General features: G+C 41.7%; 33 protein-coding genes and 1 tRNA gene (1 of these 34 running past the window's edge). 24 read left to right on the plus strand and 10 right to left on the minus strand.

What is annotated here, in order from left to right:
• The first annotated feature begins 305 nt into the window (after nt 1-305).
• Complete coding sequence (locus tag ACEXOE_RS21270) at nt 306-2,045, plus strand: T9SS type A sorting domain-containing protein (protein WP_394750887.1); 1,740 nt, start codon at nt 306-308, stop codon at nt 2,043-2,045.
• 63 nt (nt 2,046-2,108) lie between these two features.
• Here the strand turns inward: ACEXOE_RS21270 and ACEXOE_RS21275 are convergent, their stop codons facing one another.
• The 3 genes from ACEXOE_RS21275 to ACEXOE_RS21285 form a co-directional block, all read right to left on the minus strand.
• The gene (locus ACEXOE_RS21275) at nt 2,109-3,575 is read right to left on the minus strand and encodes a glutamate synthase subunit beta (RefSeq protein WP_394750888.1); all 1,467 of its coding nucleotides are present in this window, start codon (nt 3,573-3,575) and stop codon (nt 2,109-2,111) included.
• 8 nt (nt 3,576-3,583) lie between these two features.
• Entirely contained in the window at nt 3,584-8,092 is a 4,509-nt protein-coding gene (gene gltB, locus ACEXOE_RS21280; RefSeq protein ID WP_394750889.1) for a glutamate synthase large subunit, read from the minus strand.
• 324 nt (nt 8,093-8,416) lie between these two features.
• Nucleotides 8,417-9,559 carry an acyl-CoA dehydrogenase family protein gene (locus ACEXOE_RS21285; protein WP_394750890.1) on the minus strand — a complete coding sequence of 381 codons (1,143 nt, stop codon included), beginning with the start codon at nt 9,557-9,559 and terminating at the stop codon, nt 8,417-8,419.
• A gap of 241 nt (nt 9,560-9,800) precedes the next feature.
• On the opposite strand from ACEXOE_RS21285, the gene nhaD reads away from it, so the two are divergent.
• The 7 genes from nhaD to ACEXOE_RS21320 all read left to right on the plus strand — a co-directional run bounded on the left by nhaD (nt 9,801) and on the right by ACEXOE_RS21320 (nt 15,342).
• A complete protein-coding gene (gene nhaD / locus ACEXOE_RS21290; RefSeq protein ID WP_394750891.1) occupies nt 9,801-11,135 on the plus strand; it encodes a sodium:proton antiporter NhaD in 1,335 nt (444 codons plus the stop codon).
• 50 nt (nt 11,136-11,185) lie between these two features.
• On the plus strand, nt 11,186-11,878 hold the full coding sequence (locus ACEXOE_RS21295) for a MotA/TolQ/ExbB proton channel family protein (protein ID WP_394750892.1): 693 nt from the start codon (nt 11,186-11,188) through the stop codon (nt 11,876-11,878).
• A 4-nt stretch (nt 11,879-11,882) separates the two neighbouring features.
• A complete protein-coding gene (locus ACEXOE_RS21300) occupies nt 11,883-12,269 on the plus strand; it encodes an ExbD/TolR family protein (protein ID WP_394750893.1) in 387 nt (128 codons plus the stop codon).
• Nucleotides 12,269-13,162 carry an energy transducer TonB gene (locus tag ACEXOE_RS21305; RefSeq protein WP_394750894.1) on the plus strand — a complete coding sequence of 298 codons (894 nt, stop codon included), beginning with the start codon at nt 12,269-12,271 and terminating at the stop codon, nt 13,160-13,162. Before ACEXOE_RS21300 ends, ACEXOE_RS21305 begins: the two co-directional genes overlap by 1 nt.
• Nucleotides 13,163-13,168: 6 nt before the next feature.
• Complete coding sequence (locus tag ACEXOE_RS21310) at nt 13,169-14,380, plus strand: bifunctional folylpolyglutamate synthase/dihydrofolate synthase (protein ID WP_394750895.1); 1,212 nt, start codon at nt 13,169-13,171, stop codon at nt 14,378-14,380.
• Nucleotides 14,381-14,440: 60 nt separating this feature from the next.
• Nucleotides 14,441-14,515: transfer RNA gene (locus tag ACEXOE_RS21315), tRNA-Val, on the plus strand.
• 194 nt (nt 14,516-14,709) lie between these two features.
• The gene (locus ACEXOE_RS21320; protein WP_394750896.1) at nt 14,710-15,342 is read left to right on the plus strand and encodes a hypothetical protein; all 633 of its coding nucleotides are present in this window, start codon (nt 14,710-14,712) and stop codon (nt 15,340-15,342) included.
• Between the two features lie 284 nt (nt 15,343-15,626).
• Here ACEXOE_RS21320 and ACEXOE_RS21325 read toward each other — a convergent pair whose 3' ends face one another.
• The 4 genes from ACEXOE_RS21325 to ACEXOE_RS21340 form a co-directional block, all read right to left on the minus strand.
• On the minus strand, nt 15,627-17,564 hold the full coding sequence (locus tag ACEXOE_RS21325) for an OmpA family protein (RefSeq protein WP_394750897.1): 1,938 nt from the start codon (nt 17,562-17,564) through the stop codon (nt 15,627-15,629).
• 11 nt (nt 17,565-17,575) lie between these two features.
• Nucleotides 17,576-18,496, minus strand: a complete 921-nt coding sequence (locus ACEXOE_RS21330) for a PorP/SprF family type IX secretion system membrane protein (protein ID WP_394750898.1) — start codon at nt 18,494-18,496, stop codon at nt 17,576-17,578.
• Between the two features lie 34 nt (nt 18,497-18,530).
• Entirely contained in the window at nt 18,531-29,756 is an 11,226-nt protein-coding gene (locus tag ACEXOE_RS21335; protein ID WP_394750899.1) for a PKD domain-containing protein, read from the minus strand.
• Nucleotides 29,757-30,045: 289 nt separating this feature from the next.
• The gene (locus ACEXOE_RS21340; protein WP_394750900.1) at nt 30,046-30,747 is read right to left on the minus strand and encodes a 2'-5' RNA ligase family protein; all 702 of its coding nucleotides are present in this window, start codon (nt 30,745-30,747) and stop codon (nt 30,046-30,048) included.
• Nucleotides 30,748-30,851: 104 nt separating this feature from the next.
• On the opposite strand from ACEXOE_RS21340, the gene ACEXOE_RS21345 reads away from it, so the two are divergent.
• From ACEXOE_RS21345 to ACEXOE_RS21380, 8 genes are all read left to right on the plus strand, one after another.
• Nucleotides 30,852-31,385, plus strand: a complete 534-nt coding sequence (locus tag ACEXOE_RS21345; RefSeq protein ID WP_394750901.1) for an RNA polymerase sigma factor — start codon at nt 30,852-30,854, stop codon at nt 31,383-31,385.
• A 1-nt stretch (nt 31,386) separates the two neighbouring features.
• Nucleotides 31,387-32,181: an anti-sigma factor gene (locus ACEXOE_RS21350; protein ID WP_394750902.1), complete on the plus strand. Its 795-nt coding sequence runs from the start codon at nt 31,387-31,389 to the stop codon at nt 32,179-32,181.
• Between the two features lie 214 nt (nt 32,182-32,395).
• The gene (locus ACEXOE_RS21355; protein WP_394750903.1) at nt 32,396-33,073 is read left to right on the plus strand and encodes a DUF4331 family protein; all 678 of its coding nucleotides are present in this window, start codon (nt 32,396-32,398) and stop codon (nt 33,071-33,073) included.
• A 31-nt stretch (nt 33,074-33,104) separates the two neighbouring features.
• Nucleotides 33,105-33,872 (plus strand): DUF4331 family protein, encoded by a 768-nt coding sequence (locus ACEXOE_RS21360; protein ID WP_394750904.1) that lies wholly within the window; start codon nt 33,105-33,107, stop codon nt 33,870-33,872.
• A gap of 75 nt (nt 33,873-33,947) precedes the next feature.
• Entirely contained in the window at nt 33,948-35,222 is a 1,275-nt protein-coding gene (locus ACEXOE_RS21365) for a tetratricopeptide repeat protein (protein ID WP_394750905.1), read from the plus strand.
• Nucleotides 35,223-35,438: 216 nt separating this feature from the next.
• Nucleotides 35,439-37,286 (plus strand): sigma 54-interacting transcriptional regulator, encoded by a 1,848-nt coding sequence (locus ACEXOE_RS21370; RefSeq protein WP_394750906.1) that lies wholly within the window; start codon nt 35,439-35,441, stop codon nt 37,284-37,286.
• Nucleotides 37,287-37,512: 226 nt separating this feature from the next.
• On the plus strand, nt 37,513-38,064 hold the full coding sequence (locus tag ACEXOE_RS21375; protein ID WP_394750907.1) for an OsmC family protein: 552 nt from the start codon (nt 37,513-37,515) through the stop codon (nt 38,062-38,064).
• 175 nt (nt 38,065-38,239) lie between these two features.
• The gene (locus tag ACEXOE_RS21380; protein ID WP_394750908.1) at nt 38,240-41,695 is read left to right on the plus strand and encodes a thiamine pyrophosphate-dependent enzyme; all 3,456 of its coding nucleotides are present in this window, start codon (nt 38,240-38,242) and stop codon (nt 41,693-41,695) included.
• Between the two features lie 16 nt (nt 41,696-41,711).
• On the opposite strand, the gene ACEXOE_RS21385 is transcribed toward ACEXOE_RS21380, so the two are convergent.
• Nucleotides 41,712-43,757: an adenylate/guanylate cyclase domain-containing protein gene (locus tag ACEXOE_RS21385; RefSeq protein ID WP_394750909.1), complete on the minus strand. Its 2,046-nt coding sequence runs from the start codon at nt 43,755-43,757 to the stop codon at nt 41,712-41,714.
• A 151-nt stretch (nt 43,758-43,908) separates the two neighbouring features.
• Nucleotides 43,909-45,147 (minus strand): ComEC/Rec2 family competence protein, encoded by a 1,239-nt coding sequence (locus ACEXOE_RS21390; RefSeq protein WP_394750910.1) that lies wholly within the window; start codon nt 45,145-45,147, stop codon nt 43,909-43,911.
• 126 nt (nt 45,148-45,273) lie between these two features.
• Between ACEXOE_RS21390 and ACEXOE_RS21395 the strand changes: the two genes are divergently transcribed.
• From ACEXOE_RS21395 to ACEXOE_RS21415, 5 genes are all read left to right on the plus strand, one after another.
• Nucleotides 45,274-46,971: a S1 family peptidase gene (locus ACEXOE_RS21395; protein ID WP_394750911.1), complete on the plus strand. Its 1,698-nt coding sequence runs from the start codon at nt 45,274-45,276 to the stop codon at nt 46,969-46,971.
• Nucleotides 46,972-46,985: 14 nt separating this feature from the next.
• Complete coding sequence (locus ACEXOE_RS21400) at nt 46,986-47,828, plus strand: hypothetical protein (RefSeq protein ID WP_394750912.1); 843 nt, start codon at nt 46,986-46,988, stop codon at nt 47,826-47,828.
• A gap of 1 nt (nt 47,829) precedes the next feature.
• Nucleotides 47,830-50,013 carry a tetratricopeptide repeat protein gene (locus tag ACEXOE_RS21405; RefSeq protein WP_394750913.1) on the plus strand — a complete coding sequence of 728 codons (2,184 nt, stop codon included), beginning with the start codon at nt 47,830-47,832 and terminating at the stop codon, nt 50,011-50,013.
• 210 nt (nt 50,014-50,223) lie between these two features.
• Nucleotides 50,224-51,984: a hypothetical protein gene (locus ACEXOE_RS21410; protein WP_394750914.1), complete on the plus strand. Its 1,761-nt coding sequence runs from the start codon at nt 50,224-50,226 to the stop codon at nt 51,982-51,984.
• A 43-nt stretch (nt 51,985-52,027) separates the two neighbouring features.
• Entirely contained in the window at nt 52,028-53,170 is a 1,143-nt protein-coding gene (locus tag ACEXOE_RS21415; protein ID WP_394750915.1) for an endonuclease/exonuclease/phosphatase family protein, read from the plus strand.
• 13 nt (nt 53,171-53,183) lie between these two features.
• Here the strand turns inward: ACEXOE_RS21415 and ACEXOE_RS21420 are convergent, their stop codons facing one another.
• A complete protein-coding gene (locus ACEXOE_RS21420; RefSeq protein ID WP_394751096.1) occupies nt 53,184-53,885 on the minus strand; it encodes a Crp/Fnr family transcriptional regulator in 702 nt (233 codons plus the stop codon).
• Nucleotides 53,886-54,056: 171 nt separating this feature from the next.
• Between ACEXOE_RS21420 and ACEXOE_RS21425 the strand changes: the two genes are divergently transcribed.
• The 3 genes from ACEXOE_RS21425 to ccoN form a co-directional block, all read left to right on the plus strand.
• Nucleotides 54,057-56,492 carry a heavy metal translocating P-type ATPase gene (locus ACEXOE_RS21425; RefSeq protein WP_394750916.1) on the plus strand — a complete coding sequence of 812 codons (2,436 nt, stop codon included), beginning with the start codon at nt 54,057-54,059 and terminating at the stop codon, nt 56,490-56,492.
• Between the two features lie 74 nt (nt 56,493-56,566).
• Complete coding sequence (ccoS, locus tag ACEXOE_RS21430; RefSeq protein ID WP_394750917.1) at nt 56,567-56,770, plus strand: cbb3-type cytochrome oxidase assembly protein CcoS; 204 nt, start codon at nt 56,567-56,569, stop codon at nt 56,768-56,770.
• A 2-nt stretch (nt 56,771-56,772) separates the two neighbouring features.
• Nucleotides 56,773-57,671, plus strand: partial view of a cytochrome-c oxidase, cbb3-type subunit I gene (gene ccoN, locus ACEXOE_RS21435; RefSeq protein WP_394750918.1) — the beginning only. The gene runs 1,303 nt beyond the window's last position; the window shows 899 of its 2,202 coding nt (coding positions 1-899); it begins with the start codon at nt 56,773-56,775; its stop codon lies beyond the right edge, outside the window.

The raw sequence follows: 57,671 nt of genomic DNA on the forward strand, positions 1-57,671 counted from the left end.
GGAAGTTAAGCCCGTCTGCGCCGATGGTACTGCTATACCAAGTGGGAGAGTAGGCCGCCGCCTTTCTTCGCCGCGCCCAAGGCGTGGTTCACATAAGCTCCCTTACAGCAATGTAAGGGAGCTTTTTTTATGCATTAAAGTTAGGAATGTACCTGCATAGAAGACATACTTTCTTATATGTAGAATTCCTGTATTGTGCCAATTATGTTAAATTTTTCCCAAAATATACGTTTTTTCTTACCATTCATGTAGTCTTATGTTAATTTTTAAAGAAAAATTAGTACCATTACCCAAAACTACATATTATGAGGGGCAAACTACTGATTATTAGCATTATCTGGATGACTTCTAGCACCATTTTTGGACAATCATGCAATTGTGATGTTACTTTAACAGGGCTAAAAAGTACATCTTTAAACTTAATTTGGGCTTCCCAAGTAAATTATTCTCCAGGAGATACCATCTGTATCCCTGCAGGAAGTTATGCAGGTTTCCGATTTTACGACTTTGAAGGAACGGCAACAGATCCAGTAACATTTATAAATTGTGGCGGCAAAGTAGAGGTAACGGAACAACAATATTCCGGTTTTGCTTTTAAACGCAGTAAGTTTATTCGTTTAACGGGGACCGGAGATGCCAATCACAATTATGGAATACACGTTCTTGCCACCGTAAATGGGGGCTCGGTAGGCGTTGGCGTGGAAGATTTAAGTTCTGATATTGAAATAGATCATCTGGAAATCCAAAATACGGGTTTTGCAGGAATTATGGCCAAAACAGATCCTAAATGTAGCGATCCCAATACATGGAGAAGCAATGGTTTTGTGTTAGATAATTTAAATATTCACCATAATTACATTCATGATACGGGTGCGGAAGGAATCTATGTTGGTTTTACCGGAGGCTATAAAGTGAAATCTAACCGCAAGTGCAATGGAGAATACGTATATGGACATTGGCTGGAGAATGTAACGATCCATAATAACATTTTGGAAGATATAGATTGGGATGGGATACAGTTAAATTTGGTTCGAGCGAATGGAATTATCAGGGATAATGAAATATCCAATTACGGCTTAGACAATGTTTATGCACAGGATTTTGCCATGAGCATAGGAGGAGGAATTTATGAAATCTACAATAACTTTTCGAAGAACGGCCCCGCCCAATTGGGGCAAGGGTACCAACTAATTAGCGTGGAAAGTGGTACTAAGGTGTATAATAATGTGATTATTGAACCAAGCTTACATGGAATGTTAATTCATAACCGACATGAATTCGATGATCCCAATGAAGGTTATTACATTGCCAATAATACCATTATTGAACCAGAAAAATCTGGGATATATTACAATACTGTTATCACATTGACCGAAGATCCCGCAAAAAAATACAATACCCAGGAAACTGTACCAAGTTATTTTGTAAACAATTTAGTCGTAGATCCTGGAAACGATTATGCTTCGGGCAATACGTGGAAAGGGGATCAGGAAAGTTATTTTGATTTCAATAAACGAATTACAAGAGACAGTAGTTTGACACGAATTTATACCAACATCATGACAAGACAAATAGATACTTTAGGGCTTCAGGATGTGTTAAACGATTTGTATCATCCTACAGATGAATATTCGAGTTTGGTCAATGTAGGTTCTGATCTATCTAGCTGGGGCATTCTTATTGATATAAATAATGATTCCCGGCCTTCTATGGGAGCTTTTGATGTAGGTGCCTTTGAATACCAAAGCACCACTACTTCCTTAACAGCACGAATTCCTATTGCGAATGAAGATTATGAGGCAATTTCAGAAGAGGAAACAACTTTATTCTATCCCAATCCAGCATATTCTTCGTTTCGATTGGAAAATAAGGGTTTTGAAGAAGAGGTGAAATTACAAATACTTTCCTCGGAAGGGCGTATTTTGTATGATGGTGTCTATAAAACCGGAAGTCCTTTTAATATTGAAAGTTATAAACCGGGATTATACTTTCTAAAAGTGTTTTCCAAGGGAGCCAATGAGACTCATCGTCTTGTAGTACGATAATTAAAAAAGCCTTTCCGATTAGGGAAAGGCCTTTTTTTCGACTAATTAAATAAATAAAACACACTATATTCTGGGCATGTCCCCTTCTCCTTTGAGGGGAAGGTTGGAACTGCCCATTAAATATGTATCAACATGATGTGCCGCTTGTCTTCCTTCGGAGATGGCCCATACAATCAAAGATTGTCCTCTGCGTTGATCTCCGGCAACAAATACACCCGGAACATTACTCATATAATTTTTGGCTGTTGCTTTGATGTTGGTGCGGGCATCCAATTCGAGACCAAATTGATCTGCAAGGGTGGTTTCCGATCCCGTAAAACCCAAGGCCAATAGGGCCAATTCACATTTCCATTCTTTCTCGGTATTAGGTATTTCCGTTAAGGTGGGACGTTTTCCCGGAACTTTGATCCATTCTACTTCCGCAGTGATCAGTCCGGTTAAATTTCCTTTCCCATCTCCAATAAATTCTTTGGTAGAGATACTGAAGAAACGTTCTGCCCCTTCCTTATGCGAGGAACTTGTACGCAGTCGCATAGGCCAAAAAGGCCAAGGTTGATCCACTGGGCGTTCCACAGTGCCCTTGTTCATAATTTCAAAATTGGAAACGGAAGCCGCCTTTTGACGAATAGAGGTCCCAATGCAATCAGAACCTGTATCACCGCCTCCAATTACTATGACATCCTTATTGGTGGCTTTTATTTCTGTTCCCAAATCTGTAATACCATCAACTCTTTTGTTGTTTTGCTTTAGGAAATCCATTGCCTGGACTACGCCATTTAAATCCGCTCCCTTTATGGGAAGCTTACGACGGATTGTTGCACCTCCACACAATACAATGGCGTCAAAATCCTTTTTTAGATCTTCAGCCAAAAGGTCCACGCCCACGTGTACTCCGGTTTTGAACTGAATTCCTTCTGCTTCCAGTACTTTTAACCTTCTGTCGATCACATGTTTTTCCATCTTAAAATCGGGAATCCCATAGCGTAGCAATCCTCCTATTTTTTCATCACGTTCAAAAACTGTGACCCAGTGTCCCGCTCGGTTCAACTGTTGGGCAGTGGCCAATCCGGCAGGGCCAGAGCCTATTACGGCCACTTTTTTTTCCGTTCTTGATTTGGGAGGGGAAGCAGTGATCCATCCTTTTTTAAAGGCAGTTTCCACAATGTTCTTTTCGATATTCTCTATAGTTACCGGATTTTCATTAATACCCAGTACACAGGCTTCTTCACAAGGTGCAGGACATAATCTCCCTGTAAATTCCGGAAAATTGTTGGTTGCATGTAAAATCTCTGCAGCTTTTTCCCATTTTCCTCTATAGACTGCATCGTTGAAATCAGGAATCAGATTCCCTAGCGGGCAACCACTATGACAAAAGGGAATACCACAATCCATACAGCGCGCTCCTTGATTCTTTAGCTCTTTATCTGCTAAGGAAACAGTAAATTCTTTATAATTTTTAATGCGTTCTTCTACAGCAGTATATGCTTCGTCTTTTCTATCGAATTCTAAAAAACCTGTTGTCTTTCCCATATCTCGATTTATATTGTTTCTAATTCTTCATTTTCCAAACGTATCAGGGCCTGTCGGTATTCCTCTGGGAAAACCTTAACAAAGTTTGGCAGGCAATCTTCCCATTTTTCCAGTATGCGTTGCGCTAAGGGGCTCATGGTAAAATTGTAATGACTGGTAATTAATTCTTTTAATTGCATGATGTCCTTATCCTCTTCGACCGCCAAAAGATTCAAACCTTCTTTACTACAGTTTTTTTCAAAGGTTTTTTTGGGGTCATAAACGTAAGCGATTCCTCCGCTCATTCCAGCACCGAAGTTTCGTCCTACTTCTCCGAGAATAACGGCAACTCCGCCAGTCATATATTCACAACCGTGATCACCGATTCCCTCCACTACGGTTTTGGCCCCGGAATTACGTACACAAAAACGCTCTCCCGCCTTTCCATTAATATAGGCTCTACCGGCAGTTGCTCCATATAAAGTGACATTACCTGTGATAACATTCTCTTCGGGTACGATTGTGGATTTTTCGGGAACTTTAATCACCAATTTGGCTCCCGAAAGCCCTTTTCCTAGATAATCATTGGTGTTTCCATTGACAATCATGGTCAGTCCCCGTGTGGCAAAAGCACCAAAGCTTTGTCCTGCGGAACCCGTGAAATTCAGTTTTAGGGTATTAATGGGCAGCCCTTGCGCTCCATAAACTTTTGATATTTCATTACTAATGATTGCTCCAACTGCTCTATCGGTATTTTTGATGGGGAAATCCAAACTCAATTTTTCTTTTCGAAATAAAGAGGGATTCGCTTTTTTAATGATTTTGAATTCTATGGATTCTTCGATATGATGTTCTTGTCTCTCAGTATTATAGAATTTCGTGCCCTTTGGCACATCTACCTGATGTAAGATGGGCGTTAAATCGATACCGGCCGACTTGTAATGATCGATGGCTTTGTTGCGATCCAACTTCTGTACCTGCCCCACCATTTCGTTGACCGTTCTAAAACCTAATTTGGCCATGATTTCCCGAAGTTCTTGGGCCACGAAATACATATAATTGACCACATGTTCTGGTTTTCCCTTAAACTTTTTCCGTAATTCCGGGTTTTGCGTGGCAATTCCAACAGGGCAGGTGTTTAAATGACAAACGCGCATCATCACGCAGCCTGAGGCCACTAAAGGAGCGGTAGCAAAACCAAATTCTTCAGCACCCAACAAGCAGGCGATAGCTACATCTCTTCCCGTTTTTAATTGCCCATCGCATTCCAACACAATACGGTTTCTAAGGTCATTCATTACCAGCGTCTGTTGCGCTTCCGCAATACCTAATTCCCAAGGGAGTCCGGCATGTTTTAATGAGGTAAGGGGCGATGCTCCAGTACCCCCGTCAAAACCGGAAATTAAGATAACATCGGCTTTGGCCTTGGAGACTCCTGCAGCTACGGTACCTACACCGACTTCGGACACCAGTTTTACATTTACTCTGGCTTCACGATTGGCCGACTTTAAATCGAAAATCAATTGTGAAAGATCTTCAATGGAATAAATATCGTGATGGGGTGGAGGTGAAATCAAGCCAACATAAGGTGTGGAATTCCTTGTTTTTGCGATGGCCGGATTTACCTTGGGGCCAGGTAATTGCCCTCCTTCTCCGGGTTTGGCTCCTTGCGCCATTTTAATCTGTATTTCTTGAGCATTGGTCAAATAGTTGGAAGTAACTCCAAAACGCCCTGAAGCTACTTGTTTAATAGCACTGTTTTTCCAATCTCCGGTGGCGTTTTTATAAAAACGTTCCACATCTTCGCCGCCTTCCCCAGAATTGCTCTTTCCGCCAATACGGTTCATGGCAATGGCTAAGTTTTCATGGGCTTCTTTGCTGATGGAACCATAGGACATGGCACCGGTTTTGAAACGCTTTACGATTTCGGTCCAAGGTTCTACTTCATCGAGAGGAACAGGGTCGTAATTTGAAAATTCGAACAAACCTCGGATGGTCATCAAGTTTTTGGATTGTTCATTGACCATTGCCGAATACTCTTTATACGATTTAGGATCATTGGTGCGAACCGAATGTTGTAGTTTGGCTATGGATAATGGATTGAACATATGTTTTTCTCCATCCCTGCGCCAGCGATATTCCCCGCCTATTTCAACGTCTAGATTGGCAGCAATTTCTTGTTTCTGAAATGTTTTTTGATGGCGTTTGGCAATTTCTTTTTCAATTTCATACAAACCAATGCCTTGAATTCGGGTAGGAGTATTGGGAAAGTATTTGTCTACCACTTTAGTTTGAATCCCAATACATTCGAATAATCGGGAACTTCGATACGAATTTAAAGTGGAGATACCAATCTTATTCATGACCTTGAGGATCCCTTTTCCAATGGCTTTGTTGTAGTTCTTGATGGCTTCTTCAAAAGAATATTCGGTAATATCATTGGCTTCGATCTGCTCGGCAATGATTTCGTTGACCAAATATGGGTTGATTGCGCTGGCGCCAAAGCCAAATAGTAAAGCAAAATGATGTACTTCTCTAGGTTCTGCGGATTCTATGATAATGCTCAATTTGGAACGTTTGCGCAAGCGCTGCAATCCGCTACTGACATAGGAACAGGCCAATAATGCCGGAATTGGGGCTTTCTCTTGATTTACATTTCGATCTGAAAGAATAATAATATTGGTGCCATTGTCCGCAGCTGCAGATGCCTCGCTCAAAATAGCGTCCAAGGCATCTTCCAGACCGTTATGTCCCCTGGAAATATCGTACAGCATTGGAATGGAAAGTACTTTATAATCTGGACTGGCGTCATAGTTCTTTATTTTGTCCAAGTCTTCTTTGGAAATTACAGGATTTTGGATCTTAAGTTTCCTGCAATGCAATTCGGAGAAATCAAAAATATTGTGGTCACTTCCTAGGGTGAGGCTGATATCGGTAATCAATTCTTCGCGTATTCCATCCAAGGGAGGGTTAGTTACTTGAGCGAACAATTGTTTAAAATAATTATAAATCAATTGAGGTCGTTCCGATAGCACTGCTATTGGTGTATCCGCTCCCATGGAACCAATAGGTTCTTTGGCCGTTTTCCCCATAGGAAGAATAATAGTATTGATATCTTCCAAGGTGTACCCAAAAACAGATTTTCTTTTTTCCAATGAAGCTTCATTTAAAAAAAGAGGACAGTCATTGTAGGGAATATCTTTAAGATGTACTAGGTTATTGTCCAGCCACTCCTTATAAGGATATCGTTGTGCAATTTTTTCTTTGATTTCTTCATCATTGACGATGCGACCTTCTTCCATATTTACTAGAAACATCTTGCCTGGCTCCAACCTGCCGTGTAATTCTATATTTTCTGGTTCCAATTCTACCACTCCCGTTTCGGAAGACATCACCACATAACCATCTTTGGTCACCGAGTATCTAGAGGGACGTAACCCATTTCTGTCCAATACGGCCCCAATATAGTTGCCATCGGTAAAAGGAATAGAGGCGGGGCCATCCCATGGCTCCATCATACAAGAATGATATTCGTAAAAAGCGCGTTTTGCTCCGGACATTTCCGTGTTTTTTTCCCAGGCTTCCGGAACCAATATCATCATCACCTCTGGTAGGGATCTGCCGGTCATTAATAGTAATTCAACAACCATATCCATGGTAGCAGAATCTGATTTCCCGGGTAGCACAAGGGGCAGAATATTCTTGATGTCGTCTCCAAACCAATCACTTTTCAGTAATTCCTCTCTGGAGTGCATTCGGGTCACATTTCCTCTCAGGGTATTGATTTCTCCATTGTGACACATATACCTAAATGGTTGGGCCAAGTCCCATGTTGGGAAGGTGTTGGTAGAAAATCGCTGATGGACCAAAGCCAACCTGGTAACCACTCGGGGGTCCATTAAATCTTTATAATATAAGCTAATATCGTTGGGCATTAACAGCCCCTTAAAAATGATGATCTTAGTGGATAAGCTGGGTACATAAAAGAATTGCTGTTCCGAAAGTTTGGATTTTGTAATGGTATGCTCTGTAATTTTTCGGGCAATGAATAGCTTTAAATTAAAATCAAAATAGGATTGGTCTTCTGAACTCTTAGCTACAAATAATTGTTTTACAAAAGGCTCAGTTTCTGCTGCAATTCTACCGGGGACGGCTTTGTTCACTGGAGTATCCCTCCAACCCAATAGGCGGAGTCCTTGTTTTTCAATTTGTTCCTCGAAAATAGAAATACAATACTCCCGTTGATTCTTCTTTTGTGGAAGAAAAACATTACTTACGGCATATTCTCCTGGTTTAGGGAGTTCAAAATTACATTCGGACTGAAAAAAATCGTGTGGAATATCAATTAAAATTCCTGCGCCATCTCCGGTTTTTCCATCTGCACTGACTGCTCCGCGATGTTCCAACTTGTCCAAAATTTCCAATGCCTTATGAATAATATCATTGGATTTCTTTCCTTTCAGGCTGCAAATAAATCCGGCACCACAATTGTCGTGCTCAAATTCCGGTAGATATAATCCCTGTTTTTTCAACTTCATAAATTATGGTATTTCCTCAAAAATATCATATTACATGAAGTATTTTTATGAATTTTATATAAACTCAATAAAAAAGACAACGTTTATAATAAAACATTAAAAAATTCTTATATCTAAATTTTTGCCTGCCCTAAATTAAGATTATGACAATATTGATTTTTAAAAATGCAGTTTTAAGAAAAAAAAAGGGTTGCAATGAATACATTTTGGTTTTTTTTTAACAAATGCCCCTATTTTTGAATCCTAAATTGTTTTTAAACTAATAAAAATAAAAAAGCACCCCTAAAAAAATAGGGGTGCCCTTACTTAGATATTTATTTTAAATCAATCTTTTAAGATACTTCGTGAAATTACAATCTTTTGTATTTCTGATGTGCCTTCGTAAATCTGAGTGATTTTAGCATCGCGCATTAAACGTTCTACATGATAATCTTTTACAAATCCATTTCCACCGTGTATCTGCACGGCCTCAACGGCAGTGTCCATGGCCACCTGTGAGGCATATAGTTTAGCCATAGCCCCCGAAAGATCGTAATTATGACCATTGTCTTTGTCCCAAGCCGCTTTGTATACCAAATGACGGGCTGCTTGGATCTGCGTATGCATATCGGCCAATTTAAAGGCAATGGCTTGGTGATTACTGATCTCCGTACCGAAAGCTTTTCGTTCTTTAGAATATTTTTTTGCCAATTCATAGGCACCGGCAGCAATACCTAAAGCCTGAGCCGCAATACCTATTCTGCCTCCGGATAAGGTTTTCATGGCAAATTTAAATCCAAAACCATCTTCACCGATTCTATTTTCTTTGGGAACTTTAACATCGTTGAATAGTAAAGAGTGTGTATCGCTCCCACGGATACCCAGTTTGTTTTCTTTAGGGCCTATTTCAAAACCTGGAGTTCCTTTTTCAATGATCAATGCATTTATCCCTTTATGGCCTTTTTCAATATCAGTTTGGGCAATGACCAAATAAATTTCAGCGGTATTCCCATTGGTAATCCAGTTTTTTGTTCCATTGACTACATAATGATTTCCCTTGTCCAAGGCTGTTGTTTTTTGTGAAGTTGCGTCACTCCCTGCTTCTGGTTCAGATAGACAGAACGCACCAATAGCTTCACCACTGGCCAAACGGGTCAGGTATTTTTCTTTCTGGGCTTCGGAACCAAAAGTTTCCAACCCCCAACATACCAAAGAATTGTTTACGGAAACTACAACAGAGGCCGAGGCGTCTATTTTGGATAATTCCTCCATGGCAATAACATAAGACTGTGTGTCCAATCCGCTACCCCCGTATTTTGGATCTACCATCATGCCTAAAAACCCTAATTCACCCATTTTTTTCATGGCTTCTGTAGGAAATTCCTGCGCATCATCCCGTTCAATCACTCCGGGAAGCAATTCATTTTGCGCAAAATCCCTAGCGGCTTGCTGGATCATTAATTGTTCTTCTGATAATGTAAAGTCCATAATTTTATACTATTGTTAAAAAATCACTGCAAATATACGTCTATGTTGTCAATTATTTAATATGCAATCCCCTGATTTTAGTAATATTTTACATCTAAAAGACCTCCTTTTTCCCTTGGGAAATATTTTAAAGCCAAAGAAAGGGTAGTTTAAAAGCAATTCAATATTTTTACGTACTCGATTTTTTTGAAAGATAGTACTTCGAGTATGAGAACAACAAACACTAAAAAAGAACTCTAATATGGAAACCATAATCATCATTGTATTCCTGGCGGGCTATTTGGCAATAACCTTGGAACATAACCTTAAAATAGATAAACTGATTCCGGCATTGGCCATGATGGCTATTTTGTGGGCCATTATTGCTTTGGCTCATATGGATGTCTTTGAGGTAAATGCAGAGTTGAGGGAATTGGCACCCACCCATATTGAGGAAATTCTCCTCCATCACCTGGGCAAGACCGCAGAAATCCTGGTGTTCCTTTTGGGAGCCATGACTATTGTGGAAATTATTGATTATTTTGATGGGTTCGCTACAATTAAAGGGTATATTAAAACCAAAAGTAAGCGCAAACTATTATGGTTATTTGCAATATTGGCTTTTATTCTCTCTGCTATTATAGATAACCTAACGGCTACGATCGTATTGATTACCATTCTTCAAAAGGTGATCAGAGATCGGGAAACACGTTTGTGGTTTGCAGGGATGACCATTATTGCGGCCAATGCAGGGGGTGCTTGGTCACCAATCGGAGATGTTACTACCACCATGTTATGGATTGCAGATAAAGTTTCTGCCAGTCAATTGGTGATTCATGTGTTGCTTCCTTCCATCGTTTGTATGGTAATCCCTACCTTGATCGCTTCCAGATTTAAAGTGTTTAGTGGCGAAATCGATGGGGATATGGGAGAAGAAAAACAGAAATCCAAATTTGGTTCCACCATGTTGTACCTTGGTTTAGGGGCTATTGTGTTTGTTCCATTTTTTAAGACATTGACCCATTTGCCTCCCTATGTGGGCATGATGCTTTCTTTGGCCGTTGTAGCTACTTTTGCTGAAATTTATAGCAATTCTAAATTCAGTATCACTGGTTTGGAATTGGAAGGAGATGATAAAACTGGGCATCACAGTCCGGTACACCATTCTTTGTCCAAAATAGAATTGCCCAGTATTCTCTTCTTTTTAGGAATTTTATTGGCCGTAGCGGCTCTGGAATCCTTAGGATATCTCTTTAACTATGCCGGGAGTCTCAATGCAGCTATTCCCAATACAGATATTGTAGTCATGCTCTTTGGGGTAGGTTCTGCTGTTATTGATAATGTTCCTTTGGTAGCTGCAAGTATGGGAATGTTTCCCGAAGGTACAGATGATCCTTTATGGCACTTTATTGCCTATTCTGCAGGTACGGGAGGTAGTATGCTAATTATAGGTTCTGCTGCTGGGGTAGTGGCCATGGGAATGGAGAAAATTGATTTCTTTTGGTACTTCAAAAAAATTGCCTGGTTGGCCTTTGTTGGATTTTTGGCAGGAGCAGCAGTCTTCGTAGTAATGAGAAATTTTGTGTTGCACGGATAATTTAATCCGTAAAATATCGTTATTAAGGCAACTGTAATTAGAGAAAACATATGTTATTTTTTCAAGATCTTGTTGAAGATGCTGAAATAGGGGAAGCTTTATCTGAAGAAAAAACCCTTTCGGTCATCGACTTAATTGTAAATGGTGGGACCGGTAGTGTTATCATTATCACGGTCCTTTTTGTATTGCTCTTTGTGGCGCTATACATCTATTTTGAACGCATTTTTGCCATAAAGGCTGCTTCCAAAATCGATAAAAACTTTATGAATCAAATCCGGGATCATGTGATGAACGGTAAATTGGATGCTGCTAAGATTTTATGTGCGCAGACCGATTCCCCCGTAGCCCGATTGACCGAAAAAGGAGTGTCCAGAATTGGCAAACCTTTGGATGATATCAATACCGCTATTGAAAATGCGGGTACCTTGGAAGTGTATAAACTTGAAAAAAATGTTAGTATTCTTGCTACGGTGGCAGGTGCTGCACCTATGATTGGATTCTTGGGAACCGTAATTGGTATGATTTTGGCATTCCATGAAATGGCAAGTAGCGGAGGACAGGCAGAAATGGGGTCCTTGGCATCAGGAATCTATACGGCGATGACGACAACAGTTGCCGGATTGGTCGTAGGAATCATTGCCTATATTGGCTATAATCACTTGGTGAACCGTACCGATAAGGTGGTGCATAAAATGGAAGCCAATGCAGTAGAGTTTTTAGATTTGTTAAACGAACCGGTATAAGGGTATGAAGCTGAAAGGAAGAAATAAAGTCAGTCCGGATTTTAGTATGTCCTCCATGACAGACATTGTTTTTTTATTGTTGGTCTTCTTTATGTTGACCTCCAATTCGCCCAATGCCCTGGACTTACTATTGCCAAAAGCAAAAGGGAAGTCGACCAATACACAAAATGTTTCCGTAAGCATCAATAAGAATCTGGAATATTTTGTGAACAATCAGAAGATTAACGGAGAGTACATTGAAATTGAATTAAAAAAAGCACTGGAAGGTCAAGAAAAACCTACAATTATCCTTAGAGCAGAAGAGAACGTTGCCATCAAAGAAGCGGTGAATGTAATGGATATTGCCAACAGGAACAATTATAAGGTTATCCTAGCGGTGCGACCCAATTAATGTCAGTATTAGACACGAGACACAAGAAAAAATCCTTTACACTTACTACCATATTGTTAAGTGTTCTTCTTTTATTGCTTTTTTATATCGGACTTACCTATATGGATCCGCCTATAGAAAACGGAATTTCCGTAAATTTCGGTACTACGAACTTTGGAAGCGGACGTGTACAACCTCGAGAAAAAATCCGATCGGAACCTGTGGATAAACCCATTGAACCTGTTGAGGAGCAGAAGGAAACACAAGTGCAAGAGGAAACGCCCCAAGAAACGGTAAAAGAGACGCCTGCTGCGGAAAAGGTACTGACACAGGAAAGCGAAGAATCTATCCGGATTAAACAACAACGGGAAGAAAAAAGAAAAGCAGATGCAGCTGCTAAAAAAGCCAAGGCAGAAGCGGATAGAAAGGCCTTGGAAAAAAAGCGGGCCGAAGAAAAAGCAGAACGAGAACGAGAAGCAAAGAAGAAGGCATTGGACGCTCTTATAGGTGGAGTGAGTAAATCCGATGGTAAAACCACTGGAGGAGAAGGAAATGATTCAAGAGCAGGAGATAAAGGGCAACCCAATGGAGACCCTTATGCCAGTAGTTATTATGGCAGTCCCGGTTCTGGAAGCGGCACTGGAGGCTTTGGCCTTAACGGAAGGTCCTTGGTCAATAAAGGAAAGGTACCCCAAGAATGTAATGAAGAAGGTAGGGTAGTAGTGAAAATTGTTGTAGATAGGAATGGAAAAGTAATCAGTGCCACTCCTGGAGTGAAAGGCACCACCAATAATGACCCTTGTTTGTTGGAGCCTGCGCGTAAAACAGCTTTTTTACATAAATGGAACCTAGACTCCAATGCTCCAAATAAGCAAGTTGGTTTTGTCGTTGTTAATTTTAAATTGGGAGAATAGTTCTGCATGACCTATACGGAAACCTTAGATTGGATGTTTGCACAACTTCCAATGTACCAGCAAAAAGGGAAACAAGCATTTCATGGAAAGTTAGACGGTATTCTTAATTTTTCGGAGCATCTGAATCACCCTGAGACCAAATTTAAAAGTATTCATGTAGCAGGGACCAACGGGAAAGGCTCTAGCAGCCATATGTTGGCTGCGGTACTGCAGGAGGCCGGTTATAAGGTAGGCCTATATACTTCTCCCCACCTCAAAGATTTTAGGGAACGCATCAAGATCAACGGACGCATGGTTCCGGAAACTTATGTGACCCAGTTCATAGCGAACAACGATACTTTTTTTAAGACAGCACAGCTTTCTTTTTTTGAAATGACCGTGGGAATGGCGTTCTCTTATTTTGCCATGGAAAAAGTAGATGTTGCTATTATTGAAGTAGGTTTGGGAGGGCGATTGGATTCTACCAATATCATTGTTCCCGAAGTTTCCTTGATTACCAATATTGGGTATGATCATATGGATTTTTTAGGCAACACTTTAGCCGATATTGCTAAAGAGAAGGCGGGCATTATGAAGGAAAATGTTCCCGTTGTCATCAGTGAATATCAAGAAGAAACTGCGGAAACTTTTATGGCCGAAGCAAAAAGAGTGGGAGCCCCCATAAGCTTTGCAGATAGCGAACAACATCATTTGTACGCCACGGATTTATTGGGAGCCTATCAAGTTAAAAATACGAAAGGAGTATTGTCCGTAATCGCCTTATTGAAGGATTTTGAAGTAAATGAAACACAGCTCAAAAATGGATTGAAAAAAGTAGTGGCGCATACCGGATTGCAAGGACGTTGGCAGCAACTGGGGAGCAATCCAACGGTTATTTGCGATACGGCACATAATAAGGAAGGACTGTCTATAGTCCTGGCACAATTGGAAGAACAGCCGTATACCCAATTACATATCGTATTGGGAGTGGTTTCTGATAAAGATCTGGATGCCATATTGCCACTTTTTCCTAAAAATGCCCTATACTATTTTTGCAGACCAGATATACCACGAGGGTTGGATGAAATAGTCTTGGCGGAAAAAGCCAAAGCACTTGGCTTTAAGGGGAATGCGTATCCTACTGTGACTGAAGCCTATAAAGTAGCCTTGGATGCCGCATTGGAAACAGATTTTATATACATTGGAGGAAGTACATTTGTCGTTGCTGAAGTTGTGTGATATTTTTTTCATTTTTCTTTTGGTCAACAAAAAATCTATCTTATATTTGCACCCCGTTAAGGGCTCTTAGCTCAGTTGGTTCAGAGCACCTGCCTTACAAGCAGGGGGTCACTGGTTCGAATCCAGTAGGGCCCACAACATAAAAACCCTCGCATCCGCGAGGGTTTTTTATTTTACACTTCTTTATATTCTTCTATTGGCAATGATTGGTCTGGATAGTACAAAGTAGCAAGCTTCTATGCCCGGATTCTTTACGAAACATTTTCTCCAAGAAAGCTATGATGTAGGGTGAAATCCATTTGAGTTGTTTTAGTACTAAACCAAAGGAAATGATCAAAAAAATCAAAATTGCTTTATTGCTTGTGGGACTCTCTCCCTTATTGCTTGCCATCTTATGTGAAGAGGAAGATTTGGGACTGGAAATTGGCCCACGAAACAAAACTGCGGTAACCCTATCTGCAGGCCCTATTTTTTCCGTAAATGATACCCTCTGGATTAACGGAAAAGTATCTTCTATGATTGCTACCGGAACTCCTGGAGATTCCATCGCCAATGAAAATGCATTCATCAGGGATATTATCAGTGTTATGCGCTTGAAAACGGCAGATAGAAATAGTAATACTAGGGAAGCTGTTGATGAATTTCAATGGGTTACTCGCATTGGAAGCATTGATTTTCTGGGGGCTTGTCCAGATTCAGAACTTATAGCACAAGGCCCTCTAACGGAAAATGGACAAGAATATGAATATGAAATAGGTCTTGTGCCTGTAAATAGAGGGGACTTTGTTTTGAGTTGGTTAGAGCCAGTAGCTATTAGAAATACCAATTTAAATACAGAACTCTTGGAGCAATATCAATTAGAGGATAACCCTAATGCTTTGGGATTGACAAAATGCGGTATTACCTCAACAATACCTAGTGTACAACAATCAAAAGGTGAGTTCTTTTTTTCCGTTGATTAATTTTAAAAAAAAAATTAAATGATTAATATACTGGTAATCAGTATGTTAAATAAATATTTCTATCAAATCAATAGGATAAAATACTATTTTTTGATTTTTTCTGTAAGTAATCAAAAAAGGGCTCGACTATAAGAGGGAACACTTTAGAATACTAGAGTTTCATAATTTTGTAAGTTTGGTTTGGTTATTTTTCGGGGTGGTTCCCGGAAATAAAATTTAAAGCCTGGGGTGGTTCCCAGGCTTTCTTCTTTTTCGTAATCAATACTTCTTTTAAGCTCCAAATCTCAATCCAGATTGAGAATAATAAATTCCGATCGTCTATTGATATTATGGGCCCTATCCGAGCACTGCACATTATTACTACAGCCGTTCAATAATTTTTTTTCTCCATACCCAATAGCACTCTTAATTCTATGGGATTCAATACCTTGGGAAATAATATACTCCGCTGTAGATTTTGCCCTTTTATCGGATAAAGCTTCGTTATAATTATCACTGCCCCTGGCATCGGTATGCGATTCTATTTTAATGATCATTTTTGGATATTCCTTCATGATGGTCACAATTTTGTTCAATTCCATAGCTGCTTCAAATTTAATTTCGGCCTTATTCAGATCAAAAAAGATATGGTCTATTTTTATTTTTCGGACACCCTGTTCTACGGTACTCCATTCTTCCAATATTCTGGTTATTTTAAGGGGAATAGTGTTGTCAAAGCCAATTTCATTAGTGGTCGTGAAATCTTGCAAAGTTTCATGGTATCCAGTTTTTGATACTTGGATTTGATAAGAAGTCAGGCAACTTAAGAGGGTATCAAAGCGAAATATACCCTCCATACCCGTGGTGGTTTCTTCTAAGATAACTCCAGTGCTGTCTAAAAGTTGTACCGAAACATCGTCTAGGGGTTGCGCATTGGATGTTCTGGTCACTATTCCTTCTACAGTTTGATGGCATTCTTTGTCTAAACGTTGAAAAGAATAAATATCGTCATCTCCAGTACCACCTTCCCTATTGGATGAGAAATATCCCCTTCCCGTATTTTCATTGACAATGTACCCAAAGTCATCTTTTGAACTGTTTAAAAGCTTCCCAAGATTTACAGGCTTGGAGAATCCATTGTTTATAGTACTTTCAAAAATATCCAGTCCCCCTAATCCCAAATGTCCATCAGAGGCAAAATATAATTTTCCTGCGGTGATATAGGGAAACATTTCCCGACCACTGGTATTTATACCTAGACCTAGATTTTTAGGCTGGGAAAAAGTACCATCCTCAAGAATTTCAGCCACAAAAATATCGGTCGCTCCAATACTACCGGGCATATCGGAAACAAAATAGAGTTTTTTGCCATCGGGACTAAGAGCGGGTTGTCCCACAGAATAGGCAACATTATTAATCGCAATTTCTTGTGGAGAGCTCCAAGTACCATCCTTTAAAAAGGTCCTATAAATTTTTAAATGATTGGTTCCTTCTTGATCGCGTTCCAAATTCTTGTCCGTATAATTGTTTCTTGTAAAATACATGGTCTTCTGGTCGGGTGTGAACGATACGGAAGCTTCATGGTATTTTGTGTTGATGATTTTAGAAAATGAATGGACTTCGACCAAGTCAGAGCCTATATCCAAAGTGTCCGCACTAAAAAGATTCAGAAAAGGCTGTCTGTTCCATTCATAAAGTCGGGTATGTAAATTCAAGGAATCTCTACTCGAAGCGAATATAATTTTGTCTTCGTAAAAAGTAGAGCCAAAATCGGCCATTGGCGTATTAATGGACAAGTGAGTGATATAAAATTGTGGCTGTTGCTTTAGAAGAGCATCTAATTTTTTGTCGTTATCCTTCAATTGGGCCACCGAAAAGTTTGATGCGCCGGTATCGTGTTTATAGATCTTCATCAATCCTTTGGCCAAACGATAATTACCCACTCCTTTTAGCGCATGGATGTAACGAAATAGGTATTTTGGTTCCAAGACATGTTCGTATTTGGAGAACAATTGTCCATACCATTTCACCGCATTTTTCATGTCTGTATTAAAGTAGTAGGAGTCTCCTAAATGCTGTAAGACCTCTTTGGAATCATCTCCGTTCCGTACCATACGTTCATATTGTTCTGCTGCCTTTATATAGGAGAGATTATTAAAGCTTTTATCAGCACTGTTTTGATTTTCTTGACTAAAGGTTAGCAAGAATACTAACAGAAATAGTGTAGTTATTGTTGTTTTCATAGGGTGGTATCTTAATAGAATCTGGGGGATCTTAATTTCTTTTCAATCGTCTTTAAATCAAATCGCAAGAAAACTTCGTGCGTTCCAGTGGTATAATTCCTGAGATCTGTAGTAGTTAGGTCATAAGCATATCCCAATTTGAGGGCAGGAGAAATTTGTACACCCAATAAACCGGAGACAGAATCATCCCAGCGGTAGGCCAAACCAAAGGTCAAGACTTCCTTGATCATAACATTAGCGGAAATATCTGCAATGACCGGTGCTCCTGGGACCCATTTCACAAAAAATGCCGGCTTAAATTTTAAATCTGGACTGAGGTCCATTATTTTTCCTCCAATGAGGAAATAATGCAAGCGCTCCGTAGCAATTTCTTGTGTTTCCCCATCATAATGATCTTCCGAAAAGAAATTAGGTACGGCGAAACCAAGATATCCTTTGGAAGAATGATAGTATACTCCGGCGCCAATAGTAGGGAAGAATCGGTTTTCGATATTATTTTGAAAGGCAACATCCGGATTTTCGGTAAGTCCTCTAGAAAAATCTACATTGAACATGCGACCACCTCCCTTTAAACCAAAGGATAGCCTTTTGTTATCCTCATCCAAGCGAATGGTATAGGAAAAATTGGCATCTACAAATACTTCGTTGGATGGACCCAATTCATCATTGGTAATCACAAGCCCAAGGCCTATATTCTTTCGTACAGGACCGTCCAGTGATAGGACCTGTGAGGTAGGCGCTCCGTTGATACCTACCCATTGTGTGCGGTAGAGACCTAGTACGGATAAATGCCCCTTGGAACCAGCGTAAGCCGGATTCACGGTGAGCGTATTATACATGTATTGGGTGAATTGGGGATCCTGTTGTGCTGTTGCTATCCCAGAAATGAATAAAGCGATAAGGATTACTCCCGTTTTGAAATGTGTTTTCATCAATTTAATTTTTTTAACAGTAGTGTCCATATCCTTAGCGATTTATATATAACCAGTCCGAAATAGGTTCTGAACCATCCCCTAGATCGAGAATGTAGAAGTAGGTGCCCACGGGCAGTGCATCTTCTCGGTCAATAGTAGCACGTCCTGTTGAGGTTCCGTTCCAGTCGTTATTGTAATTTTCTGCTTCAAAGACAAGGTTCCCCCAGCGATTATAAATGCGTAATACATTATTGGGGTACCTGGAAATACAATCAATGGTAAAGGTTTCATTGACTCCATCCCCATTGGGCGAGAACTCATTATAGAATACCAAACAACTGGGGTCTATGGTCGCTTGTGCGGTGTTGTTGGAAGCGTCAATATCATACTGATCTACGAAAGCAAGTCTTGCAGTATTTAAATATTCCCCGCTATCCAATACTTCCGCTGAAATGATCAGGGTTTCACTATTCGATGCAGCCAAAGTGGCTATGGACCATGCGCCAGTTTGGAAGTCATAATTTCCGGCTGAGGCCGTGGCCGAGATAAAGGTATATCCGGAAGGAAGTATTTCTTCGATTCCTATATTGCTCGCCGTGCTACTTCCCACATTCGAAGCTATAATCGTAAAACTAATGGTGCTACCGATGCCGGGACGATCGTTGTCCACAGTTTTTTGTAATGCAATATCTGTTGATTGCGGAATTACGACCACCATGGCCTCATCATCATCGGGAAGGCCATCACTCAGATCATCAATGCCAATATCTTCATCAACCGTACTATCAGGGTCCGATTGATCGGCTGCTGTAATCTGGGCAATATTGGTATATTCCCCATCGACTCCCGAAGGGGGATTGACGCTTACCAGAACCACCAATGTTTCTGTTGTCCCGTTGGGGATTACCCCATTGGTGTTCCAAAGCCCGTTGACTTCGTCATATATCCCTGCGGTAGTGAAGTGGGATTCGTAAGTAAATCCGCTCGGGAGCAGATCGGTAACTACAATACCCGTGGCATCACTATCCCCACTATTGGTTAGGTTGACGGTAAATTCAATAATATCGCCCACATTGGGATTTTCCTCATCAACCGTTTTCGTCAAAGATAGATCTGCAAGCCCTGTGGGTATGGGATTTACGGTATCCTGATCATCTTCGGAATTTAAGTTGTTGTCCGGAGAAGAATCTGGGTCAAACGTATCTAGGGCAATGAGCTCGGCAGTGTTGGAGAAATCGCCATTGGTAAGTACGGTTGCTCTTATCTCTAGCGTTTCAGTTGCTCCGTTAGCTAAGGAAGCAATATTCCATGAACCAATGATTTCATCGTAGGTTCCCACGGAAGTTGTGGCACTGATGAAATTATACCCAGAGGCAAGAATATCTTCAACCACCAATCCCGTAGCGTCACTGGGCCCATCATTGGTGACCTCAATCGTAAAAGTGACTTGCGAACCTACGGAAGGACTCAGGTTATCGACGTTTTTGGTCAGGGAGATATCGGTGATGACCCTCGGCAGTGTAGCCTGTTCATCCTCATCATCTTCAGAAAGGATATTGTTATTGGGACTGGAATCGGGATCCATTTCGTTTACGGCGATCACTTCGGCACGATTGACATAACTTCCCGTAGTATTAATGCCTACAGTAATATCCAAGCTAGTTGAGGTGTTTGCAGTTAGTGCACCTACATTCCAGATTCCTGTGGTACTATTATAAGTGCCACCACTGCTATCAGCGATGTAACGATATCCTGATGGCAATAGATCTTGAACTTGAACCCCTGTAGCTATACTGGGACCAGCGTTGTTCAAGGTCAACGTAAAGGTGACATTGTCGGATACGTCTGGGAATTCATTGTCCACTGTTTTGAGTAAGCTTAAATCAGCAATGGGCGTAGGTGTTGTAAGGGCACTATCTTGATCATCTTCCGCGGAGAGTCCATTGGATGGAGTAGAATCTGTATCCAGATTAGCGGAACTGATGACCTCAGCAATGTTTTCATAATTGCCCGTAGGATTCACAAAGGCAACAATGTTCAAAGTTTCCGTAGTCCCGTTGGGAATAGCTCCATTGAGATTCCAAATTCCTGTACCCTGATCGTAAACCCCGGAAGTACTATTGTTGGAAATATACGTATAACCAGAAGGCAAAATATCCTGTATTTGTACGCCCGTGGCATTGCTAGGCCCATTATTGGTAATGTTCAAGGTGAAGATAATTTCATCACCTACGAAAGGAGTAGCGTTGTTCACTGTTTTGGTTAGTTCTAAATCCGAAACTAGGACGGGTGTTGGGGCAATGGTTTCCTGATCATCTTCCGTATTGTCATTATTGGCGACCTCGGAATCGCTATCGTTTTCATTGAGTCCGGTAAGTTCTGCCGTATTGCTATAGTTGCCATTGGCCAATACGGTAGCGGTGATGACCATAGTTTCCGTTGCACCATTGGCAAGATTACCAATGGCCCAAGAACCATTTAACGGTTCATAAGTACCCGTGGAAGGGACAGCGCTCACCAATTGATACCCAGACCTTAAAAAATCGGTAACTACCACTCCGGTAGCATCGCTGGGCCCATCATTACTTACATTGACGGTAAATTCAATTTGTCCTCCAATATTTGGCGTCATCGTATTCGCGACTTTGGTGACGGAGATGTCAACCACTTGTCCAGGAATTACTTCCACAGCATCTTGATCATCCTCGGAAAGAACATTGTTATTTGCAATAGAATCCGGGTCCACCTCATTAACAGCAATCAATTCTGTGGTATTGATATAGCTTCCCGTGGTATTTATACTCACCGTAATATTAAGGGCCGTAGAAGTATCCGCAGCCAAGGAACCTACGTTCCAAATCCCGGTAAGGTCATTGTATGCGCCGGCACCGGTATCGGAAATGTAATTGAAACCTGATGGTAAGAGATCTTGCACTTGGATGCCGGTAGCTTCACTTGATCCTGTATTGGTCAAGGTCAGGGTAAAGGTGATGTTTTCGGATACGTCTGGGAACGCATTGTCCACAATTTTCGTCAAACTTAGATCGGCAATGGGTACCGGTGTGGTGCTGACGCTATCCTGATCATCCTCCGAGAGGATACCATTGGAAGGAGTGGAATCGATATCTTGATTTCCTGAGCTGATGATTTCGGCAATGTTTTCGTAATTACCGGTAGGGTTTACTCGGGCCACGATGTTCAGGGTTTCCGTTGTGCCGTTGGGAATGGTGCCATTAAGGTTCCATATCCCAGTATTTGGATTATAGGTGCCTGCAGTTCCAGTATTTGAAATATAAAGATATCCAGTAGGCAACAAGTCCTGTACTAAGACGGCACTGACATCGCTTGGCCCATTGTTTGTTAGGTCTAGGGTGAAGATAACTTCACTTCCAACAAGCGGAGTGCTGTTATCCACACTCTTGCTCAGTTCCAAATCCGAAACTAGGACGGGTATTGGGGCAATGGTTTCCTGATCATCTTCCGTATTGTCGTTATTGGCAACCTCGGAATCACTATCGTTTTCATTGAGTCCGGTAAGCTCTGCTGTATTGGTGTAGTTGCCATTGGCCAGTACGGTAGCCGTAATGGCCATAGTTTCCGTAGCGCCATTGGCAAGATTGCCAATGCTCCAAGAACCATTGAGCGGTTCGTAGGTGCCCGTGGAAGGGATAGCGCTTACCAATTGGTACCCTGATCTCAACAGATCGGTAACTACCACTCCTGTAGCATCACTGGGCCCATCATTGTTTACACTGATTGTAAATTCAATTTGTCCGCCGATGTTGGGTGTCATTGTATTGGCTACTTTGGTGACGGTAAGGTCAACGACTTGTCGTGGGCTTAGCGTTACTTCATCCTGATCGTCTTCCGAAAGGATATTGTTGTTCGGCGTGGAATCCGTATCCAATTCATTGTGTGCAACCACTTGGGCAACATTGGTGTACACGCCTGTGGCATTCACGGTAGCTATGATATTTAGCGTAGCCGAGGCACCACTGGATACATTTCCGATATTCCAATTGCCCGTGCTGTCATCATAAGCACCACCGCCATCATCAGAAACATAGGTGAATCCGGAGGGGAGTTGATCTAAAACCTGAACATTGGTAGCATCTCCGAGGCCGGTATTGGTAAGGGTTAGGGTAAAAGTGACATTGGTATTGACGTCTGGGGTACTATTGTTCACACTTTTTTCAAGTTCGATATCAATAACGTTTACTGGGGTAACCGTAGCGCTATCCTGATCATCTTCTGCCAATACATTATTGTTGGGTGTAGAATCGGGGTCAAAGACATCAGAGGCAATCACTTCGGCCACATTGGTATAATTTCCTGTGGCATTGACCAGTACATCAATGACGATGGTTTCACTACTTCCACTGGTTACATCCCCCACTTGCCAGATTCCTGTAGTGGCATTGTATATCCCGGAAGTGGCACTGTACAGTACAAAGTCGAATCCCGTGGGTAAAAGGTCTTGGACCACTACATTGTCGGCCGTATTGGGACCGTCATTGAATACGGTAATTTCAAAGCTGATTTCTGTTCCAATCTGCGGGTTGAGGTCATTATCCACCACAATTTTGGTCAGGGACAGATCCCCTTGAGCGGGTGTTAAGGTTAAACTATCTTCATCGTCGTCCTCCGGTGACCCATTTCCATCTTCGTCTACCGTATTTCCAGTAGAAGGATCACTGTCCGGATCAAATTGATCACTGGCAGTAATCTGTGCATTGTTCACATATTCATTGACCGCTCCTGTTGGGGCATTTACTGTGGCTGCATAACTCAATGTAATACTGCCGTTATTGGCCAAAATGGATAAGCCGGTCCAAGAAGCCGTATTGCCACTTAAGGTTCCCCCGTTATTTACGGCAGTAAGGTTAAATCCTGACGGAAGGATATCTTCCACGGCCACTCCTGTAGCTACATCGGGCCCTGAATTGGTAATGGTCAAGGTAAAGGTGACCGTATCCCCTACATTGGGAGAAGTAGTGTTTGCCGTTTTTTCAATACTTAAATCAGCCATTTGGGGTGCAATGGAGATGGCATCTTCATCATCTTCGCTCTGATCTCCATTGTCGTTGTTCGGACTGCTGTCCAGATCTTCCTGTGTTGTGCCCGTGACCTGAGCGCGATGTTGGTATTCATTGGAAGCGCCAGAAGGTTCCGGCACTTCGGCATTAAACGTCAATATCAGGGTATCGGTGCCCATAGGTACGCTTAGTCCGGACCAATCAATAGCACTTCCACTCAATATACCCCCATTACTGATCCCAGTTACATTACCAAAACCAGGAGGGAGAAGATCCTGGATGTTTACCCCGGTAGCATCTACGTCTCCAAGGTTACTGAGATTAATGGTGAAGGTGACAATATCCCCTACATTGGGTGTGTTATCACTTACTTGGATATTGAGTTCCAAGTCGATGATTTGTGGGACTATGATAAAGAAATCTTCATCATCTTCATCCTGGTCCCCATCATCGTTGCCCGGTTCACTATCGGGGTCTTGTTGATCACTACTAACAATTTCGGCGATGTTCAAGTATTCATCGGGAAGTCCACTTGGGGCATTTACCGTTACTTCATAGGATAGCGTAGTACTCCCTACAGCAAGGGAAGGAAGGTTCCAACTTAGGAAAGTTCCTGCAATAGCCGTTCCCCCGTTATTGATGGTCCCCAAAGTATAGCCCGAAGGAACAATATCTTCAATACGGACATTGGTCGCAACATCGGGACCGGCATTGGTAAGTGTCAGTTCAAAGACTACCGTATCACCCACATTAGGAGTAGCACTAGAACCGCTACTGATATCTTTTACCAAGCTTAAATCTGCTGTTTGGAGCGCAAAGCTGGCATTTGCCTCATCATCTTCACTTTGATCTCCATTGTCATTATTGGGCGTACTATCGGGATCCGGAAGGTCGGATGCGGTAATTTGGGCCACATTGGTATAGTTGCCCGAAGCATTAACGGTAACCTCATAGCTTAAATTTAAGGTAGATCCATTGGCAATGCTCAAGTCGCTCCAGGTAATCGTTAGATTTCCTGGGTTGTATACCCCTCCATTACTGATCGTACCTCCAACGATATCAAGGCCGTTGGGAAGTGTATCCACAATGGTCACACCCGTAGCGTCCCCACTTTCAACCGTATCATTATTCAAAACAGCTATGGTATAGGTCAATTGATCCCCAAGATTTCCAGTGTTGGAGGATACGGATTTGGATAATTCAAGATCGGCATTTTCCAAAGTGATTCCGGCAGCGCTCTCATCGTCTTCGCTTTGATCTCCATCCTCATTATTAGGAGTACTATCGGGATCTAGGACATCGCTGGCCGTAATTTGGGCGGTATTGAGATATTCATTCGTGCTTCCTGTGGGTGGGTTTACCGTTGCTTCAAAGCTCACTGTGGTATTTCCAGAGTTTAAAGTTAGCCCAGACCATTTAATTTCATTGCCATTCTGTACTCCTCCATCATTGATGGTTCCAATGGTATAGCCCGGTGGAACAATATCCGTTATTTCAACTCCAGTAGCTGTATCCGGCCCAAAATTTCGTACTTGCAAGGAGAAGGTCACCGTTTCCCCAACGCTAGCGTCTGTGGGAGCTACGGATTTTCGTAAACGTAAATCGGCCATTGCTACCGTGACCGTAGCGGTATCTTGATCATCTTCGGCCGCGATGCCATTGCCAACGGTAGAGTCAAGATCAAAAATAGCATTGGCGGTAATTTCAGCCGTATTGGTATATGAACCAGAGGCATTTACCGTAGCGTCAAAAGAGAGGCTTGTAGTGCTCCCGTTGGGAATACTTAAGTTGGACCAGGTAATGGATAAATTCCCCAAATTATAAACCCCTCCGGGGCTTACAGTTCCTGGAACCAAGGTAAAACCAGAAGGAATAATATCGGTTATTTCCACTCCAGTGGCATCTGAGGAGGTCGATACATCATTATTGAAGACCTCGATGGTGAAGGTGACAATATCGCCTGGATTTGCGGTAGTAGGGGAAACCGATTTAGAGAGTTCTAAGTCGACCCCCAACAAGGATACCTCTACCGTATCCGAAACATCCGTACAAATACCATTGGAAACGGTCCATTGAAAAGTATATACCCCTTCCGTAGCCCCGAACACCTCTGTATTGGGATCACCAGTATCCGAAAAGCCTACCGTGGTCGGGCCAGAGACTTGTGTCCAGGTCCCCGTTCCAGCGGTTGGCGGTACTGCAGCCAAAGTTACTGCCGAAAACTGATTCAAAGTTTGATCAGGGCCAGCATCCGCACTGATGGGATCGGCAAAAATTACCAACTCCATTGTGTCTACTAGCGTACATCCGCCATTCTCCACGGTCCAGGTAAATTCATAGGTTCCGGGACCTAAATCGGAAACCGGCGTATTTGGGTCGTTCGCTCCGGCAATCGTGGCCATGGTGCCCGCATCTGTTACTCCGGGGCCTGCGGTTTGGGACCAGGTACCGGTACCTACCGTCAAGGCGGTAGCGTTTAAATTGGTTTGTATAGCGTCACAAAATTCTTGGTCAGGCCCTGCTTCGGCAGCCGAAGGGGCATCTGCAGTAAAAGTGATATTGACCGTGTCCGATGTAGGGTCACAAGCCGAAGGACTATCCACAAAAGTGACGTTTCCATTGGAAACGGTCCAAGTGAGTTCATAGGTGCCTAGAGCCGTAATATTAGATAAGGTGGATGTGGGAGAATTTGGATTGTCAATAATGGCTGCACCCCCTGAAGGATCTGAGGTAAAAGTCCAGGTTCCTATGCCAACGGCGGGAACCGCTGCATTGAGTTGCACATCCAATTGGCAGGCATTCGTTTGGTCCGCTCCGGCGTCCGCCACTGAAGGCGCCTCATATACTTCAATTCGAATAATGTCTGCTGTTTCAGAGCAATTCCCAGATTCAAAGTTCCATTCCAAAATATAAACACCAGTTACGGAAAGACCAGAAACCGTACTGGTAGGACTGTTTGGATTGTCAATCACCGCTACACTGCCCGCCGGTTGCTCGGCGAACCGCCAAGTAGCCGTGGTTACATCAATCGGAGGCGTGTTCCCGGCCAAGGTAGTCTGATTCGGAACCACTAGGTCACCGATACATAGTATTTGGTCAGGTCCGGCATTGGGTGCTTGGGAGGGTGCTGTGCTGGAAATTACATCCACTATTTTCGTGGAGGTACCACAAGCATAATCCGTGGTAAAGGTAAATTGATAGATGTTACCAGGAGTAATCGTAATTTCTGCAACATTACTGTTGGTTGGGTTTTGCGTTACGGTTGCCCCGGCAGGACCTCCGGTTTGCGTCCAAGTCCCTGTGGCACCAAAAGTAGCTTCCAAAAGAAAATTATTTACTTCGCATAATTGCAAAGTTTCGTTTGCACCAGGTGGCGCAAAAACTTCAATTTGTACATCATCAAAAGTAGTGGGGCAGGTACTACTGCCCGTAATGGTCCATCTAAAGTTGTATACTCCTGAAACAAGATCTGTTACGGCCGTATTGGGGTCGTTGATATCTGTGATTGTGGGAGTATTTGGAGCTCCCGATAACAAAGTCCAAAATCCTGTTTCGACATTGCTGTCAAAAGAATTTCCAGATAAAACGGCATTTGTGGCATTACAGATCACTTGATCTGCCCCGACTGCAGCGATAGTTGAAGGAATACCCACATTGAGCGTAACCTGATCGGAATCTTGTGTGCAAGTACCGTTATTTACAATCCATTCAAAAACATACTGCCCTGAAAAGCTAAATGTGAATTGCGCAGTGGGACTGCTTTCATCATCGATGGTAAAACCACCAGGCCCAGAGATCTGAGTCCAAAGTCCATCCCCAGTTGAACTGGTAGCCGCCATCGTAAAGGTATCTGAGCAAGCGGTTTGATCCGCACCGGCATCCGCATTCGCAGGAACACCGATAGTAATTTCCACATCGTCTGAAGTGGATTGACAACCTGCTTTGGAAATGGTCCAAGTGAGGATGTAGCTTTGTTCAATACTAATGGTGGCCGTGGTATTAAATTGATTGGGATCCGCAAAACTAATACCTGTACTGGGATTGGCAGTCCATGTTCCTACTTCATCCACTTCGGGTTGGTTTGCGGCAAGTACTACAGAAGGAGTTCCGGGAGCCAGACATTCATCCGAACCGGCTGTAGCCAGGGAAGGTCCTTCTGTGGCTCCCGTGGTTATGGTAACGGTATCGGTACCTGGAGGAGGGCAAGTATTATCGTTGGGGTTTTCTACGGTCCAACGAAAAATGTAAGTTTCATTCGCGATATCCAATCCCGATACCAGAGTATTAGGGTCGTTTTCATCCTCAAAGACAATGGTGGCTCCTGCCGGAGCACTATCTACTGTCCAGGTACCCACTAAATTGGTTGTCGGAGGTGTTTCCCCGGCAAGAGCAATAGGGGCGCCAAAACAAATCAAAGGTTGATCTGGACCTGCATCTATGACTAAAGGGGTATTGGAAGATACTTCTACGGATACTGTAGATTCTGCTGAGGGAGAGCAAGCATTTCCACCCGTAATACCGTATTGAAAAACATAGGTTCCGGGAATCAATCCGGAAACTGTGGAAGTTCGGGCAAAAGGGTCGGAGAAAGTGGCATTGTTAGGGCCACTGATCTGGGACCATAAGGATTGCCCTGTGGTGACAATATTTCCGGTAATGGAAGTAGAGGTGACGTTACAGGCCAATACTTGGGGTGTACCCGCATTGGATGCCGTAGGGTTCAAAGAAATGGCCACGTTTATGGCATCCGTTCCAACATCGCAACCGGTTTGTACAGATCCTCCAACCGCTCTCCGCAAGACTACCGTGTAGGTACCTTCCACATCAAAATCTATGGTCAAAGGGGTACTGCCCGTATTCTGAAAGTTATTAGGATCTATTAAGGCAGAACCCGATGGACCGCTGATAATAGCAAAAGTATTGGTTCCATTTCCTGTTGTGGTAAAAGGAATCTCCACTTGCGTTATTCCACAAGCCGCTGTGATATCTGCACCTCCGTTGGCCGTGATGGTTATAGGATCTACAGAATAACGTACGGTGCTAATGGCCGTATCGTCACAGCCCGTGGTTGCATTGGTGATCGTATAGCTGAATTCATAGGTTCCAGGAGATGCCAAACCCGATACTTGGGTAGTACTGTTCATGGGGGTAAGAATAGAGGCCGGTGTCCCTGCCGTGCTTACCCCTGGACCTGAAATTTGTGTCCACTGTACGGTTTCCCCGGCAAATTGAGGCTGAGAACCAATAAGGGTCGTGGTAGTAATACTGGGGTCACAAAAACGAATACTACTGTCTTGAACCGTGGCATCCGTAATATCTTGGGTGGCTTCGGCTACAGTAATGGTCATGGTATCCTCACCGGTCGCACAAGGTCCATTGACAGACCAACGCAAGGTATAAGTTCCTTCGATGAGATTGGAAATACCGGATCTATTGCTATTTATATTAGAGAAGGTAGGTGTATTTGGACCACTGACAAAAGACCAGGTACCCACTTGTCCATTGATGTTGTTCCCCCCAAAACTGGCATTCAAGCCAGTGGATTGTGTTACGGTATAGCAATTGTCCAGATTCTGATCGGCTCCAGCATTGACTACGGTTACGCCCCCAAAATTGGTAACGGTCATTACATCTGAAGATTCACAAAATTGCCCCGGAGCATAGGGTGCTCCCGTAATGGTCCAGCGTAAAGTACTGGTTCCGGCATTGTTGGACGATAGGCTGATGGTACTATTTGGAGCTGTTGGGGAGTTTATCGTGACTCCTGCGTTATTGGCCCCATCAATACTCCAAAAACCAGTTTCCCCAGCATTGGTGGGAGTGTTAGCGGCAAGGGAGAGGGAACCGGTATTGTCGGGACAAGAGGCAATGTCCATACCTGCGTTTGCCGTTGTGATCGATTCAACAGTAATATTCACTTCTTGGAATTGCGTACTGCCGTCTGTACATTGTGCCGTAAGTCTAAACCTATAGACATTTCCACCTATGAATCCGGAAACTATAGTGCTTAAGTCGCTAGGGTTATCAATAAGAACCGAAGGCCCACCCACTTGGGACCAAGTAGGTCCATTTTGTATCAGACCCGCCGAAGATCCCGATAAATTAAAGGAGGTAATGTTTTCACATATGGTTTCATCGATTCCTGCATTGACGGAGCAATTTTGTGCGGAAACCCATTGAACACCAAATAAAAAGAAGAAGAATACTATTTTTGGGGCAACTTTGCATAAAGTGTGGGTCATGGTTGAAGTATTTAGTATTACAGTATTTGTAAGAATATTCAAACATAAATGATTTCGAATCCCATGAGAACTATATGTTGTATTTCATCGATAAGATGTTGTGAAATGATGCTTTATCGATGAATGGATTGTTCCCTTTTCAAGTTTGGAAGAAGAATAACTTCATTTGGGATTGTAGGAAATCCAATCGCCAAATGCTTGCGTTGAAAAGGAAAATCTATTTCTTGGAATACAAAAAAGTAAGGCTTAAAATACGGGAATATATTTGGCAATAACTGCTTCTAAAAATCTATTTTACTAACTTAAAATAATGTAGTTGTTGTACGCGGGAAGCTCGTTGGTACCAATCGTTCACCACCAGTTCAATGGTATTGACCTCAAAAGCACCGAAATCGTGATTCCTATATTTTTCAATAAGGGTCAAGAGCGTATTTTTGTTCTTTAAGGTTTCGCTAAAACGAAATACAGTGGCATGTGCGGTACGACGTGTGTATCTTAGGTCTATACTTTGGGGGAGTTGCCCAGTTTTAAATGCTTTTCGAAGATGATCTCGAATACTATTTACTTCATTGTTTTCCATAAAACCCTGAATCATTATACAAGAAGTCGATGCTGTAATGCCTTCAAACCGGATCTTAAAAGATTTTAGGTTAACCAAAGCTTCCTCTATCAAGGAGATGTACTGGGGTACTTTAATTTGATCAATATCAAATCCTTCATGACAGGAAATAATGGATAAGAGGGTAATATGGATATCAGAGCTGGGGTAATAATACTGATTGGGTTCCTCTTTTTTTAATTTGCTTAGAAATTTTTGGATCTCTTCTTTTACCTGGGTTGAAGGACGTATGATCAAACTTAAGCCAAAACGCTCATCAGAATCTGCCTTGATCCAAGGGTCAACGTCGTACTTACCCGATGAAATTTGGGGTATGGATGTCTTATATAATTGCAAATAGTGCTCCTTTAGATCCATGATGTACTGTTTCAATCCTTAAGAATTTGGAGGTAGCTATTCCAAATAGTTTCCAATTTCATACAAACGAGAATTATTTCCTTAAAGATATTCGATATTTTTTTACCTTCGACCTACCAATGAAACTAGAACTTCTCATACAAAAATTTCAAGAAAAAGATGTTGCCGCCTTTGAACAACTCTATGATATGTATGCGAAGAACATCTGCGGAGCCATTAATATCATTGTAAAAAATGAAGTTCTGGCCGAAGAGATTTGTCAGGACGTATTCATGAAGATATGGGAGAAATCAGACCGCTATAACGCATCCAAAGGACGATTTTTTACATGGTTGCTCAATATTGCCCGGAATGCGGCCATTGATGCGGTACGATCAAAATCATATCGCGATGAAGGTAAAAACCTGTCGGCCGATTATTTTTCGGGAATACTGGAGTTAGAGGATGAACATGAGGATGTTGCCATCGATACTGTAAGATTACGAAAATTGGTCGACGGATTAAAGAGGCAATGCATAGAGTTAATAGAATTATTATTTTTTAGGGAATACTCCCAACGGGAGGTTTCAGAGGAATTGGATATTCCTTTGGGAACCATAAAAACAAGAAGTAGAAGCTGTATTTCCCAATTACGGGAGAATATGGGATTATAAGATGGATAGCAAAGCATACATAGCGTCAGGTATTTTGGAACTATATGTTGCAGGGAAGCTCTCGGCAGATGAGAACCTGGAAGTGGCGAAGTATGCGGAAACCTATCCCGAAATTAAAAAAGAAATTGAGGCCATTGAGGCTTCCATTTTACAATTGTCAAAAATTGCCGCTCCCAAAAAAGCAATGGATTTTGGGAACATTCGCGAGAGAATTACTGAAGAACAACAGCCCAAGGTGGTGCCAATGCCCAAATCAAAACTGCCGTGGTACGCCTATGCAGGCTGGGCAGCCTCTTTTGTGCTGCTCGTGGGGCTCTTATACGTTTTTAGCGAGAATACAGGATTAAAATCAAAAATTGAAGTCGTAGAGAGTGAACGCTTCAATCTTGAAGAAGAAATAGAGAAGACCCGGAACTCTTTAACAACATCCGAAACCTTGCTTAACACGCTTAGGGATAAAGATATCCGTGTAGTTGCCCTGGGAGGACAGCAAGTTTCTCCAGATGCCTATGCCAAGGTGTATTGGAACAATAGGGAACAAAAAGTTTTTATAGATGCCCAAGGACTTCCAGAACCTCCTGAAGGAAAAGAGTATCAGGTTTGGTCATTGACCCTAGACCCACTGACACCAACAAGTGTTGGACTCCTTTCCAATTTCAAAGAGGAGGCCAATGGTATTTTTGAAATGGACAACCAAAATGCCTCAGAAGCTTTCGGAATTACACTTGAACCCGCAGGTGGAAGTGAAGCTCCTAACTTGGAACAACTCTATGTCCTAGGAACAGTTTCCCCCTAATATACCCAATACAGGATACCCTGGCCAATTTTCGACAAGCTGCTAAGACGCACCAAGAGTCGTTTTCCTTTTGTACGTCCTTCCGTTTACCATTCCCCTTTTTTTAATTTTTAATTTACTGTAATACAGTGTGTTATATGTATTAACGTTTTGTTAACAACCTCAAAATGAACTTTGCGTAGGTAGCATAAACAAACCTTTAAAATAATTTAAAATGAAAAAAACAAAAGGAATTATTGGATTATGTATGATTGCTGCAACGGCAGCAGTTTTAATTGCCGCAGATCATATTGATGCGCCTTCCATCTCTGGAGAAACAGCAGATATTGCAGATTTTTTTGGGTATGAGCCCACAGCAGATTCGGATAAAACCGTGTTTCAGGTAGATCTACAATCTAATGTACTTCCTGAATTGGCCTTTGGAACTTTTGATGAGAATGTCCTAACCGAAATCAATATTGATACAGATGGGGATTTGGTGGAAGATTTGGTCATTCAGGCAATTCCTCGCGATGGTACTATGTATTTTTTTGGCCCGGGAGAACCTCAGGAAACTGGAATAAACAGTAGCGTAATGGTAGACATGCCTTTGGGAAATGTGGCTATTTCCTCTTCGTCTCCCATCATATCTACCGATGGCGAAGTATCGCTATTTGCAGGCCCGCGCCAAGACCCATTCTTCTTTGACTTTACACAATTTGGTCAAGTAATCGGGGGAAATGCACCAGAAGGGTTTTTGCCTGCGGGAGAGGCGACCAACACCTTTGAAAACTCTAATACCATGGCCATTGTAGTGGAAATTCCAAACAGCATGTTGGGAACACCTACAGCTACCAATGCCTTTGGTGTACCAGTGTACAAGACATGGGTAACTACGAATAAAAAACAATAACAAAACAAAACAAATTCTAAAATAGAAAACAATGAGAAAGAGTATAATTTATAGCGCACTGTGTATTTTCACCATGACTTTTATGGTATCCTGTAGCAATGATGATGGAGATTTTGATCCCATTGCAAGTGCTAGCTGTACCGATGGAATTATGAATGGAGATGAAACGGGTATCGATTGTGGGGGCTCATGTATGCCCTGTGAGCAAGGAATGCAAGATCCGGATTTTTCCGGTACTTTTAGTCAGGTAGACTATATGGGAAGACCTGGTATCAATACCGTATTGGGATTTGATATTGAAGGACAGGCCAGTGTTAAGGATGCCCATAATGTAGCTGTCCCATCGCAAATGGCTGCCATATTTCAAGCAGGCTATGAGGCACGATTGGAACAGTATTATGACGTTTATGCCAATCTGTTAGGGATAGATCCCACAGCCTTAAACTATGAAAGTAATATTTTGGGCTTAGATGCCACGCAATTGACCACTTTTCTTGCTGCAGACGTGCTCGATGTAGCGCCAAATGCTCCAACCACTTATTTTAATCCTGGTGAAGATGCCAATAATGATGGAAGTATTTTGGTTCCGGATGGAGATGAAGTGGCCTTGACAGGAAGAAGATTGGACGATGATGTTATTGACGTTTCCTTAATTCTGTTTTTCGGCGGAAACACAGGAGATCGCTTTAGTGGTCAGGATAACGGAGCAGGAGGAAACCTTCCAAGACTTACTTCGGATGGAGTAGGAGTGGCCGTGAGTATTAGCTCGGAATTTCCATATGTGGGAGACCCAAAATAGACAAACAAATAGAAATGGGGTAGATGTTGCGACATCTGCCCCTAATGAAACAACACCTTAACAAGATAATACCAGATGAAACACCTCTTATTTTTTATCCTGGCCTTCTCTGTCTTTTCCTGTAGCACAAGGGAAAAAAGAATTACAAAGCCCGAGGATTATAACAAATTTTTAAGTGGAGCCCCGATTCCAACAAGCTCAAAGTATTTTGAACTCTGGAATGCTAAAATAAAACCCGATAGCCTACAGTTGATGAGTTTTGGTATCGTGGCAGGAGAATATACCCGTTACTTCATGCAAAATGGGGATATTGAGCAATTAAAAAATGCAGAAAAGGCACTGAAAAAAGCAGTTGAAATTGGCGGCGTAAACCGCGCAGGATACTTAAGGTCTTTGGCCAGAAATTATATATCCCAGCATAAATTTGAGGAGGCACTGCCCTTGGCCCTAAAAGCTAAATCTTTGGGAAGTGGTGCCAGGGATACACAAATGTTACTGTTTGATATTCATATGGAATTGGGGAATTATGCAAAAGCTGAAGCTTATTTGGATGATTTCTATAAAGACAATGATTTTGGAAGCTATATTAGAAAGGCAAAGTTTAGGGATCATGAAGGAAAGTTAGAAGTAGCGATCAATTATATGGAATTGGCCAAGGCCATTGCAGATCATTCCAAGAATCCAGAACTTCAACAGTGGACCTATACCAACTTGGCCGATTTCTATGGCCATGCCGGTAAAATAGAAGCGTCATATCAGCATTATCTAAAGACATTGGCTATAGATCCTCAAAATGCCTATGCCAAAAAAGGGATTGCATGGATCGTTTTTGCCCGAGAGAAAAACCCAGAAGAGGCTTTGCGCATTTTAGATTCGGTATGGGAATATCATAAGTCCCCCGATTATCTACTGTTAAAAATGGAAATTGCAGCATATATGAATGATGATTTGATGAAGGAGCAAAATTTGACTTCCTATTTTGAAATGCTCAAAAACCTAAGTTATGGGGTAATGTACAATACTCACAATCTAGAATGTTATTTGGAAGAGACAAATCAACCGGAAGAAGCCTTGCGATTGGCTGAAGAAGAGGTGCGATCCAGGCCCACACCAGAATCATATGGTTGGTTGGCCTACAGTTATTTGAAATTAGGTGAAAAAGAAAAAGCCATTGAAGTAGTGGAAGAACATATCGCAGGGAAAACATCGGAACCTGTGGTACTGCTACAGTTGGCAGAAATCTACAAGGCCAATGATCGTTTGGATGAAGTTTACTTATTGAAAAAAGAACTTTTGGAGGCTACCTATGAGCTGGGCCCCTTAAAAGAGCAACAAATTTTAGCGCTTTAAGGGAATAAGAAGTACGGTTTCCTGTGGAAAACGGGATAATATCCGGAGAAGTGAAAAATAGGGGATTGGACAAAAGTGCGCCATAATCATCTAATTTTTCACTTCTTTTTGTTTTTTGTACTTCGGATCGTGTCCATGCTCCTTTGCAGATCAGGCACAAACTCTCATAAAGTTTTACTACATTAGAGTACGTATTATAAACCTAGTAAAGAATATATGGCATCCCATAGCAGCAATGATATCCATACCTTTCTTTCCGAAATTCCATTCTTTTCTGAAGTAAGCCCGGCTTCCCTTGAACATTTTTGCGAAGATTTAAATCGTATTCGTTTTAGTTCGGGAGAACGGATCGTTGAAAAAGATAGTCCTGGACATGCCATGTATGTTATCTTGGATGGAAAAGTAAGGGTGCATGAAGCGGTACACAGTTATGGCTATCTCGGGAAAGGGGAGTGTTTTGGGGAGTATGCGCTTATTGATCGGCAAGCCCGATCGGCCTCGGTCACCGCAGAAGAAGATACCCTGGTACTGGAAATTGAACGTCATCATTTTGTACAGTTGATGCAGAAGGACAATGGATTTGCCCAGGGAATCTTAACGGTAATGATAAAGAGACACCGGGAACTGGATCAAATTCAAGAACGCCTTTCCTCTGCCAAACAAAGCTTGGAGTTTGCCAATGCTAAGATGAGTGGTCTCATCAATGGCGCTTTGGATACGATCATTATGTTCGATGAGCGGTTTCGAATCATTTTAACCAATCCATCAGCACAGTTTTTATTGGAAAATACGGAGGTTTTGCAACGAAATGTATTGTTTTTCTTTGATGAAGCCAGCGCAACACATATAGAATCCTTAGTGGAGGAAAGCGCTACCCTCACTACAAACACCTATCTGTCCAAGACAATAAAAGTGATTGGTTCCAAAGGAAAGGAAACGCTCAATGAGGGTACTTTGAGTAAATTTAAAACCGGGAAAGCCATTTTTTATATTCTTATTTTAAGGGATATTGAGGCGCGCATTGCGGCAGACCTTCAGATTGAAGTGTTGACCGATCAGCAAGAGTATTTAACGGAAGAAATTGAAAATTTAACCAATACATCCGGTATTCTAACGCAGGATAAAGGAATGTTGCAAGTGCTTCAAATGGTAGATCAGGTAGCCAAGACCGATGCCACAGTGCTCATCACTGGAGAAACGGGAACTGGAAAAGAATTGGTCGCCAGAGCTATTCATCAAGCCAGTTCTAGAAGTGGCAAACCCCTGGTACGCATTAATTGTGGGGCCATTCCTGAAAATTTGATAGAAAGCGAACTTTTTGGTCATGAAAAAGGGGCATTTACAGGCGCTGTTGCCGATCGTAAAGGCCGATTTTTATTAGCGGATACCGGAACTCTATTTTTAGATGAGATCGGGGAATTGCCTTTGGCTTTGCAACCTAAACTGTTGCGGGTGATTCAAGAAGGGGAATTTGATCCCGTAGGGAGTTCCAAGACCTTAAAGGTTGATGTGAGGATCATTGCGGCCACGCATCGAAATCTATTGCAATTCGCTACCAATGGGAAATTTCGTGAAGATCTGTATTACAGACTTAATGTATTCCCTATTGGAATTCCACCCTTAAGAGAACGGAAAAACGATATTCTCCTCATTGCCCAACACATGATCGATGCACAGGCCCGTAAGCTTCATAAAAAAAATATAACCCTGACGGACGATGATAAAAAAGTATTTACGGACTATGCCTGGCCAGGGAATGTAAGAGAATTGCAAAATCTGATCGAGCGGGCGGTCATTGTAGCCCAGAATGGGATGGTAGATTGGAATATGATCGTTCCCACAGCGCTACCGCACAAGAAAAACGATGCTGCAATTCCTGAGGATCAAGATATTATATTGACCTATTCGGCATTGATTGCAAAAGAAAAGGAAAACATTCTAAAAGCTTTAAAAAAGACAAACTGGAAAGTATCTGGTCATAATGGTGCTGCGGCGCTCTTAGGTATCCCACCAACTACCTTGGCTTCCAAGATCAAAGCCTTAAAAATTGTACGACCTATATAGGGAATTCATTTTCTTAGAAACCTGCGTAGCTTTTTATAGGAAGTCCTCTACAATTAACGATATTTCGTAAATTTAATTACGATATTTCGTTTATTTATGAAATATCGTTAATAATTATTTTAAGTTAATTGCATTTAATTAATTGATAATCAATATTTTATGATTTTTGGCATAACTGCTGCCTTCTACTAGGCAACAAAAATGTTAAACTTTAAATTTTAAAAAAATGATTTCAACACAAAATGTAAAAAACGGAGTAAATGTAGATCAATTGGTAGAAACGATTGGTGCAGTTCAACAAAATCCAGCATTGGCAAAATTCGAATTCAGATCCAAGAATAATTGGATTACAGGAGGACATTGCGTATCGAGCATCAAAAGCTTTTATGGCGTAGGTCAAGAAGACACTTCACGCAAAGAAACCTTTACCATGGAATGCGACCACCCCAATGTATTATTGGGAAATGACCAAGCGGCCACACCACCGGAAGTAGTACTCCACGCTTTGGGATCTTGCTTAACTGGAGCCATGACCTATCATGCGGCAGCTAATGGAATAGCAATTGAAAGTGCCGAATCTACTTTGGAAGGCGACGTGGATTTACACGGTTTCCTTGGATTGGATGCTGAAGTACGAAAAGGATTTAATGGGATTACGTTTAAGTTAAAAGTAAAGTCCGATGCCTCTGTGGAAGAATTGGAAAATCTAGCAAAGTTTTCCCCTGTATTCGACATGCTTACGAATCCTACCCCGGTTTCTATCGAAATTGTAAAATAACTGTAGTTTTAGAAAGGTGCCTTATTGTTCTGGCTACTGCGATACATCGTTATACAAAAATCGATGTGGTTGCGGAATCAGGGAATAAGGCACTTTAATTTCATAAAGATACGTACACCTTCCAGACCAAATATACCTGCCTTCACAGCACAATTAAACAAATATAGCGCTACGAATGAATACCAAAGAATCTTTTTTAATGAATGGGAATCAGGCCACGGCACATATTGCTTATCGCGTAAATGAAGTTTGTGCCATATATCCCATAACGCCTTCCTCTGAGATGTCTGAATTGGTAGAAGCTTGGAGCAGTAAGGAACAAACCAATATTTTTGGGGATATTCCCAACGTTTTTGAAATGCAAAGCGAAGCAGGGGTGGCCGGTGCCATGCATGGAGCCCTGCAAACCGGCGCGCTCAGTACTACTTTTACGGCCTCACAAGGGCTTTTATTGATGCAGCCCAATATGTATAAAATAGCGGGAGAACTTACGCCCAATGTAATTCATGTCGCCACTCGATCTATTGCCACACACGCCTTATCTGTCTTTGGGGATCATAGTGATATTATGGCTGTACGAAATACAGGATATGCCTTTTTAGGAGCTGCTTCGGTCCAGGAAGCCATGGATTTTGCACTGATAGCACAAGCGGCAACACTGGCAAGCAGAATTCCCTTTGTTCATTTCATGGATGGTTTTAGAACATCTCATGAGATGACCAATATTGAACTGGTTTCAGATGATATCATACGAAAGATGCTTCCTTTGGAAAAACTTGAAGCACATAACACAAGGAAATTAAACCCTAATGCTCCTCTGATTCGAGGCACGGCTCAAGGTCCGGATGTATTTTTCCAGAGCCGGGAAGCTATAAATTCGTATTACGAGGCTTGTCCCCATATTGTGCAACAACAAATGGATAAGTTTGCCCAATGCACAGGTCGCCATTACCATCTTTTTGATTATGTGGGTCACCCCGAAGCAACGGAAGTTATCGTAATTATGGCGTCTGCAGGGGAAACGGTGGCGACAACCGTACAACACCTCAATGCCTATGGAGCTAAAGTTGGTGTGTTAATTGTACGCCTTTTTCGTCCTTTTAGCGTGGAGTACTTTCTTGAGGCCTTGCCCCAAAGTTGTAAGAATATTGCGGTCTTGGACAGAACCAAGGAACCTGGAGCAACAGGGGAACCTTTATACTTGGATGTTGTTCAAGCATTATCTATAGATGCTTCCTCTTTTAGGAAAGCTCCAAAAGTTGCTGGTGGACGCTATGGATTGGGCTCCAAGGAATTTACCCCAGCCATGGTGGAAGCTATTTTTAGACGCATGAAACAAAATTCCCTGAAGACCAATTTTACTGTGGGGATTTGCGATGATGTTAGTGGGTTGAGCTTAGCCTATAAGCAGGATTTTTGTATCCAAACTGCTTCAACACAAGTATTGTTTTATGAAACAAAATCTGAACATACCACGACAAGTTTTCAGCAGTTATTAGATTGCCTTGGGCATAAGGTCTCTCATAATTTACAGGGTTTTATGGAAGTTGACTACAAAAAATCCAATGCAAGAAGTGTTTCGCACCTACGCATTTCCAAAACACCTATCAAAGCCCCCTTTGGCATCTCCAATGCAGATAGTGTCATATGTGATAGCTTGGAATTCTTGGAAAATGATGTGGTATTGTCCCAATTGAAAATTGGAGGAAACCTATTGGTGAAAACTTCCTTATCCCCGGAAGAGTTTCATTTTGCCTTGTCATCAGAAAGTATACAACACTTAAAGCGTAAGCAAATAAGACTTTATATGGTGAATGCATCGATACTTCCGGAACATTATGCCATTGACACTGATATGGTATCTGGATTACACAGCTGCTTTTTTGCCCTTCATGATGAGGTGGTCCAGGAAGAGGTCGCTACGATGCTAAAGGGTTATCTTACGAAAATTGAAACGGGAAGCTTAATCCCAAAAGAGGAAAACAAAGCGCTTAAGAATGTGGCATTTGATAAAACGCTCTTAGGGCAATTGTTACGTCAAAAAACTCATGAGATTCCAGTCAGTGCAATGCCTGTAGATGGGACCTATCCAACAAATACTTCTGGTCATAACAAAAGAAAGGCCCCGATGGCATTGCCCATTTGGAATCCGGATGCCTGTGTGCAATGTGGCGCATGCAGTATGGCCTGCCCACAGGCCAGTCTGCGGATAAAAGCGTATGATGATGATTATCTGGACAATGCGCCGGAAACTTTTAAATGGTCTCCTGTGAAAGCACCCGAATGGCAGTCGGATCTTTTGCAATATACCTTGCAAATACACCCTGATCAATGTACCTCCTGTAACCATTGTATCGATGCTTGTGATCATGAGGCATTAAAGATGTCGCCCAGTGATGGGATTTTAACAGATGAAAGAACAAACTGGGCTTATTTTGAAGAACTTCCAGAACTGGATCGAGCAAAAATAAATCCTTTGAAACTACATCAACAACAATTGCAAGAGCCTTTATTTAAATATGCCATGGGAGTAGATGGCTGTGGGGAAGCTCCTTACTTAAAACTGCTATCCCAACTGTTCGGCGATCGTCTGTTGATCGCTAATGCAACCGGGGCCAGTTCTATTTTTGGAGGAGCCTTGCCTACAACACCTTGGTCTAAAAACGCTGTGGGTAGAGGACCAGCTTGGTCCAATTCCTTGTTTGAGGATAATGCCGAGTTTGGTCTAGGTTTTCGCTTGTCCCTTGATCAACAGCTATTGAAGGCAAAACGACTTTTAAAACAATTGCTGCATGCACTGGATTTTAATTTGGTTTACGATATTCTTTTAAACGACCAAAGCACAGAAATAGAAATCATGGCGCAACGGAAGAGCGTACACAAGCTAAAAGAGATCCTGAAAAAGTTGAATATACCCAAGGCTACAGCCCTGTTGCAAGTAGCGGATAGCCTGGTAAAACAGAGTGTTTGGATCGTAGGGGGAGATGGTTGGGCCTACGATATTGGTTATGGAGGCCTGGACCATGTCATTGCTTCGGGTAAAAATGTAAATATATTGGTATTGGATAATGAAGTGTATTCCAACACCGGAGGGCAAATGTCCAAAGCAACACCTTTTGGAGCTTCGGCTAAATTTGCCACTGAGGGGAAACAAAAACAAAAGAAAGATCTGGGGCGCCTATTGATGTGTTACGATGATGTCTATGTGGCTTCTGTAGCTATGGGGGCTGATAAAGAACAAACCCTGAAGACATTCTCAGAGGCAGAAAGTTTTAATGGTCCATCTATTATTATTGCCTACTGTCATAGTCCTTCCCATGGTATTGATATGCAGAGACCACGTCAATATCATCGCGCTGCAGTTGATTCTGGACAATGGCTGTTGTATCGGAATGATCCAAGGCGACGGGAAAAAGGACTGCCTAGTCTGCAATTGGATGCTAAAGCTCCAAGTATACCCATAAAAACATATTTGCGTATGGAAACAAGGTTCAATACTTTATTTAAGAAAAACCCAAAAGATGCTGAAGAAATGCTATTGGAATTGCAAGAGAAAATTGAGCAACGTTATCAAAGTTATGCTGCAATGACATTGCCGAATATGCATCCCTATGTGGAAAAATACAATTAAAAAATTCGGTATGGTACTATTTTAAATTTTGCCGATGCTGTTTCAGCAATGCAATATAGCGCGGGTCATCTTTAAGAAATTCAAAGAAATCCAGTGTTTCATCCAAAGTGACCCTTTTGGATAGTGGGTTTCTTTTTGGATCTAAATAAAAAAGAACACTGTCGGCCTCTTTTAAACCGGCATATGCTACTGCCAATTGTTGACTTTTATTTTCTTCCGGGACCGTTTTTAGTATGGTGTCAATAATCTGCCGAACTTTGATGGTATCGCCCATAGTTCCATAACAATAGGCCAAAAAGCGATTGAAAACCGGTTGTTGACCTACAATCTTTTCCAGATGGGGGATTGCGCTTTGATAATCTTTCTTGTCGGTATACAAACGGAAAAAAGACCTATTGATGACAAAGGTGTTATTGACGGTATTGTTCTTTTCAATATTTTTCATGAGCTTTTCTGCCTCATCATATTTTTTGTTTGAGGTAAGGGCGGTAAAGTAACTATTGCCCGTAGCAAAGGATAAGGGGTCTAACCGGTAGGCAATTTCTGCTTGCTCCAATTGTTTTTCAAAATCGCGCTTATAATAATAGAAGGTGGAAAACTGATGCCGGGCCGTAAGATCATTGGGAGAAAGCTGTATGGCCTTTTCAAAAGCCGCTTTGGCCTCTTTTTGCTTTCCTTGAATATTATAGATAAGCCCGCGAACGGAATAAATACGGGAGACTTTATCTGTAATGGCTTCGGCTTTGTTCAAATAGGTGTTGGCCAGTTCTGCAGCTTCTTCGGGATTCCTGCCGGAATAATAGGTTTCCAAGTAAATGGAGTTGGCAATTTCAGCATAGGCTTCGGCATAATCAGGGTCTAATACAATGGCCTCTTTATACAATTCAATGCTCTTTGCTATACTAGCTTTGTTTCGCTTGTCCGCTTCTTTTTTTCCTCTTAAAAATAACTTGTAGGCTTCAATATTCTCGGTAGGGATAAGGGCAAGTCCCTGTTGTTCTTCAAAGGAGAGATTAACTTGCAAGGCAGCTACAATTTCTTTGGACACCTCTGTTTGTATGCTAAAGATATCGGTCAAGGTCTTATCGTAATTTTCGGCCCATAAATGTCCATCTTCGTCAGCACGGATCAATTGGGCCGTGACCCGCACTTTATCTCCGTATTTCCGAATACTCCCTTCCAAGATATAGGAAACACCTAATTCTTTGGCAATTTGGGGAATGGTCTTTTTCGTATCCTTATACTGCATCACCGAAGTTCTAGAGATGACGTGTAGATCCTTAATTTTTGCCAAATACGTAAGGATATCCTCCGTCATGCCATCCCTAAATATTTCGGCATCGGCATCGGTGCTCAGGTTGTCAAAAGGCAGTACGGCAATGGACAAATCCTGTAGCGGAACATTCTTTTTCGAAAAATAAGAGGCATAGAGCATGGCCCCAATGCCTAGTAATACTATCCCAAGAAGAATGGGCAAAAGTGTTTTTTTTCTAGAGGATGTCTGGCCTGTCTGGTCTGGCAATTGCTTGAGCTTCCCTTTTATTTTTGCAGGGTCGGGAATGGCAATGCCCTCATTGGCAATGGCAAACAAGGGCATGGCCGTTTCCACATTTTTAAACTCATAGGCATCCAGAAATTTGGATTGTATATCGCTGTGACTCCTGATTTGATCATGAACTTTATCTGAAATTAAAATACTTCCGGCTATGGCACAAGATTCTATTCTGGAGGCAATGTTAACCGCGTCGCCAATGATGTCTTCCTTGGAGTATACAATGTCTCCCACATGGAGTCCAATGCGCACAGGGATATTTTTGGCAATAAATGCACGTTGCATTTCTATACAGGAATAGACCGCTTCTACGGTGCTTTGATAGATACTAAGTGTGCCATCTCCAAAATATTGAATGATCTTACCGTCAAAGTTTTTGGTAGCAGCTTCAAAAATCTCCCGATGCATATCCCGTAATTTTCTCGCTTGATCTTCATCCTTTTGCATCAAGGAAGTATACCCTTCTATGTCGGTAAATAGGATAGCGGCAAGTTGTCTTTTTTGAGACATGAGATAGCGGTTTAAACGGGCATTTTGGGTAAGTTAAAACAAATCAAGACGCTAGGGGCAATGCTAAACATCCCTTAAATGTAATGCATAAAGTCTAAAATACCTATTTCGTCTATAGATATTGCCAAGCTGGTAGTAGGGGGTTCTGTGTTTAGGGTAAAACAATCTTTAGATACCCATCTTTTCCATTTCCCCAATCATCCACTGCGGGCCATAGGGTGCTGTAGTGATACTTCTGTTGTAAGATAGGCGATTCTAAGTCTAACAACCGTTCGCCTTGTTTGTAATTAAAGGCAAAGGTTTTGGGCGTATCGGCATGTTGTTTTAGAATCCAGGCCAAAGTTTCAAAATGCGGATGATGGTGACGTTTTCCATTGCTGGAAAACAGATAATGATCGGCCTGTATCATACGTAGTAACTCAGGACTATTATTGGCCCAAGCCCCGTGATGTGCCACTTTGAGCACGTCGACTTTTAAGGGGAGTTGATCTTCGGGGAACATTTTTTTTAACTGCGCCATAATTTTCGTAGGATGCGCATCTGCCAAGAAAAGCATTTTTTTTTCATGATAGGTAAGTAAGAATATTATGGAAGAGGCATTGGTAGGGGAATGGTCCTCTTTTTCCCAGGCCAAAGCATGGTGCTCTACCCAATTTTCAGAAAAAGATACCATGGATTCTTGATCATGTATGGCCTGTTCCAATGCTGCTTGTCGCATTTCTTCCATCATTTTTTCAAAGGCATCATCAAAGAAAGCATCTTCATTGATAGGACCGGAAAAGAGTTTGGAAAGATAAACGCGCCACTTGTTTCCCAAATCATCCAAATCCGTTGAGGTGGGACCCAGCAAACTGATTTGAAGGTCGTTGGATATGGAAAGAGAAATAGGGAGATCAGATTTTACGGCTTTTCCTTGAAAGGTACTATTCCATGCGTAGCCGTTTTTTAGGATCTGGTATCCCAAAGTAGTACCTTGATTATAACTGACAAGCTGTTCTTCGTCCTCCGTTTCAGCGCTTTCACTCCCTGAAGGAATCGAAAAATGGGGAGCTTCTCCCTGGAAAGAACCTTGCGCTTTATCGTCAAAAGAAATGTGACGGTAACTGTTGAACCAAATCTCTTCAATGGGGATAATTGTTGGCGCATCTGAAGCCCCATTTTCTTTGATAAAAGCGATGGCCCCGGAAATATGGTCGGCATCGATATGGGTGACAATAAATTTAGTAAGCTGCCTTCCGGATTGTCTCAATTCCTCCAGTCTTGGTTTTAAATGATTTCTAAATGTAGAACTGTATCCGGCATCGATAAGAAAAAGTTGTGTCCCGCAATCAACAAGGATGGCATCGCCATTGCCAGCCGGAAACATTTCTATGGTTATGGAGTGCGACATAGGTGCTTTTTTAGAAATATAAGGATTATTTCAACGACATAAGAAAGTTTTAGATTGTATTATCTGTTATAAATACTTTTTCTGCTATAGAATTTTTCGTACCTTTTTTCTGCCAAACGAACTAAAATGGCAGATACGTTAATCAAACTTTTCCGTTCAAGGACTGTGCTTGTTAGGGCAAAAGGGGCAGTGGGAACAGGAAGTTTAATTGCTCCTGGGAAAGTCCTGACTTGTGCGCATGTGGTTCGATCCGCTGCTCAAGACCTAGATCAAATCGAAGTTTTAATGCCGAACCCTACGGAACCGGGTCATTTTGTATGGACGGAAACGGCGGTTGGGCTGCAGATGTCCAAAATTTATGAAGAATCCCGCGTCCATGAAACCCATGGAGAAGGGCAAACGACCAGGACATTACAAAAAGAATATCCGGATGTAGCCTTGATCCAGATTGGAAAAACGAATCACCGCATTGTTTCCTTTGCTGCAGTGGAAAAAGAAAATGACCTACGGGACAAACAATTTCTGGCTTTCGGATTCCAAAAAAAAGACAGGGATCTGCAACGAAATGTACCTCAAGCGGTCAGTTTAAATTACAGTGGGGAAGAAGGAGAGTCGGAATTGGTTCGCAAGCTCATATTTACCAATGGATTAATTCGGCCAGGAATGAGTGGAGCTGCCTTGATCGAACGGGAATCTGGTGAAATTGTTGGCATTGTTCAAATGACCTTAAGCGCCAATGACGACTTAGGCGCTTATGTGATTCCAACCGCTATTATCTGGCAGGTATTTCGGAAATGGGAGGAAGAAGGAGAAAACACCCTGTTTTCCGAACTTCAATCCAAAGCAGTAAGGCGTCAGTTGCGGAAAGAGTATTCTGCTGAATATCCGAGATACCCAATGTATAAAAAGTATGGGCTTCGCCTTGCTTTATTGCCTTTGTTGCTGTTCTTTGGTATCTGGTGGGTTTTCTTCCACTTGGGACAGATTCAAGATTCGGGCATATTGGCGATCATTCTTGTGGCCCTCGGGCTTTCGGGAAAAATTGTAGGGGATTGGTTGGGAGAAGATGTACATACGGAAACGGGTAAGCTGAGGACGGTTATTGGAGAGAAGCTCTTTAGTTGGACTTTTATTGGGGTTTTTTCGCTGATCGTTTTTTTGGGATGGAGCTGTACCTCGTCCTTATGGATTTATGGAAATTCCGATTTCGATGAGACCGAAATAGTACTGATAAAAGATAAGGACACCACGGCCTATAGTCTGGAATCTTTGGAAAAGAAACGTTTATTGTTCTTCAAACCCTTTTTGGGAGATTCCCTAGAGATTATGCTAAAACCAGATGGGCGAGAAAAAATACCGGTGCACCTTAAGGCATATCATAAAAGGGAATTGTATTACCCTAGGGATTTTTTGCTGGAACCTGTGGTGTTGATACGTTTTGATCATCGGTACAGATTGGGGATGCGGAATTTTACAATTCAGCTTACCCTGGAAAGGGAAAATAAAGCACCTGAGGAGTATATTATAGACGACTTGGAAGGGATAGGTGGCATTACTGTAGGGAGCCGAACATTAGGGATAACGGAAGAACGAAAATCCCTCTGGAGACGCCCTTTTGAAAGAACTGCACTGTCCGATGACAATATCAATATTTTGGTGACCCATTGGAGTGCGCAACGTGTATTGCAACATATTGATTTGGAACGCAATGATTACATCAAAGTAGCGGTCAAAAGCAAATTGAATGATAGTATATTGAATGAACAACGGTATTCCATACGGAAGGATAAGGATACCATGGACAAATTATTAAAATTTCGATAAAAAAATAGGGCATCATGAAAGCATTTAAATATATAATACTGGGGATGATTTTCTTGAGTATCACTTTAGAAAGTCATGCCCAAAAAACGGGGGTGCAGGTTAATTTTAGTATTGATTCCAATGTGCCTTTTTTATTCTCTTTTGGAGCATCGGAAGTAGATGACCTCAAAGCAAAGATGCATACTTCAATGATCAATACCTTCAATCAACATATTGGCTTTTTGGATTTTAATGAGGCAGATTCTGACTATGAACTGCAAGTTGTTCTTAAAAATGAGGTGGATGAAAGTGGTTTTTTGGAAGAATATAAGGTTTTGTTTGCCATTAATGGTACGGAACTAAAACACGAATGGCTCTTTTTGAATATTAACGAAACTGTAGTAGCTACGGCAAGTGCTGAAACACTATGGGATACCTTTCAAGCCAAATGGAAAAGTTATGTGAAGGAATCCTATAATCAGGACTTTGTTGCCAATCTGTTCAAGGAAGTCGCCGTAACCACTCCTGATAAAGTACACTATCATGAAACTACGAATTTGAAGGAAGTTATTTTACCCTTTGATCCAAAGCGACTCAATATAGATCCCGATCAAAGTAAGTTCAGGGCCCTGGCCAATTGTACCATTGATGGGATCAATTCTAAATGTCCTATAGAAAATGCAAGTTATGGAGGTATTGTCAATGGTGAGATGGAAGTGCCTTCCAGTTTTAATTCCTGTATTCGGATTCGGCTGGATGGCCCAAACCTAAACGCGCTTTCCGATGGCAAAATTTTTATTACCAGCTACCGATTTCGGTCATATCCGAACGAAGAAATAGGGACCCCCGACAGTTTTGTTGAATCAATAACAGAGTAAGATGAAAAAGACAATTGTTTGTTTGATAGCGTTGCTGTGGTTGGGCCTTGGAACCATACTGGGGCAGGAAGCGGTAGGGGAGAAGACCGATGCAAGAAGCATGAGTAAAGAACTCATAGCAGAAGTAAACAACAGGGTAAAGCTTTTTTTGGAACAGGAAAAAGTGGAGGAAGCATCCCTTTACATTGATCAGAAACAAGGAAAGTGCAATACCTTGTCGGATAGTATTTTTTGTACGGCAGGCTTGCGTTTTTCCCAGGGATATCTGTTCCAACAAGCGGCAAAGAAGGCCAAGGGAGCTAATGACTATAAAAAGAGAGCTGGGATTGCGTATGAAGAAATAGTAAAGGTGTATCCTAAAAATGAGGTAGTATGGTCCAATCTTATACAACTATACACTCAAAAGGTTTCGGTGGCAGAGGCTGAAAGCAATCTTAAGGGGTTAATAAAACGTCTCCCAAATAAAGAACCCTGGGCCTTAGTGGCCTTGGGTAATGTATACCGTGCCAATAAGGATTTAAAAAAAGCATGTACAGCATATAGGGCCGCCTACGGAAAAAACCCTGCTTTAAAAGTGGCCTATGAAGCCATGGTCCTACTATACACGGATGACAATTATAGTTGTGGACTTAAGGGAAGTAATACCATTAGAGCATTGGCCGAAGCCTGTAACGATCTCAATTTGTCCAACAGAGCTGAAGAACTTCTACGAAAAGAATTCATAAGCTACGTTCAGAAAAAGAAATTTGAAAAGGCAGAAGAGAGTTTGCTGCTATGGACAGATGGCCTGCTTCGTAACGAATGGGCCAATAGTAGGGAGGTGACCCAATTGCGAAGAAAAGTAGCAACGTACCTCCAGGAAGATGAAGGAAGGGGAAAGGAAATTGTACAAGCCCTCTTGGAACTGGAAAGAATGTTTAAAAGTGAGTCGCTCGAGGGGTTTTCAAGTACACCCTATTGGTCTCAGAACGTTCCGGTAGTACGCATACCGAACAAAGAAAAATACGTTTTCCCGGAAAGCTTGTTCATAAGGGCATTGTTGGTTAAAGGGAAAAAAGCAACTGTAAAAGAACGCCATAAGGAGGCGGAAGCTTTTTGGCAAAAAGCATGGGGCATGGCTTCCAGAGATGATTTGGAAAGTTATTTGGAAGTTGCCTTGAATCTCGCCCAGTTGTACAATAAGCATCCAGAATTGGATACGGGAACTACAAAATTTGATGCCCTGATTCTAGAGCTTTTTGAAGGGAAGAATCTGGCTTATCGCGAACGTGATTTGCCTATTATTAGAAAATACCATATTGTTTTAGGGAGTATCTTTTATACCAGAAAACAATGGGAAGAAAAGGCAACGCACCCCAATAGTTATGCCAATGCCCGTTTTCAGTTGGAAAGGGCGGTATCCAATAGATTTGGACCTATAATCAATCCAAAATTGCGCCAGATGTTGGGCGATGTTTATGTGGAACTCAATCAAAAAGATCGGGCATTTGAAGTCTATACCGCCTCGGTAGAAGATTATTTGGCTATCGATCGCATACAAGATGCCGATAAACTACACCAAAAACTTCCCGTAAGTGCAGCGAACAAAAACAAACATGTACTCATGGGAAAAATTATTACCCTGCGCAGCAATGCCAAGGACGAAAAAATGATGGGAAACTTATCTTCTTCCCCTTCGGTCAATAGTTATCTTAAGGAGATAGTAGCAATAGAAAAAGAGGCAAGCGGTGTCTTTTCCACAGCCTTTGTAAACCTTCAAATGTTCAAGACTTTGGCCGATTCTGGAAATAATATAGGAGCCAAAAACAATACAAACCAGCAAATACTACATTCAGAGGCCTTATCCAGGATACAAAATACGGATAAACTGGCTTCGCCCAATGATTATAGGCGCATTAAAACCATAAGTACTTCATTGGAAAAAAGTGTTGAAAATCGGGAGAAATTAGATAAGACCCGGGTGTATAATAGAACGGATTTACAGCATGTGAACAGCAGGTGGAAAACCAAAACCAAGACAAAGACCTATACCTTAGGGAATTTGAACAAAGAAATTCTAATTCCGCAACAGCTGTTTGAATTGAATAGGGTAATCAAAGAAGATTATAAGAAAAGCATTGACAAGAAAGGTATTCCCAATATACAATTGAAGGACAGAAAGTTTCAACAGGTCATTAAACAATAATGCTATTAAAATTTTGATACCTTTTCTGTGCTATGATTAGGTCATGGATTATAAATTATAATATATTTTTCTTACTTTAGAAATTGTAATACCTCATAATTTTTAGAATTTAACCTTTTCTCCCCCCTTTATTGCATGGCTTAAAAATACCGGCTAATCGGTATTTTATAAGATATGGATATCAAAGATATTTACTAAAAACAAAGGATCATGACAAAAGTTGAGCCTACATTCCATTTGGGAATTACTATGGCCGGGGCAGTTTCTGCAGGATGCTATACGGCAGGATTTATGGATTATTTATTGGAGACCTTGAACAAATGGGAAGAGGCCAAATCCAAAAATAGACAATTGGCAGCGGAAGGGAAGGAGATGGACAAGCGCATTCCCATGCACAATGTTGCCATAGATGTATTGGGAGGAGCCTCGGCAGGAGGTATGGTGAGTATGATCACCACATTGGCTTTTTATCAAAAGGACATCAAACCTGTGTTAAAGCCATCCTATACCAAAACGGGAAATATTTTATACGATAGTTGGGTGCTTTTGGAAGATGATTTGGGCAGTGATTCGGAGCAGCGAAACACTAGTGGGAAGACTACTTTTGAAAAAATGTTGGATACGGATGATCTGGAAGAAAACCCTGCTACCGCCTCCTTGTTGAATTCAAAACCCATAGATCATATTGCCGAACGCGTATTTAATCAGCTTCCTAAAAATGCCTCTTCCAAGGATTTTCCAAATTTTGTATCCCAAGATTTAAGGGTCATTTTAACGGTGACAAGCCTGAAACCAATCTCCTATATTGTCAATTTTAGCCGCTTAAAGTCGGCCTTTATGGATACGCATCCGGGACATCGTATCGATAATCATGAAGTGATAGCCCATTTTAAGGTAGATTACGATCCCATTAAAGACAAAGATCTTTATTTGCCATTTCGGCCTCAAGACGATGTAACTCGGGATTTTTTGATCAAAACAACCAAGGCCACCGGGGCATTTCCCATTGGTTTGGCGCCTCGCCATTTTAATATGGAATTCACAGGGGGGTATATCTCAAATTCCTTAAAAAGAAAAATTGCCTTTAGCCAAAATATGGATATAGATTTGGAAATGGAATCCTCTCACTTCAAGTTTACGGGAGTCGATGGAGGAACCATAAACAACGAACCTTTTGATGAGGTTCTACGTTGTTTGATGGCGTCCGGAAAAAGTCCGGATCCCCAACATCCCGATTTTGGTACCATTATGATCGATCCTTTCCCCAACTTTAAGGGGACCCAGAAAGAGGAGTCTGTTGATTTTCAAAAAGGAATGTTCGATGTCCTTGGAAAATTAGTGCCTACAATTTTAAATCAGGCACGAAATAAAAGAAACGACACTTTTGGGAGGGATTTCTTTAAACTTTTGGTATTCCCTATTAAATGGGAAGGAAAAGGAGAACTCAAAGATCATCCACCATTGGCAACCGGTGGATTGGGTGGATTTGGAGGTTTCTTGGATATCGATTTTCGTATTCATGATTACTTTTTGGGAAGAAATAATGCACGTAATTTTTTAAGGGCATTTTTATTCTTGGAACACGATAAGTCCAATCCGTCCCCTTTGTTTGCAGCTTTGGATAAAGAAGCCATAGAAATTTTTTCCCGGGAAGTTGAGGAGCCCGAAAGTGGAAAGGAAAAAATGTACATGCCCATCATACCAGATATGTCCCTCTTAGATATCAATACCAGCACCAATCCGTATTTCTACGATGTGGATACTTTTCCCAAACTGGATCGAAAGTGGGTAGAAGGCTTGCGCAAGCCGTTGAAAAACAGAATTAAAAAGATACTCAAGAAAGAGGCGCAAGCTTTTAAAAAATGGTATATCAAACCCTTATTGTGGTTGGGGGGCGGTATGCTTGCCAATAAAATAGCCAAAAAAGCCATTGCGGTGATCATTCAAGAGTTCCAAGAACGAAAAATGTAAGGGTCCCTTCAAATAAGAATAGCTAAGATTTAAACGAAAACATATGTGGTATAATGATTTACGTCCTACCGGACATTTGATTCCCAACAAATTTTCTCTTTTGTTTATCGATCCCAAAACGGGAGAACAAAAAATGGAGGAAGCACAAAAAAAACGTACAATTGACGGATTGATCCGACTGAAGAAAGGGATCCTGGATAAAATACCCAGGAAAAAAGTAGACGATAATATTTTGCTGGCTTCCTGGAATATTAAGGAGTTTGGTCATCTGGACAAACGCCTACCGGAATCCTATTATTATATTGCAGAGATCATCAATGCCTTTGATATTGTGGCCATTCAGGAAATTAAAAGCTCTTTAAAAGATCTTGAAATCGTAATGCGTATTCTTGGAAGTGACTGGTCTTATGTGATTACGGATATCACAGAAGGGACAGATGGCAATAAGGAGCGTTTTGGGTATATCTATGACACCCGCAGGGTAAAACATTCCGGTTTGTCCGGAGAGGTAGTCATTCCCCCGGAAGTTTATGAAGACTCTGTTATTGATCAGTTAAAACGGACTCCATCGATCATAGGTTTTCAATCGGGTTGGAAGAAATTTACGATTCTCAATCTGCATTTGCATCCTGGCGAAGGAGGTGCGACTGATGATGAATTAAGTGATCACGATATCCGAAAAGCGGAGATAGCACTTTTGATGAAAGTGTTGGCCGACAAGAAGAAAAAGGGGAAATTATGGAATGAGAACTTGATTATTCTAGGCGATACCAATCTGTACAAAGAGGATGAGGATATTGTAGACCTTATAAGAAATGAAGGCTTTAAGGAAAGTGACGGCCTTATAGGCAAGATGACCAATACCAGTTTAAACCAGATCTATGATCGTATTTTTTTGGGAGTAGACAATTTCTTTAAGCTGATGAAAGATGAGGAAGGAAAGGAGAAAGCCGATGTTTTTAAACTTTTTGATTATGTGTTGTCGGAAGACATGATCCCAGATTATCACACTATTATGAAAGCCCAAAAAGGCAATCCGGATACGCTTCAAACGGATGCGGATTATAAAGCGTACTTTAATCGTTTTTGGAAACGCAACCAAATTTCGGACCACCTTCCGGTATGGATTGAAATAGATACGGATTCTTCCCCTGAATTTTTAAGGTATATCGGAACGCAGTTTTAAAACGTATCAAGTATTAAAGAAGTCCATCCGATAAGCGGGAAAGTGCTGCGATATCCATAATTTTAATGCGCTTTCCTTCGGTTTGGATCCATCCTTCTTTTTTAAAAGTGGTCAAGGTTCTAATACAGGCTTCCTTAGCCGTTCCCACAACATTGGCGATGTCTTCGCGGGTTAGGGTAATGCCTATGAAACCTTCGGTATCCGTGTCAAAATTTTTATCTAGATATAAAATAACTTCGGCCAAGCGTTGTTTGACACTTTTTTGCGCCATGTTTACAATAACATCATCCGCTTGCTTCAAATCCTGGGCCATTCGCTTTAAGATCTCTTTGGTGAATGTATTGTTGGTATCCAGATTATCCATAAGGTGGTTTTTTGGAATATAGCAAACTTCCATATCGTTAAGGGCCACGGCACTGAGATTGGCGGCCTCTTCCGTAATGACGCTGCGTTGTCCCAACACCTCTCCTTTTGCGGCAATTTTTACAATTTGATCTTTGCCATTGTCACTCATCTTGGAGAGTTTGGAAACTCCATTGCGGACGCAGAAAACACCTCGAAGTTTTTCGCCCTCCTCAAAAATAGCTTCTCCCTTCTTAATGGTTTTGGTGATTTTGCTATCCGAAATGCGTTTTAATTCCTCCTTCTTTAATGCTTTCAAGGCATTTAATTCCCTAATAATACAATTTTCGCACCTGCTTTCTTGAGCTTCCATACCTAATCTCTGGTATAGCAAGTAACTAAAGTTTTGGGTCTAAAGCAAGGGAAAACGAGTGAATATTGGGAGAAGTTTTGAAGAAATTTCGGAGAGGTGACAAATATCATCTTTTAAGAAGTATGGGAGTTGGACCTTTGGGCATAGGTATAATGAGCAAAATAGATCAATATGGAGGTATGTTTCCATTGCGGGGATGACTGTGACGGTACGGTCATTGTAGATCAAGACAAGAGTTTCTGTTGTCATGGCTGTAAAACGGTATATGACATTCTTCACGATAATGCCCTGTCTTACTACTATGATCTGGAACATCATCCGGGTACCAGTCCCTCACGTTTTGAAGGGAAGTTCGATTTTTTGGAAAATCAGGAAATCGCCGATCAATTATTGGAGTTCAATGCACAGGGAACACAAATCGTAAACCTTCTTGTTCCGTCTATTCATTGTAGTTCCTGTATATGGGTTCTTGAAAACTTGGGGAAACTGCACCCTGCCATAAGAATGGCCCAGGTCAATTTTCCGGAAAAAAAGGTGCGTATCAGTTTTTCTTCTCAAGAGATGGGATTGCACCAACTTGTTTTATTGCTCTGCAGTATAGGATATGAACCCTATATTTCTTTAAAAGATGCGGAAACTACAACGGCATCCAAAGATAGAAGTTTGATCTACAAATTGGGGGTGGCGGGCTTTGCTTTTGGAAATGTAATGTTTCTGTCCTTTCCCGAATATTTTGAAATCAATGAATTTTGGTTAGAACGTTTCAAACCCCTATTTAGAGGATTAATGTTGGCCTTTTCCATACCCGTACTGTGCTATTCTGCCCAAGATTATTTAATGGCCGCCTACAAGGGAGTGCGTTCTGGAATTTTAAATATAGATGTGCCCATTGCCATTGGAATACTGGTACTTTTTTTACGATCTACCTTGGAGGTTACCATGGGATGGGGAAGCGGGTTTTTTGATAGTATGACGGGCTTGGTATTCTTTCTTTTATTGGGAAAGTTTTTTCAACAAAAAACCTATGCTTTTTTATCCTTTGAACGCGATTATAAATCTTATTTTCCTTTGGCTGTAACCCGCCTTTCGGCAAAGAAGACCGCTAAGGAATCTGGATCTCGGTTAGAAGAGCAAACCCCAGTGAATGATCTGGTGCAAGGAGATCGTATTCTTGTGCGAAATGGGGAACTCATACCGGTAGATGCTATTTTGATCAAAGGGAAAGCGGTCATCGATTACAGTTTTGTAACGGGAGAGGCCCAACCCTTGAAAAAACAATCGGGAGATAAAATTTATGCCGGTGGAAGGCAACAGGCCGGATTAATAGAACTGGAAGTGCTTGAAGCCGTAACGCAAAGTTACCTTACCCAGCTTTGGTCCAATCCTGTTTTTGATAAAACCCAACCCAGTTCTTTTCAGAATATCACCGATCAAATCAGTAAACGCTTTACGTTAAGTATACTGTCCATAGCCATCTTGGCCGCTGCTTTTTGGATTTTTTATGAACCTTCGCTCGCTTTGAACGTGTTCACTGCCGTATTGATCGTAGCTTGTCCCTGTGCCATAGCGTTGGCAGCGCCTTTTGCCCTGGGAAACCTCCTGCGAATTTTTGGCCGCCATGGGTTGTATTTAAAAAATAGTGAGGTCATAGAGCGGATGGCACATATAGATACCATTGTTTTTGATAAAACAGGAACATTGACTACGACACAAAAAAATACCATTGCCTATGAAGGAATCCTCCTGACCAAAACCGAAGAAAGTTTATTGACGGCCACCTTACGCGCATCCAATCACCCTATGAGCAGAGCTTTGTATGAACTTTTGAAACATCATGGCATCCAAACGCTTGACGATTTTGAGGAAGAAGTAGGAAGAGGAATTGTCGGAACCAGGGAGGGACACCAGATCAGGGCGGGAGCTTATCCCTTTGTGGTGGAACAACAGGGGGAAAGCCTTCATGTAACACCCGAAGACCATTTGGCAAGAACGGCCATACACATAAGCAGTGATGATTGTTATAAAGGTTGTTATGTATTCTATAATACGTATCGGGAGGGGGTGTCCCAAATTTTTGGAGCTTTGGATAAGAAGTACAAGTTGGTGATACTCTCTGGGGATAATGCTGGGGAAAAACGCTATTTGTCCCAAATATTGCCTAAAAGTACCGTCTTCCTGTTCAATGAAAAACCCGAAGGCAAACTGCAGTACATTAAAAAACTTCAGGAAGAAGGTAAGAAAGTAATGATGGTGGGCGACGGATTGAACGATGCGGGGGCCTTGGCCCAAAGTGATGTGGGAATTGCAATTTCCGATGATGTCAATGTGTTCTCTCCCGCCTGTGATGGTATTCTGGAAGCTTCACATTTTAATGCGATCACAAAATTCATGGCATTGTCCCAAGGAGGTTTGGGCATAATTAAGTATGCTTTTGTTTTTTCTCTTTGTTATAACCTCATCGGCCTGGGCTTCGCCATTAGTGGTCATTTGGCTCCGGTTGTGGCCGCAATTTTAATGCCGTTGAGTTCTATAAGTATTGTAGTATTTACAACAATTTGCACCCATTTCTTGGGGCGCAGGCTTTCTCCGGGAAATGGGAAAGAATAATTTTTATAAAGCTGATAAAAGTCATCTTTTCCGAAAGGAATCGAACGTAGTTTTACAGCATAATTCAGGTAGGTATGAGTATTATTTATTTGCTTCTCACCCTTAGTGTGATTGTTGCACTGGTCTTTTTTGTGGCCTTTATTTTATCGGTCAGGCAAGGGCAGTACGATGATACGTATACCCCTTCGATACGCATGCTTTTTGAAGATGAAATCATAGCTGAAAAGCGTACTGAACAAACAAAAGAATCAAACCATTTGAATGATCAACTGAAGTAATTATGGAAGTACAACAGTTTTATTACGATAACAAAATCGTTAGGAAGTTTATCGCTGCGACCATGTTTTGGGGTGTTATTGGAATGAGTGTAGGGGTATTGCTAGCCTTTATGTTCTTATTTCCCAATCTCACTGATGGCATTTCGTGGCTTAGTTTTGGGCGTTTGCGGCCATTGCATACCAATGCGGTAATTTTTGCCTTTGTCGGGAATGCCATTTTTGCAGGAGTCTATTATTCCACACAGCGCCTTTTAAAAGCGCGGATGTGGAAAGATTGGCTGAGTAATTTTAATTTTTGGGGATGGCAGGCCATAATAGTAGGTGCAGCCATTACACTGCCTTTGGGGTATACTACCTCAAAGGAATATGCAGAATTGGAATGGCCTTTTGATATTGCCATTGCCTTAGTGTGGGTAGCTTTCGGAGCCAATCTTATTGGGACCATTCTCAAGCGAAGGCAGCGTCACCTATATGTGGCCATCTGGTTTTACTTGGGCACTTTTGTTACCGTTGCGGTACTCCATATTGTGAACAGTATTGAAATACCGGTGGGAATGCTAAAAAGCTATTCGGTCTATGCGGGTGTTCAGGACGCCTTGGTACAGTGGTGGTATGGACATAATGCGGTGGCCTTTTTTCTGACCACTCCTTTTTTAGGATTGATGTATTATTTTGTTCCTAAAGCAGCAAATAGGCCTGTGTATTCCTATCGCCTATCCATTGTTCATTTCTGGTCCCTCATTTTTATCTATATCTGGGCGGGACCACATCATTTACTGTATTCTTCCCTCCCGGATTGGGCCCAGAACTTAGGGGTGGCCTTTTCCATTATGCTTATTGCTCCCTCTTGGGGAGGTATGATCAATGGATTATTGACGTTGAGAGGTGCTTGGGATAAGGT

Source organism: Spongiimicrobium salis (assembly GCF_043678055.1).
Classification (GTDB): domain Bacteria; phylum Bacteroidota; class Bacteroidia; order Flavobacteriales; family Flavobacteriaceae; genus Spongiimicrobium; species Spongiimicrobium salis.

Coding starts and splice junctions, on each gene's coding strand:
- ACEXOE_RS21270 (WP_394750887.1), top strand. CDS start 306: ATGAGGGGCAAACTACTGATTATTAGCATTATCTGGATGACTTCTAGC.
- ACEXOE_RS21355 (WP_394750903.1), top strand. CDS start 32,396: ATGAAAAAAACAAAAGGAATTATTGGATTATGTATGATTGCTGCAACG.
- ACEXOE_RS21420 (WP_394751096.1), bottom strand. CDS start 53,885: ATGGAAGCTCAAGAAAGCAGGTGCGAAAATTGTATTATTAGGGAATTA.
- ACEXOE_RS21325 (WP_394750897.1), bottom strand. CDS start 17,564: ATGAAAACAACAATAACTACACTATTTCTGTTAGTATTCTTGCTAACC.
- ACEXOE_RS21365 (WP_394750905.1), top strand. CDS start 33,948: ATGAAACACCTCTTATTTTTTATCCTGGCCTTCTCTGTCTTTTCCTGT.
- nhaD (WP_394750891.1), top strand. CDS start 9,801: ATGGAAACCATAATCATCATTGTATTCCTGGCGGGCTATTTGGCAATA.
- ACEXOE_RS21285 (WP_394750890.1), bottom strand. CDS start 9,559: ATGGACTTTACATTATCAGAAGAACAATTAATGATCCAGCAAGCCGCT.
- ACEXOE_RS21410 (WP_394750914.1), top strand. CDS start 50,224: ATGACAAAAGTTGAGCCTACATTCCATTTGGGAATTACTATGGCCGGG.
- ACEXOE_RS21335 (WP_394750899.1), bottom strand. CDS start 29,756: ATGACCCACACTTTATGCAAAGTTGCCCCAAAAATAGTATTCTTCTTC.
- ACEXOE_RS21385 (WP_394750909.1), bottom strand. CDS start 43,757: ATGTCTCAAAAAAGACAACTTGCCGCTATCCTATTTACCGACATAGAA.
- ccoS (WP_394750917.1), top strand. CDS start 56,567: ATGAGTATTATTTATTTGCTTCTCACCCTTAGTGTGATTGTTGCACTG.
- ACEXOE_RS21275 (WP_394750888.1), bottom strand. CDS start 3,575: ATGGGAAAGACAACAGGTTTTTTAGAATTCGATAGAAAAGACGAAGCA.
- ACEXOE_RS21375 (WP_394750907.1), top strand. CDS start 37,513: ATGATTTCAACACAAAATGTAAAAAACGGAGTAAATGTAGATCAATTG.
- ACEXOE_RS21425 (WP_394750916.1), top strand. CDS start 54,057: ATGGAGGTATGTTTCCATTGCGGGGATGACTGTGACGGTACGGTCATT.
- ACEXOE_RS21320 (WP_394750896.1), top strand. CDS start 14,710: ATGATCAAAAAAATCAAAATTGCTTTATTGCTTGTGGGACTCTCTCCC.
- ACEXOE_RS21360 (WP_394750904.1), top strand. CDS start 33,105: ATGAGAAAGAGTATAATTTATAGCGCACTGTGTATTTTCACCATGACT.
- ACEXOE_RS21295 (WP_394750892.1), top strand. CDS start 11,186: ATGTTATTTTTTCAAGATCTTGTTGAAGATGCTGAAATAGGGGAAGCT.
- ACEXOE_RS21350 (WP_394750902.1), top strand. CDS start 31,387: ATGGATAGCAAAGCATACATAGCGTCAGGTATTTTGGAACTATATGTT.
- ACEXOE_RS21400 (WP_394750912.1), top strand. CDS start 46,986: ATGAAAGCATTTAAATATATAATACTGGGGATGATTTTCTTGAGTATC.
- ACEXOE_RS21310 (WP_394750895.1), top strand. CDS start 13,169: ATGACCTATACGGAAACCTTAGATTGGATGTTTGCACAACTTCCAATG.
- ACEXOE_RS21330 (WP_394750898.1), bottom strand. CDS start 18,496: ATGAAAACACATTTCAAAACGGGAGTAATCCTTATCGCTTTATTCATT.
- ACEXOE_RS21300 (WP_394750893.1), top strand. CDS start 11,883: ATGAAGCTGAAAGGAAGAAATAAAGTCAGTCCGGATTTTAGTATGTCC.
- ACEXOE_RS21395 (WP_394750911.1), top strand. CDS start 45,274: ATGGCAGATACGTTAATCAAACTTTTCCGTTCAAGGACTGTGCTTGTT.
- ACEXOE_RS21390 (WP_394750910.1), bottom strand. CDS start 45,147: ATGTCGCACTCCATAACCATAGAAATGTTTCCGGCTGGCAATGGCGAT.
- ACEXOE_RS21345 (WP_394750901.1), top strand. CDS start 30,852: ATGAAACTAGAACTTCTCATACAAAAATTTCAAGAAAAAGATGTTGCC.
- ACEXOE_RS21415 (WP_394750915.1), top strand. CDS start 52,028: ATGTGGTATAATGATTTACGTCCTACCGGACATTTGATTCCCAACAAA.
- ACEXOE_RS21405 (WP_394750913.1), top strand. CDS start 47,830: ATGAAAAAGACAATTGTTTGTTTGATAGCGTTGCTGTGGTTGGGCCTT.
- ACEXOE_RS21370 (WP_394750906.1), top strand. CDS start 35,439: ATGGCATCCCATAGCAGCAATGATATCCATACCTTTCTTTCCGAAATT.
- ACEXOE_RS21305 (WP_394750894.1), top strand. CDS start 12,269: ATGTCAGTATTAGACACGAGACACAAGAAAAAATCCTTTACACTTACT.
- ACEXOE_RS21380 (WP_394750908.1), top strand. CDS start 38,240: ATGAATACCAAAGAATCTTTTTTAATGAATGGGAATCAGGCCACGGCA.
- gltB (WP_394750889.1), bottom strand. CDS start 8,092: ATGAAGTTGAAAAAACAGGGATTATATCTACCGGAATTTGAGCACGAC.